General features: G+C 64.0%; 51 protein-coding genes, 1 tRNA gene and 2 riboswitches (1 of these 54 only partly in view). Of the genes, 27 read left to right on the forward strand and 25 right to left on the reverse strand.

The window, feature by feature from the left end; genetic code table 11:
• The first annotated feature begins 81 nt into the window (after positions 1–81).
• The 7 genes from C8J36_RS12545 (at position 82) to C8J36_RS12575 (ending at position 7428) form a co-directional block, all read left to right on the forward strand.
• Positions 82–468 (forward strand): DUF4345 domain-containing protein, encoded by a 387-nt coding sequence (locus C8J36_RS12545; RefSeq protein ID WP_132535321.1) that lies wholly within the window; start codon positions 82–84, stop codon positions 466–468.
• A 255-nt stretch (positions 469–723) separates the two neighbouring features.
• On the forward strand, positions 724–1284 hold the full coding sequence (locus C8J36_RS12550) for a F0F1 ATP synthase subunit delta (RefSeq protein WP_062596407.1): 561 nt from the start codon (positions 724–726) through the stop codon (positions 1282–1284).
• A complete protein-coding gene (gene atpA / locus C8J36_RS12555; RefSeq protein WP_062596309.1) occupies positions 1284–2813 on the forward strand; it encodes a F0F1 ATP synthase subunit alpha in 1530 nt (509 codons plus the stop codon). The genes C8J36_RS12550 and atpA overlap by 1 nt, the downstream gene beginning before the upstream one ends.
• A 49-nt stretch (positions 2814–2862) precedes the next feature.
• On the forward strand, positions 2863–3744 hold the full coding sequence (locus C8J36_RS12560; protein ID WP_132535323.1) for a F0F1 ATP synthase subunit gamma: 882 nt from the start codon (positions 2863–2865) through the stop codon (positions 3742–3744).
• Between the two features lie 23 nt (positions 3745–3767).
• Positions 3768–5228, forward strand: a complete 1461-nt coding sequence (atpD, locus tag C8J36_RS12565) for a F0F1 ATP synthase subunit beta (protein WP_062596307.1) — start codon at positions 3768–3770, stop codon at positions 5226–5228.
• Positions 5229–5343: 115 nt separating this feature from the next.
• A complete protein-coding gene (locus C8J36_RS12570; protein WP_062596306.1) occupies positions 5344–5748 on the forward strand; it encodes a F0F1 ATP synthase subunit epsilon in 405 nt (134 codons plus the stop codon).
• A 252-nt stretch (positions 5749–6000) separates the two neighbouring features.
• Positions 6001–7428, forward strand: coding sequence for a mannose-1-phosphate guanylyltransferase/mannose-6-phosphate isomerase (locus C8J36_RS12575; protein WP_132535324.1), 1428 nt, complete (start codon positions 6001–6003; stop codon positions 7426–7428).
• A 15-nt stretch (positions 7429–7443) separates the two neighbouring features.
• On the opposite strand, the gene C8J36_RS12580 is transcribed toward C8J36_RS12575, so the two are convergent.
• Positions 7444–8547 (reverse strand): saccharopine dehydrogenase family protein, encoded by a 1104-nt coding sequence (locus C8J36_RS12580; protein WP_132535326.1) that lies wholly within the window; start codon positions 8545–8547, stop codon positions 7444–7446.
• A gap of 115 nt (positions 8548–8662) precedes the next feature.
• Here C8J36_RS12580 and C8J36_RS12585 point away from each other — a divergent pair, with 115 nt between their 5' ends.
• On the forward strand, positions 8663–9094 hold the full coding sequence (locus C8J36_RS12585; protein ID WP_062596406.1) for an Lrp/AsnC family transcriptional regulator: 432 nt from the start codon (positions 8663–8665) through the stop codon (positions 9092–9094).
• Between the two features lie 99 nt (positions 9095–9193).
• Here the strand turns inward: C8J36_RS12585 and ppa are convergent, their stop codons facing one another.
• Both ppa and C8J36_RS12595 read right to left on the reverse strand, forming a co-directional pair.
• Positions 9194–9727, reverse strand: a complete 534-nt coding sequence (ppa, locus tag C8J36_RS12590) for an inorganic diphosphatase (protein ID WP_062596303.1) — start codon at positions 9725–9727, stop codon at positions 9194–9196.
• A gap of 153 nt (positions 9728–9880) precedes the next feature.
• Positions 9881–10387: a GNAT family N-acetyltransferase gene (locus C8J36_RS12595; RefSeq protein WP_132535328.1), complete on the reverse strand. Its 507-nt coding sequence runs from the start codon at positions 10385–10387 to the stop codon at positions 9881–9883.
• A 453-nt stretch (positions 10388–10840) separates the two neighbouring features.
• Between C8J36_RS12595 and C8J36_RS12600 the strand changes: the two genes are divergently transcribed.
• Entirely contained in the window at positions 10841–11707 is an 867-nt protein-coding gene (locus tag C8J36_RS12600; RefSeq protein WP_062477793.1) for an RNA polymerase factor sigma-32, read from the forward strand.
• 89 nt (positions 11708–11796) lie between these two features.
• On the opposite strand, the gene C8J36_RS12605 is transcribed toward C8J36_RS12600, so the two are convergent.
• The 4 genes from C8J36_RS12605 to thiB all read right to left on the reverse strand — a co-directional run bounded on the left by C8J36_RS12605 (position 11797) and on the right by thiB (position 17010).
• Positions 11797–13317 carry a M48 family metalloprotease gene (locus C8J36_RS12605; RefSeq protein ID WP_132535330.1) on the reverse strand — a complete coding sequence of 507 codons (1521 nt, stop codon included), beginning with the start codon at positions 13315–13317 and terminating at the stop codon, positions 11797–11799.
• 279 nt (positions 13318–13596) lie between these two features.
• Positions 13597–14301 (reverse strand): ATP-binding cassette domain-containing protein, encoded by a 705-nt coding sequence (locus tag C8J36_RS12610; RefSeq protein ID WP_132535464.1) that lies wholly within the window; start codon positions 14299–14301, stop codon positions 13597–13599.
• Between the two features lie 56 nt (positions 14302–14357).
• On the reverse strand, positions 14358–16022 hold the full coding sequence (thiP, locus tag C8J36_RS12615) for a thiamine/thiamine pyrophosphate ABC transporter permease ThiP (RefSeq protein WP_132535466.1): 1665 nt from the start codon (positions 16020–16022) through the stop codon (positions 14358–14360).
• 22 nt (positions 16023–16044) lie between these two features.
• Positions 16045–17010, reverse strand: coding sequence for a thiamine ABC transporter substrate binding subunit (gene thiB / locus C8J36_RS12620; protein ID WP_132535468.1), 966 nt, complete (start codon positions 17008–17010; stop codon positions 16045–16047).
• 122 nt (positions 17011–17132) lie between these two features.
• A riboswitch (TPP riboswitch) is annotated at positions 17133–17262 on the reverse strand.
• Positions 17263–17406: 144 nt separating this feature from the next.
• Between thiB and C8J36_RS12625 the strand changes: the two genes are divergently transcribed.
• The 4 genes from C8J36_RS12625 (at position 17407) to C8J36_RS12640 (ending at position 22180) form a co-directional block, all read left to right on the forward strand.
• On the forward strand, positions 17407–18057 hold the full coding sequence (locus C8J36_RS12625; protein WP_132535332.1) for a thiamine diphosphokinase: 651 nt from the start codon (positions 17407–17409) through the stop codon (positions 18055–18057).
• Between the two features lie 2 nt (positions 18058–18059).
• A complete protein-coding gene (locus tag C8J36_RS12630) occupies positions 18060–19907 on the forward strand; it encodes an ABC-F family ATP-binding cassette domain-containing protein (RefSeq protein WP_132535334.1) in 1848 nt (615 codons plus the stop codon).
• Positions 19908–19991: 84 nt separating this feature from the next.
• A riboswitch (SAM riboswitch) is annotated at positions 19992–20069 on the forward strand.
• A 49-nt stretch (positions 20070–20118) separates the two neighbouring features.
• On the forward strand, positions 20119–21042 hold the full coding sequence (gene metA, locus C8J36_RS12635) for a homoserine O-succinyltransferase (RefSeq protein ID WP_062596300.1): 924 nt from the start codon (positions 20119–20121) through the stop codon (positions 21040–21042).
• Between the two features lie 133 nt (positions 21043–21175).
• The gene (locus C8J36_RS12640) at positions 21176–22180 is read left to right on the forward strand and encodes an aldose epimerase family protein (protein WP_132535470.1); all 1005 of its coding nucleotides are present in this window, start codon (positions 21176–21178) and stop codon (positions 22178–22180) included.
• 277 nt (positions 22181–22457) lie between these two features.
• On the opposite strand, the gene C8J36_RS12645 is transcribed toward C8J36_RS12640, so the two are convergent.
• Positions 22458–22532, reverse strand: a tRNA-Gly gene (locus C8J36_RS12645).
• A 318-nt stretch (positions 22533–22850) separates the two neighbouring features.
• On the opposite strand from C8J36_RS12645, the gene C8J36_RS12650 reads away from it, so the two are divergent.
• The 4 genes from C8J36_RS12650 to C8J36_RS12665 all read left to right on the forward strand — a co-directional run bounded on the left by C8J36_RS12650 (position 22851) and on the right by C8J36_RS12665 (position 25539).
• Positions 22851–23360 (forward strand): prolyl-tRNA synthetase associated domain-containing protein, encoded by a 510-nt coding sequence (locus C8J36_RS12650; protein ID WP_132535336.1) that lies wholly within the window; start codon positions 22851–22853, stop codon positions 23358–23360.
• Between the two features lie 85 nt (positions 23361–23445).
• A complete protein-coding gene (gene trxA / locus C8J36_RS12655) occupies positions 23446–24474 on the forward strand; it encodes a thioredoxin (protein ID WP_132535338.1) in 1029 nt (342 codons plus the stop codon).
• A 160-nt stretch (positions 24475–24634) separates the two neighbouring features.
• Positions 24635–25300 (forward strand): LON peptidase substrate-binding domain-containing protein, encoded by a 666-nt coding sequence (locus C8J36_RS12660; RefSeq protein WP_132535340.1) that lies wholly within the window; start codon positions 24635–24637, stop codon positions 25298–25300.
• Between the two features lie 8 nt (positions 25301–25308).
• Positions 25309–25539, forward strand: coding sequence for a Trm112 family protein (locus C8J36_RS12665; RefSeq protein WP_062596296.1), 231 nt, complete (start codon positions 25309–25311; stop codon positions 25537–25539).
• Between the two features lie 95 nt (positions 25540–25634).
• On the opposite strand, the gene C8J36_RS12670 is transcribed toward C8J36_RS12665, so the two are convergent.
• Complete coding sequence (locus C8J36_RS12670) at positions 25635–26936, reverse strand: ubiquinone biosynthesis hydroxylase (protein WP_281029235.1); 1302 nt, start codon at positions 26934–26936, stop codon at positions 25635–25637.
• On the opposite strand from C8J36_RS12670, the gene tesB reads away from it, so the two are divergent.
• The 7 genes from tesB (at position 26925) to C8J36_RS12705 (ending at position 34944) form a co-directional block, all read left to right on the forward strand.
• On the forward strand, positions 26925–27824 hold the full coding sequence (tesB, locus tag C8J36_RS12675; RefSeq protein ID WP_132535344.1) for an acyl-CoA thioesterase II: 900 nt from the start codon (positions 26925–26927) through the stop codon (positions 27822–27824). The genes C8J36_RS12670 and tesB overlap by 12 nt on opposite strands.
• 225 nt (positions 27825–28049) lie before the next feature.
• On the forward strand, positions 28050–28400 hold the full coding sequence (locus C8J36_RS12680; RefSeq protein WP_018328583.1) for a P-II family nitrogen regulator: 351 nt from the start codon (positions 28050–28052) through the stop codon (positions 28398–28400).
• Positions 28401–28430: 30 nt separating this feature from the next.
• Entirely contained in the window at positions 28431–29867 is a 1437-nt protein-coding gene (locus C8J36_RS12685; protein ID WP_062596293.1) for an ammonium transporter, read from the forward strand.
• 230 nt (positions 29868–30097) lie between these two features.
• Positions 30098–30430 (forward strand): hypothetical protein, encoded by a 333-nt coding sequence (locus tag C8J36_RS12690; protein ID WP_132535346.1) that lies wholly within the window; start codon positions 30098–30100, stop codon positions 30428–30430.
• 158 nt (positions 30431–30588) lie between these two features.
• Positions 30589–33231 (forward strand): DNA translocase FtsK, encoded by a 2643-nt coding sequence (locus C8J36_RS12695; RefSeq protein WP_132535348.1) that lies wholly within the window; start codon positions 30589–30591, stop codon positions 33229–33231.
• Between the two features lie 147 nt (positions 33232–33378).
• On the forward strand, positions 33379–34041 hold the full coding sequence (locus C8J36_RS12700; RefSeq protein ID WP_132535350.1) for an outer membrane lipoprotein carrier protein LolA: 663 nt from the start codon (positions 33379–33381) through the stop codon (positions 34039–34041).
• 96 nt (positions 34042–34137) lie between these two features.
• The gene (locus tag C8J36_RS12705) at positions 34138–34944 is read left to right on the forward strand and encodes an exodeoxyribonuclease III (RefSeq protein WP_132535352.1); all 807 of its coding nucleotides are present in this window, start codon (positions 34138–34140) and stop codon (positions 34942–34944) included.
• Positions 34945–34951: 7 nt separating this feature from the next.
• On the opposite strand, the gene C8J36_RS12710 is transcribed toward C8J36_RS12705, so the two are convergent.
• Complete coding sequence (locus C8J36_RS12710) at positions 34952–35407, reverse strand: cyclic nucleotide-binding domain-containing protein (RefSeq protein WP_062596289.1); 456 nt, start codon at positions 35405–35407, stop codon at positions 34952–34954.
• Between the two features lie 54 nt (positions 35408–35461).
• Positions 35462–36145, reverse strand: a complete 684-nt coding sequence (locus C8J36_RS12715; protein ID WP_062596288.1) for a response regulator transcription factor — start codon at positions 36143–36145, stop codon at positions 35462–35464.
• A gap of 285 nt (positions 36146–36430) precedes the next feature.
• Between C8J36_RS12715 and C8J36_RS12720 the strand changes: the two genes are divergently transcribed.
• The gene (locus C8J36_RS12720) at positions 36431–36982 is read left to right on the forward strand and encodes a L,D-transpeptidase family protein (RefSeq protein ID WP_132535354.1); all 552 of its coding nucleotides are present in this window, start codon (positions 36431–36433) and stop codon (positions 36980–36982) included.
• On the opposite strand, the gene C8J36_RS12725 is transcribed toward C8J36_RS12720, so the two are convergent.
• On the reverse strand, positions 36983–37810 hold the full coding sequence (locus tag C8J36_RS12725; RefSeq protein WP_132535356.1) for a MerR family transcriptional regulator: 828 nt from the start codon (positions 37808–37810) through the stop codon (positions 36983–36985).
• Positions 37811–37950: 140 nt separating this feature from the next.
• Here C8J36_RS12725 and C8J36_RS12730 point away from each other — a divergent pair, with 140 nt between their 5' ends.
• Both C8J36_RS12730 and C8J36_RS12735 read left to right on the forward strand, forming a co-directional pair.
• Positions 37951–39231: a 4-aminobutyrate--2-oxoglutarate transaminase gene (locus tag C8J36_RS12730; RefSeq protein WP_062596285.1), complete on the forward strand. Its 1281-nt coding sequence runs from the start codon at positions 37951–37953 to the stop codon at positions 39229–39231.
• A gap of 1 nt (position 39232) precedes the next feature.
• Complete coding sequence (locus tag C8J36_RS12735) at positions 39233–40714, forward strand: NAD-dependent succinate-semialdehyde dehydrogenase (RefSeq protein ID WP_132535358.1); 1482 nt, start codon at positions 39233–39235, stop codon at positions 40712–40714.
• A gap of 96 nt (positions 40715–40810) precedes the next feature.
• On the opposite strand, the gene lpdA is transcribed toward C8J36_RS12735, so the two are convergent.
• The 13 genes from lpdA to sdhA all read right to left on the reverse strand — a co-directional run.
• Complete coding sequence (gene lpdA, locus C8J36_RS12740; protein ID WP_132535360.1) at positions 40811–42214, reverse strand: dihydrolipoyl dehydrogenase; 1404 nt, start codon at positions 42212–42214, stop codon at positions 40811–40813.
• Positions 42215–42331: 117 nt separating this feature from the next.
• Complete coding sequence (locus C8J36_RS12745; RefSeq protein WP_132535472.1) at positions 42332–42976, reverse strand: LysE family translocator; 645 nt, start codon at positions 42974–42976, stop codon at positions 42332–42334.
• Positions 42977–43074: 98 nt separating this feature from the next.
• Positions 43075–43488 (reverse strand): MAPEG family protein, encoded by a 414-nt coding sequence (locus C8J36_RS12750; RefSeq protein WP_132535362.1) that lies wholly within the window; start codon positions 43486–43488, stop codon positions 43075–43077.
• 61 nt (positions 43489–43549) lie between these two features.
• The gene (gene odhB, locus C8J36_RS12755; RefSeq protein WP_062596281.1) at positions 43550–44791 is read right to left on the reverse strand and encodes a 2-oxoglutarate dehydrogenase complex dihydrolipoyllysine-residue succinyltransferase; all 1242 of its coding nucleotides are present in this window, start codon (positions 44789–44791) and stop codon (positions 43550–43552) included.
• Positions 44792–45030: 239 nt separating this feature from the next.
• Positions 45031–48027, reverse strand: coding sequence for a 2-oxoglutarate dehydrogenase E1 component (locus C8J36_RS12760; protein ID WP_132535364.1), 2997 nt, complete (start codon positions 48025–48027; stop codon positions 45031–45033).
• 221 nt (positions 48028–48248) lie between these two features.
• On the reverse strand, positions 48249–49151 hold the full coding sequence (sucD, locus tag C8J36_RS12765) for a succinate--CoA ligase subunit alpha (RefSeq protein WP_062596279.1): 903 nt from the start codon (positions 49149–49151) through the stop codon (positions 48249–48251).
• A 3-nt stretch (positions 49152–49154) separates the two neighbouring features.
• Positions 49155–49532: a hypothetical protein gene (locus tag C8J36_RS12770; RefSeq protein WP_062596278.1), complete on the reverse strand. Its 378-nt coding sequence runs from the start codon at positions 49530–49532 to the stop codon at positions 49155–49157.
• Between the two features lie 4 nt (positions 49533–49536).
• Positions 49537–50733, reverse strand: coding sequence for an ADP-forming succinate--CoA ligase subunit beta (gene sucC, locus C8J36_RS12775; RefSeq protein WP_132535366.1), 1197 nt, complete (start codon positions 50731–50733; stop codon positions 49537–49539).
• Positions 50734–50763: 30 nt separating this feature from the next.
• Positions 50764–51726: a malate dehydrogenase gene (gene mdh / locus C8J36_RS12780; protein WP_062596276.1), complete on the reverse strand. Its 963-nt coding sequence runs from the start codon at positions 51724–51726 to the stop codon at positions 50764–50766.
• Positions 51727–51915: 189 nt separating this feature from the next.
• Positions 51916–53070 carry a cell division protein ZapE gene (zapE, locus tag C8J36_RS12785; protein WP_132535368.1) on the reverse strand — a complete coding sequence of 385 codons (1155 nt, stop codon included), beginning with the start codon at positions 53068–53070 and terminating at the stop codon, positions 51916–51918.
• Positions 53071–53189: 119 nt separating this feature from the next.
• Positions 53190–53735: a protease inhibitor Inh/omp19 family protein gene (locus tag C8J36_RS12790; RefSeq protein WP_132535370.1), complete on the reverse strand. Its 546-nt coding sequence runs from the start codon at positions 53733–53735 to the stop codon at positions 53190–53192.
• A gap of 160 nt (positions 53736–53895) precedes the next feature.
• Entirely contained in the window at positions 53896–54675 is a 780-nt protein-coding gene (locus C8J36_RS12795; RefSeq protein WP_062477884.1) for a succinate dehydrogenase iron-sulfur subunit, read from the reverse strand.
• A 126-nt stretch (positions 54676–54801) separates the two neighbouring features.
• Positions 54802–56525 carry the 3' portion of a succinate dehydrogenase flavoprotein subunit gene (gene sdhA / locus C8J36_RS12800; RefSeq protein WP_132535372.1) on the reverse strand. It continues 139 nt past the right edge of the window, so the window shows 1724 of its 1863 coding nt (coding positions 140–1863); its start codon lies beyond the right edge, outside the window; it ends in the stop codon at positions 54802–54804.

A 56525-nucleotide genomic window follows, 5' to 3' on the forward strand; every position in this document is an offset into this window, starting at 1 on the left:
ATTCCCTTTCGCGCGCACATGCACTAGATCATGTCAGGCCGGCCTCCTGCCGGATGACGACAGGCGCATGGGATCGCGGCGATGGATCTGTATATACCGACGGAGACCGGCGAGTTCCTCGCCTTCCTCAGTGCCGTGGCGACCTGTGTCATGGGTCTGTTTTTCCTGTTCGCGCCGGGCCTCTCGTTCCGGGCGATGGGGCTCGCTCTGAAAGACGGCCGGCGCGGCGGCTATGCGGAGGCGCGCTCGACGCTCGGCGGCTTTCCGCTCGGTCTCGGCCTTGCCGCGATCGTGCTGGCCCAGCCGATGGTGTACCTCGCGCTCGGTTCGGCCTTTGCTCTGGCTGCTTTCGGACGCATTCTGTCCATGCTGTCGGACCAAGGTAACACGGTCGTGAACTGGCTCCTGGTTCTCGTGCAGATGGTGCTGGCAATCCTGCCGCTGGCCTATGTTTTCGGCTTCTTATAGAGCGCGGCCTGCCAATTACACCTCGCCGAGGTCATCACACTCCTGCTTTTGGGCAGAATTTGGCCCGAGGATCACGCAATCGCTCTCCTCGCGTGTTGCGAGTCCACTTTTCCTATGCTAGACGAACCCCGACTTCGTGGGGGAGCCGGGCCTGTCAGGCCAGGATGTCCTTGAGGATATAGCAACAAATTCAAAGTGTTCGGTTTTCGGGTTCTCCGAAGATCGCTCTTGGATCGCAGCAAGAGAAGCGCGCCCGTGGCAAATACGTCCGACCTGATTTCCGGTGTTGCAGAAAGATACGCGTCGTCGCTTTTCGATCTCGCGCAGGAAGCCGGCTCGGTGGATGCCGTGCAGGGCGATCTCGATCGCTTCCAGGCGATGATCGACGAGAGCGCCGATCTCAAGCGCCTCATTCTCAGCCCCGTCTTTTCGGCTGACGACCAGTTCAAGGCGATCTCCGCGATCGTCGCCAAGGCCGGCCTCACCGGTCTCGTCGGCAACTTCCTCAAGGTCGTCGCCCGCAACCGCCGTCTCTTCGCCGTCCCGGGCATCGTCCGGTCGTACCGCGAGACGGCCGCCCGCCATCGTGGCGAAGTTTCCGCCGAGGTCACCTCGGCCCATGCGCTGAGCGATCAGCAGCAGACTGAATTGAAGGCGGCGCTCAAGGGCGTCACCGGCAAAGAGGTGGCGATCAACGTCACCGTCGATCCGTCTATTCTCGGTGGTTTGATCGTCAAGGTCGGGTCCCGCCAAATTGACACTTCCCTTCGCACAAAGCTCTCGAGCCTTAAGCTTGCACTGAAAGAGGTCGGCTGATGGATATCCGCGCCGCGGAAATTTCCGCAATTCTCAAAGATCAGATCAAAAACTTCGGCCAGGAGGCTGAGGTCTCCGAAGTCGGCCAGGTTCTGTCCGTCGGTGACGGCATCGCCCGCGTCTACGGTCTCGACAACGTCCAGGCGGGCGAAATGGTCGAGTTCCCCGGCGGCGTGCGCGGCATGGCGCTCAACCTTGAAGCCGACAATGTCGGCGTCGTCATCTTCGGCTCGGACCGGGCCATCAAGGAAGGCGACACCGTCAAGCGCACCGGCGCCATCGTGGACGTTCCGGTCGGCCCCGAACTCCTCGGCCGCGTGGTCGATGCTCTCGGCAATCCGATCGACGGCAAGGGCCCGATCAACGCGTCGCGCCGCTCGCGCGTCGACGTCAAGGCGCCCGGCATCATTCCGCGCAAGTCGGTGCATGAGCCGATGTCGACCGGCCTCAAGGCCATCGACGCCCTCATCCCCGTCGGCCGCGGCCAGCGCGAGCTCGTCATCGGCGACCGCCAGACCGGCAAGACCGCGATCATTCTCGATGCGATCCTGAACCAGAAGGCCATTCACGACAACGGCCCGGAAAGCGAAAAGCTTTTCTGCGTCTACGTCGCCATCGGCCAGAAGCGTTCGACCGTTGCCCAGTTCGTCAAGGTGCTCGAAGAGCGCGGCGCGCTGCAGTATTCGATCATCGTTGCCGCAACGGCTTCCGATCCGGCTCCGATGCAGTATCTCGCACCGTTCGCCGGCTGCGCGATGGGCGAATATTTCCGCGACAACGGCATGCACGCGCTGATCGGCTATGACGATCTGTCCAAGCAGGCCGTATCCTACCGCCAGATGTCGCTGCTTCTGCGCCGTCCGCCGGGCCGCGAAGCCTATCCGGGCGACGTCTTCTACCTGCATTCGCGCCTTCTCGAGCGCGCTGCCAAGCTGTCCGACGAAAAGGGCGCCGGTTCGCTGACCGCTCTGCCCGTCATCGAGACGCAGGGCAACGACGTTTCGGCGTTCATTCCGACCAACGTGATCTCGATCACCGACGGCCAGATCTTCCTCGAAACCGACCTGTTCTACCAGGGCATCCGCCCCGCCGTGAACGTCGGTCTCTCGGTCTCGCGCGTCGGCTCCGCCGCGCAGGTCAAGGCGATGAAGCAGGTTGCCGGCTCGATCAAGGGCGAGCTTGCGCAGTACCGCGAAATGGCGGCCTTCGCACAGTTCGGCTCGGATCTCGATGCCTCGACCCAGCGCCTTCTCAACCGCGGCGCACGCCTGACCGAACTTCTGAAGCAGCCGCAGTTCTCGCCGCTGAAGACGGAAGAACAGGTTGCGGTGATCTTTGCCGGCGTCAACGGCTACCTCGACAAGATCCCCGTCAACAAGGTCGGTCCGTTCGAACAGGGTCTGCTGTCCTACATGCGCTCCGAAGGGAAGGGCGTGCTCGACACGATCCGCACCGAAAAGGCCATTTCGGACGACACCAAGGCCAAGCTCAAGGCGTCCATCGACGCTTTCGCAAAGACCTTCTCCTGATCGCCTGCTGAAAGACGCACCCGCAGACGCTACCTAGGACGGATACTGGATGCCTTCTCTTAAGGATCTGAAGAACCGGATCGCCTCCGTCAAGGCGACGCAGAAGATCACCAAGGCGATGAAGATGGTCGCCGCGGCGAAGCTTCGGCGTGCGCAGGAGGCGGCCGAGGCCGCCCGGCCGTACTCGCAGCGGATGAGCATCGTCCTGTCGAACATCGCCCAGGCGGTCGGCACCGACGATTCGGCGCCGCTGCTGATGACGGGTACCGGGCGCGACAAGACGCATCTGCTCGTCGTCTGCACGGCGGAACGCGGTCTCTGCGGCGGCTTCAACAGCCAGATCGCGCGTTTTGCGCGCGATCACATCCGCAAGCTGCTGGCCGAAGGCAAGACGGTCAAGATCATCTGCGTCGGCAAGAAGGGTTACGACATCCTTCGTCGCGAGTTCGCCTCGCTGATCATCGACCGGGTCGATCTGCGCGAAGTCAAGAAGATCGGCTTCGAAAATGCCGACCAGATCGGCAAGAAGGTCATCGGCCTGTTCGACAAGGGCGAGTTCGACGTCTGCACCCTGTTCTACTCCGAATTCAAATCGGTGATCAGCCAGGTTCCAACGGCGCTGCAGCTCATCCCGGCCGCGGTTCCTGCAGCGGCATCGACCGACACCGGTTCTGCCGCCATCTATGAATACGAGCCGGACGCAGGCGAGATCCTGAGCGACCTCATTCCGCGCAATATTTCGGTCCAGGTGTTCCGGGCGCTGCTCGAGAACGTCGCGGGCGAGATGGGCGCGAAGATGAGCGCGATGGACAATGCCACGCGCAATGCCGGCGAGATGATCAACAAGCTGACGCTGAGCTACAACCGCCAGCGCCAGGCCCAGATCACCAAGGAACTCATCGAGATCATTTCGGGCGCGGAAGCGCTCTAAGGTTAGGACAAGAGGGTAAGAACATGGCTGATACAGCGACCCCGAACTACATCGCAGCGACGACCGCTGCCGTCGGCCGCGTCACGCAGGTTATCGGCGCCGTCGTCGACGTTGCTTTCGAAGAAGGCCAGCTGCCTTCGATCCTGAACGCGCTCGAAACCGACAATAACGGTTCGCGCCTGGTTCTCGAAGTGGCCCAGCACCTCGGCGAGAACGCCGTTCGCACCATCGCCATGGACTCGACCGAAGGTCTCGTCCGCGGCCAGAAGGTGACCGACACCGGCGCGCCGATCACGGTCCCCGTCGGCCTGGAAACGCTCGGCCGCATCATGAACGTCATCGGCGAGCCGGTCGACGAAGCCGGTCCGCTGGTCACGTCCGGCAAGCGCTCCATCCACCAGGAAGCGCCGTCCTACGTCGAACAGTCGACGGAAGCGCAGATCCTCGTCACCGGCATCAAGGTCGTCGACCTGCTCGCACCCTACGCACGCGGCGGTAAGATCGGCCTGTTCGGCGGCGCTGGCGTCGGCAAGACGGTTCTGATCATGGAACTGATCAACAACGTCGCCAAGGCGCATGGCGGTTACTCGGTGTTTGCCGGCGTCGGCGAGCGCACCCGCGAAGGCAACGACCTCTATCACGAAATGATCGAGTCGGGCGTGAACAAGCATGGCGGCGGCGAAGGCTCCAAGGCCGCGCTCGTCTATGGCCAGATGAACGAACCGCCGGGCGCCCGCGCTCGCGTCGCTCTGACGGGTCTGACGATCGCCGAACAGTTCCGCGACGAAGGCCAGGACGTTCTGTTCTTCGTGGACAACATCTTCCGCTTCACGCAGGCCGGCTCCGAAGTGTCCGCTCTGCTCGGCCGTATCCCGTCGGCCGTCGGTTATCAGCCGACGCTTGCGACCGACATGGGCCAGATGCAGGAACGCATCACGACAACGACCAAGGGCTCGATCACCTCGGTTCAGGCCATCTACGTCCCCGCCGACGACTTGACCGACCCGGCACCGGCTACCTCGTTCGCTCACCTCGATGCAACGACGGTTCTGTCGCGTTCGATCGCCGAAAAGGGCATCTACCCGGCCGTGGATCCGCTCGACTCGACCTCGCGCATGCTCGATCCGATGGTTGTCGGCGAAGAGCACTACGAAGTCGCCCGTAAGGTCCAGACGACCCTGCAGCGCTACAAGTCGCTTCAGGACATCATCGCCATCCTGGGCATGGACGAACTGTCGGAAGACGACAAGCTGTCGGTCGCCCGCGCCCGCAAGATCGAGCGCTTCCTGTCGCAGCCCTTCTTCGTGGCCGAAGTCTTCACCGGTTCGCCGGGCAAGCTGGTGGCTCTCGAAGACACGATCAAGGGCTTCAAGGGCCTCGTCAACGGCGAATACGATCATCTCCCAGAAGCGGCCTTCTACATGGTCGGCTCCATGGAAGAAGCTGTCGAGAAGGCCAAGCGCCTGGCTGCCGAAGCCGCTTAAATAGCAAAGGCGGCGCGTCCTGGACGCGCCGTCGCTCTGCCTGTATGAGGTGGAGCGAGAGGTCAGGGACCCGCAGGGCCGTTTACCGGCGTCCGCGTCACAAGAAGCGAAAATCATGGCTGATTTCAAACTCGAGCTCGTTTCCCCGGAGCGTCTGCTGCTGTCCGAGCAGGTGAGCGAAGTGGTCATTCCGGCAACGGAAGGCGAGATGACCGTCATGGCCAATCACGCACCGACCATGACGACGATCAAGCCGGGCATCATCACCGTGAAGACGGTTGGGGGCCAGACGAACCGTTACGTCGTCTTCGGCGGCTTTGCCGACATCCTTCCCACCGGCTGCACGGTTCTCGCCGAATCTGCAGTGCCGGTCAGCGAGTTCGACGCCACACTGGTCGAGCGCCGGATCGAGGCGGCCCGCGCCGAACTCGAACAGCCGCACCATGGCGACGAGCATCGCACGAAAATCGAGAATTTCCTCTCCGAGCTGACGCAGCTCAACGAAACGGTCTCGGGCTGATCGAGACGCGCAAAAACCGGCTTCGGCCGGTTTTTTTGTGTCCTGTTCCAGGCTGCCTGCTCAAGGCTGAGGCGCGCTTATGCTTGAGTTGAGAGGTCGCGGGCCGTTGGTGCGTTAACAGCATCTTACCTCTCCTAAAGTATGTCGATGCAACGGCGCTTGCAGCGTGCACAATAGGCAACGGGCGTCGGCTGCGACGGCGCCGTTGCAGTCCGAAGGCTTGCGAGCCTTAAGCGAAGGGAAGGAACAGGCATGTCGGCAAAGATCGTCCCCGTCATCATGGCGGGGGGCAAGGGAACCCGGCTCTGGCCTCTCTCCCGGTCGACGGCGCCGAAGCAGTTCCTGCAGTTTCTCAGCGATCGGTCGCTGTTTCAGAAGACGCTTGAGCGGGTCTCCGATCCGGAGCTCTACGCGCCCGCCGTCATCGTCACCAATGCCGAGTTCCGCTTCATGGTTGCCGAGCAGGCTCACGCCGTCGGCGCGCGTCTGGCGTCCATCCTGCTGGAGCCGGTGGCGCGTAATACGGCGCCGGCGCTGGCGGCTGCGGCCTTCGTCGTCGCGCGGGAGCATGGCGACGAGGCGATCATTCAGGTTCTCGCGTCCGATCACGAGATCGAGGCAAACGAGACCTATCGCGATTGCATTCGCCTTGCCCGGGATACGGCGGCGTCCGGCATGCTGGTGACCTTCGGGATCACGCCGACGGAACCCGCGACCGGCTATGGTTATATCGAGACCGGTGACGCGCTTGCGGGCGGGGCCCGGACAGTTGCGCGCTTCGTCGAGAAGCCGAACCGGGAGACGGCGGAGGCGCTTCTGGAAACGGGGCGTTATCTCTGGAATTCGGGCATGTTCATGCTGCCGATCCGGCTGTTCCTGGCCGATCTCGCCCGGTTCGAGCCGGAGGTGCATGCCTGCGCTTTGGCCGCCGTCGAGGCGGCGCGGCGCGATCTCGATTTCGAGCGTCTGGATAAGACGGCGTTTTCGAAGGCGCCCGATATCTCGGTGGACTATGCCGTGTTCGAGCGCACGGCGCACGCGGCCGTCGTTCCCTCCTCCTTCCCATGGTCGGATCTCGGAAGCTGGGACTCGGTCTGGGCCGTCGGCCAGAAGGATGCGGCGGGAAACGTCGTCGGCCAGAAGGCGAGCGTGTCGGACACGCGCAATTCGCTCGTCCTGTCGCGAGACATTCATCTGTCCGTGCACGGACTTGACGATATCGCCGTCATCGCGAGCGAGGATGCGGTCTATGTCGGCCGTCTCGCCGACAGCCAGAATGTCGGGCAGATCGTCAAGGCGCTGGCGCGTTCGGAGGCAACGCGGAAGCTGACGGAGGTTCATCCCACGTCCTATAAACCGTGGGGCTCCGTCGCCTCGGTTCTCAGCGGCGATCGTTTCGAGGTCAAGCGTCTCTCGATCGCGCCGGGCCGCAAGATCTCGCTGCAGAAACATTTCCACCGCGCGGAGCACTGGGTGGTCGTGAAGGGGACGGCGGAGGTCACGCTGGGCGATGAGACGCGGTTGCTGAACGAAAATGAGTCCATCTACGTGCCGCAGGGCATCACACATCGTCTGGCCAATCCGGGCAAGATCCCGCTGGAGCTGATCGAGGTCCAGACGGGATCGTATCTGTCGGACGACGACACCGTGCGTCTCGACGACGAGTTCGGCCGGCTCTAAGGCCGGCCGCAGGGGTCAGCCGGCCAGCTTCTCGGTGAAGCGGCTGTCGGCGTAATGACGGCCGAAGCGGTTTGCAAGGAAAGCGTCAAGGCGGATATCTTCCTGGCGAACGAAGCCATGGTCCGGCAGATGTCCGGCCGCGAGCATGTCGAGGACGGCGCAGATGCTGGCGGCGGTCGTGATCTGGATGGCGCTCATCATTCGGCCGGCAACGACGCCGCTATAGATCTTGTTCGCATAGGTTTCCTGCACCAGACGCCCGTCGCGCTGGCCGGAGACGGTGACGAACACGATGACCACATCCTGCGTCGTGGCGGGCAGGGCATTTTCCAGAATATCCTTCAGCACCTCGCGGCGGTGGCGCAGGCCGAGATCGTTCAGCAGCGCCTTCATGATCGCGGCATGGCCGGGATAGCGGATCGTCCGGTAGTTCAGGGTGCGGACGCGACCGGCAAGGCTCTCGCACAGCGTGCCGAGGCCGCCGGAGGTGTTGAAGGCCTCATAGGTCACGCCGTCGAGCGAGAATTCCTCACGCTCTTCCAGCGCCGGAACCGCGGTCAGCCGACCCTCGACGATGGCTTCGCAGGGCTCGATGTATTCGTTGATGACGCCATCCGTGCTCCAGGTCAGATTGTAGTTGAGTGCGTTGGACGGATATTGCGGCAGGGCTCCGACGCGCATGCGCACGCTGTCGAGGCTATCGAAGCGGGCTGCGAGATCCTGCGCGACGATGGAGATGAAGCCCGGGGCAAGGCCGCATTGCGGAATGAAGGCGCTGCTTGCCGTTTCTGCCAGCGCCTTCACCTGGCGCGTCGATTCGACATCCTCGGTCAAGTCCAGGTAGTGCACGCCGCAGCGTGCGGCGGAGGCGGCGATCTCGACCGTGAGGTGGAAGGGCGCGGCGCTGAGCACGGCGAAGGCGCCGGTCAGCAGGGCATCCATCGCGGTGGCATCGGCGATATCGACGGTTTTCACGGACAGGGCGGCATGGGTGCCGAGGCGCGCCAATTGCTCGTCGCTGCGGTCCGCGACGATAACGGCATAATCGCCCGAGGTTGCGAGCAGGTGTGCGATGGTGGCGCCGATCTTGCCGGCGCCGATGACGACGATGGTCTTCATGCTGTTCCCCTTCTTGATTGGTGGAAAGCATGCACCGGAACAGGGTTGTCCAGAAGCGCCGATCCGTGCAAAAAGAAGGGCAGAATTCGGCACTTCGCCGATGAGGCTGAGCGAAATGACGATATCCGATGGCGACCGCGCGCTTCTGGCCTTGCTGGGCGAAAACGCGCGCATGCCGACGGCGATGCTGGCGCGCAAGCTCGGCCTGTCGCGCACGACCGTTCAGGCGCGGCTGGAACGGCTGGAGCGGGACGGGGTGATCGCGGGGTATGGCGTGCGCCTCTCCAGCGACTACGAGCGTGGGCTCGTTCGGGCGCATATCCTCATCACGCTCGCGGCCCGGGCGCTGCCGCGCGTCACGCGCGATCTCGAGGCGATGCAGGCCGTTCGCATCGTGCATTCCGTCAGCGGCAGCTTCGACCTGATCGCCATCGTCGAGGCGGCGTCGATCAGCGCGCTCGATCTGGTCATCGACCGGATCGGGACGATCGAAGGCGTGGAAAAGACATTGTCGTCGATCGTGCTGTCGACGCGGATCAGCCGCTGACTATAGTCGCGCTGTCGCGCATAGACATATGAACAGACACGCATGAAAAAGCCGCGCCCCTTGCGGGACGCGGCTTCAGGCATGTCGATACGGCAGACCTTATTTGGCGGTCTTGGCGCGCTCGATCGATTCGACGATCAGCTGGCGGGCGATGGTGGCGTCCTTCCAACCGAAGATCTTGACCCACTTGCCGGGCTCCAGATCCTTGTAGTGCTCGAAGAAGTGTTCGATCTGCTGCAGGGTGATTTCCGGCAGGTCGGTATATTCCTTGACCTTGTCGTAACGCTTGGTCAGGTGGGCGCTCGGCACGGCGATGATCTTTTCGTCCTTGCCGGAATTGTCTTCCATCATCATCACGCCGATCGGGCGGACGTTGATGACACAGCCGGGAACGAGCGGGCGCGTGCTGGCGATCAGGACGTCGATCGGATCGCCGTCATCCGACAGCGTGTGCGGCACGAAGCCGTAATTGCCCGGATAGGTCATGGGTGTGTAGAGGAAGCGGTCGACGACGAGCGTGCCGGCTTCCTTGTCCATCTCGTACTTGATCGGATGGCCACCAACGGGAACCTCCACGATGACGTTGATGTCTTCCGGCGGGTTCTTTCCGATCGAGATAGCGTCAATACGCATGAAGCCTCCATGCTCCTGAAGTGGGACTGACGTCCGATAAAGCCAAACCTGCCGTTGTGCAATATCAGCGGCGACTTGAAGCGGTCATTTGTCAGCAAAGAGGTTAAAGAGCGTCCGTTTATCGTGCTGGAGCGGCGCCGGGAAGGCTCCGCCTCAGTTCCAGACGTGGCCGATCTTCTTCAGGCTCTTGCCGCCGAAATCCTCCATGCCCTCGCAGATGTCGTTGCCCCCGGCATTTCGGAAAAAGCGGTCGGCCTGGGTGCAGTCCTCCAGGCACCAGACGACGAGGCCGCGGCAGCCGAGCGATTTCAGCAGGCTGCTCGCCTCGCCGAAGAGGATGCGGCCAAGGCCGATGCCCTGATATTCCGGCCGGAAGTAGATCTCGTAGATCTCGCCTTCCTGTGGCAGCGCGCGGGCGCGGGAGAGACCGAGCGTGGCATAGCCGGCGATGACGCCGGCCACCTCGATGACGAGAAGCGTGGAGGGCCCGCCGGTCGCCTTGCGCCACCAGCTCGCATTGCGTCGGTCGATCATCTCGTTCAACGGGCGATGCGGAATGAGACCGGAATAGGTGTGAAGCCAGGAAAGACGATGGACCTCCGAGATCTCGGCTGCCTCACGCGCCATGCCGGGACGCACTTCAATGGACAATGTCTTCATGGTGCGCGCGTTGACCCTGGCCGCTTCGTCTGATGTGCCGCGGCATCATGCCCGACAGCTGCAAAATTAACGGTATTTTAACCAGGTCGGCAAGCGCGAATTTACGCCGCCCACGGGAACCCGCGTCACGTTTCCAGTCGCAATGGGGTTCGAGACGGCTGATAGCCGCACCATTGGATGCGTCGAGATCCCAAAAGATCACAAAATGGCCGCCACGATTCACATCGTCGCCTGGCTGCGGAACTTTTGCGAAAGACAGGCGTTATGAAACGTCCGATCGAATGGCCGCGCGCCGGATCGGGCCCAGATCAAACCGGTGTCCATCTATTTGGCGTCGTCTCATACAACGGAATTAGGGCGTCTCGATTGCAGGTCAAGTGTTTCGCCTCTGCAATGCCGTCTCCTAACAGCCCAGCCCGGAGGCACGGTCACGTGCCCGTCATGGAGTAGCCGATGAAAAATCTTTCTGCAGACAGGCGCATGATCAAGATTGCCATGGCGGCTCCCTATCTGGAGCGGGGCGAGGAGCAGCTACTGGCGCAGGCCTGGAAGGATAACCAGGATCAGGACGCCCGCAACAAGATCGCCATGGCGCATATGCGTCTCGTGATTTCCATGGCTGCAAAATTCCGGCATTTCGGTCTGCCGATGGGCGATCTGGTTCAGGAAGGTCATATCGGTCTTCTTGAGGCCGCCGCCCGTTTCGAACCCAGCCGCGACGTCCGCTTCTCGACCTACGCCACCTGGTGGATCCGCGCGTCCATGCAGGATTACGTGCTGCGCAACTGGTCGATCGTGCGCGGTGGTACGTCCTCGGCGCAGAAGGCGCTGTTCTTCAATCTGCGGCGTCTGCGCGCCAAGCTCGCTCAGGGCAACAGCCAGCTGACGGCACGCGCCGTGCATGAGGAAATCGCTTCGGCCCTCGGCGTCAGCCTTGCCGATGTCCAGACCATGGATGCCCGCCTTTCCGGTAGCGATTCCTCGCTTCAGGCACCGATCTCCTCCGGCGATTCGGACAGTGGCGAGCGTCTCGACCTTCTCGCCTGTGCCGCTCCCCTGCCGGACGAGCAGGTCACCGACATGATCGATCAGGAACGCCGCAAGAACTGGCTCGGCCATGCGCTGGAGCAGTTGAACGATCGCGAAATGAAGATCATCCGCGCGCGTCGGCTTTCCGAAGACAGCGCGACGCTCGAGGAACTCGGTGCGGATCTCGGCATCTCCAAGGAGCGCGTCCGCCAGATCGAGACACGGGCGCTCGAAAAGCTGAAGGTTGCCCTCGTCGCCCAGGCGCCGGAACTGGCGCTGACGGCCCACTGAGAAACCCCGTTCCAGTACACACGAAGAGGCCCGCCGCATTGGCGGGTTTTTCGTATGGGACGGCTCTCGTCTGATGCGAGCCGCGTGGCCTATTCCGAAATGATCTTGATGCGGTCGCCCGGCTTGACGGTCGAGGTGATCTGCAAAGCGTTGATCAGACGGAAGAGGTCGAGCTTGCGGTCGGTGCCCATCATCCGGGCCGACAGGGTCGTAAGCGTATCGCCCGGGGCCACCGTGATGACGCGGATGCGCAGCGGCTTGAGGGCTGCGGCCTCCTGCGGGCTCATGCGACGGAAGGAATTGCGCAGCACGTCGGCCGTCGGCTCCAGCGACGGCATGCCCTTGGGCACGGCGGTCAGGAAGCGATAGATCTGGGTGTCGATGCGCAGCACCGTCACGTCGAAATCCCAGCGATCGGCGGAGGCGCGAGCGGTCGCGGCCTCCAGGCCATTGATCGTGATGGCGTGGATCGTGTCGGGCTGCAGGCCGGTGACCCAGCCGCTCGCAATATAGTCCGTCAGGCTGCGGCGCTGGGTATCGGCCACGCCGTCGAAGCGAATGGCAATTTCGCCGGGGCCCGTCGCCAGAACGGCCTCGGCCTTGTTGTCGATCTGGAAGCCTGCGGGAACGTCGAAGCGGATGCCGAGCTTGCCGTGCAGGAATGTCTGGCCGCGGACATAGCCCTCCTGCGGGCTGTCGCCATAGAGCAGGCCGTCGATGCCATCGAGGAAATAGTCGCGGCCGCGGTCGCCGGTCGTCCCGTCGGGGCCGAAGGCGCGGGCGTGGCGCCGGGCGAGTTCCACGCGCTGCGGCGCGTTCGGATGGCTCGACAGGAAGTCCATGCTCTGGTCGTTTTCCGGATCGACGGAGGAGAACCGGCTATAGGCGGCCATCGCATCGAGGAAGCGGGCCGCAGCATAAGGATCGTAGCCGGCTTCGCCGAGCATGCGCACGCCGATCACGTCGGCCTGAAGTTCCTGGTTCCGCGAGAAGGCCGCGAGGCGCAGCTTGCCGCGCGCCAGCGCCTGCTTGCCGGCGAGATCGCTCGAGAGAACCTCCGAGACCACGCGGCTGGCGATGACTTCGGCTTCCTCGCGCTGCTGGCGCTGGATGCCATGATTGGCGGTGACGTGCGCCATCTCGTGGGAGAGGACGGCTGCGACCTCCGAGGCGTCGTCGGCGAGCGCCAGAAGGCCGCGCGTGACGTAGAGATAGCCGCCGGGCAAGGCGAAGGCGTTGATGGCGGGCGAGTTCAGCAGCGTGATGCGATAGGACTGGTTGGGGTTTTCCGAGACCGCGGTCAAGGCGCCGGTGATCCGGGCGACCAGCCGTTCGGTCTTCTCGTCCTTGTACTCGCCGCCATAGCTGGCGACGATGCGGGGATGTTCGCGGGCGCCCATCGCGGCGCGGGGATCGTTCTTCTGGACTTCATCGACGATCTGGGGCGTGGCGGACGGGGAAACGCTCGGCTCATAGCTCTGCTCGATCGCGCTCTGGCAACCGGCAAGCGTCAGCAGAGCGAGACCGGCCACGGACGCGCGCAGGGTGCCTGCAATGCCACGGGTCGACAGGTGTCCGCCGTTCCGCTCGTTCCGCTCTTTCACCGTCATGCCTCAGCCCATGTTCGCGTCCGGCGGCGTGCCGCACGCTGCTCTTGACGGCAGTTCCGGCAGAGCCGCCCTACATCCTTGGATACGTGCAATCGCTCCGTTTCCCAGAGCCCGATCTAGCCTATTCGGGGGCCTCGTGCCTACTGCATAATTCCGCAAAGCGGATCGGTTTTGCGGAAAAGAGGCGCCAGGCCGGTCCTGTCCCTCATCGGTGCCGGGGTCCGTCTGTCCCGTCCGTGCGGGTGCCACAGGCGGACGGTCAAATTGTGGCAGGTGTCCTCAGGAGGCTTGGGAACGGGCGCCGAGGAAGCGGACGACGGCCTCCGGTCCGGTCCGCTTCAGGAACGTTTCGGCCGCCTCGTTGAGGGCGACCTTGCCATCGTCGAGAAACAGAACGCGATCGGCGAGGCGGCGGACATCGTCCGCGTGGTGGGTGACGAGGAGGATTGTGCTCGCCTCCTTCTTCTGCAAGGCCGCAAGCAGATCGCCCATTTCGTGCCGCAGCGCGGGGTCGAGCGCCGCAAAGGGCTCGTCCAGCAGAAGAAGGGGGCGCCGGCGCACCAGCGCGCGGGCAAGGGCCACACGCTGGCGCTCGCCGCCCGACAGCGTCGGCGGAAGGCGTCGTTCAAATCCGGTCAGGCCGACATCGTCAAGGGCGCGTTCGATCCGTGCGCGATCGTCCGGGGTCAGCTTCAGCGAGGGGCTGATGCCGAGGCCGACATTGGTCGCGATATCGAGATGGGCGAAGAGATTGTGCTCCTGGAAGATGAAGGAGGCCGGGCGAAGCGCGGGAGGCACATCGGTCGCAGGCCTGCCGAAAATGCTGATCCGGCCCGCATCCGGCGTCTCGAAACCGGCGATCAGATTGAGCAGCGTCGATTTCCCGGAGCCGGAGGCGCCGGCGATCGCGGTGATCTTTCCGCTTTCGATCGCGGCATCGAAGAGGAGCGTTCGCGGGGCGGGATGCGCGGGGAAGCGGACCATGACCTGTTCGAGACGGACGGCGATCGGGGTCGGCTCGGCTGGTGGCGTTTGCGACGTCATGCGGCGCGCTCCCGGCTTTCGCCTGCGGTTCCAAGGATGGTGAGGACGACGCAGACGAGGCCGAGGAGAAGTGCGAGGCCGGCCGCATCCGTCGTGCGGTAGCTTCCCATGCGGCTGTAGAGCAGGAAGGGCAGCGTCACCATATCCTGCGATCCGAACAGGGCGACGGCGCCGAGGTCGCCGAGCGAGAGGGCGGCGGCAAACGACAGCGCCATCAAGAGGGGGCGGCGCAGGCCGGGTCCGTCGACGCGCCGGATGCGCGCCCAGCCGCGGATGCCGAGGCTCGTCGTCAGGCGCTCGGTGCGGGCGGCGTGCGTGGCCATCGCCGGGGCGAGCACGCGGGTCACGAAAGGCAGCGCCATCAGCGTGTTGATCAGGGTGATGACGGCAGGCGCGAAGTGGGCGACATCGCCGAACGGGCGCAGCAGCAGAAACCATCCCGCCCCGATGACGACGGGCGGCACGAGAAGGATCAGCGACGTGCCGGCGGCCACGCCGCCGGAAAAGACGTGCGCGAAGCGACCCGGCCGGCGCGGCGACAGCAGGATCTGGCGGGTGGTGAGCATGGCGGCGGCGAGCGTGACGGCAAGGCCCGCGGAGACGGCGGCGATGCCGAGGCTGGTGAGCACGGCCCGATGGACCTGCGGATCGGCTGCAAGCTTTGGCAGGTCGGAGGCAAGACCGGCGACGAGAACGGAGGCGAGCGGTGCGGCGACGAAGAGGGCAGCAAGCGCGACGATGACGGCATCGGTCAGGACCGACAGGGGCGACCCGCCATCGAAGCGGCGCACCGGCCGGCCGGTCGTCAGGGCCTCGGTGACCGGCGGGGTCAGCCAGCGCAGGACGAGAAGGAGAAGGGCGGTGACGGCGATCTGCAGGGCCGAAAGCGCGATGGCGCGCGGCGGATCGAAGTCGAACCGCAGGGCCTGATAGATCGCGACCTCCAGCGTGCTCGCGGCGGGCCCGCCGCCGAGCGTCAGCACCAGGGTAAAGCTTGTGGCGCACAGCATGAAGACGAGGCCGGCGATGCCCGGGAGGAGGCCGCGGATGACCGGCCACTCGATGAAGCGGAAGAGCTGGAGGCGGGACATTCCGAGATTGGCGGAGACCAGCCAGTATTCCCCGGGGATGCGCTCCAGCCCCGACAACAGCAGCCTGACCGCGAGCGGCATGTTGAAGAAGACATGCGCGACGAGGATGCCGGCAAGACCGTAGATCGCGACCGGACGGTCGAGATCGGCCAGGGCGAACAGGTCGTTGACGACGCCCTGTCGTCCCCAGATGCCGACGATGCCGAGGGCTGCGACCAGCGCCGGCAGGCCGAGCGGCAGCGCCATCAGCCGGACGATCCAGATACGGCCGGCAAAGGTCCGCCGCCGCGCCAGCGCCAGGGCGACGGGAACGGCAAAGGCCACCGACAGAAGCGTGGAGAGACCGGCCTGGACGAGCGTGAAGCGGGTGACGCGCCAGACATAGCGATCGAACAGGGCCGCATCGGCCATGCCGCTCGTCGCACCGGCGCCGGCGGGCGCGCCGTTGCCGGAGGCCGCGAGCGACAGAGCGAGGATGGCGGCACCGACGAACAGGGCGATGCCGGCAAGGCCCGCAACGCCCAGTCCGCGCGTCAGACGACGTTCGCGACCGATTCGATCGGCGCCCATAAAACCGGCGCGCATCAAAAGGTCAGTTCCGGCTCATGGCGGAGAGCCATTCGTCGATCCAGGCCTTGCGGTTTGCGGCGACCTCCTCCGAACTCATCAGGAAGGTCGTCTTCGGCTGGACCAGTTTGCCGAAGGCGTCCGGCAGGGGTTCGCCAGGCTTTGCCACGGGCATCATCCAGTTGGTGGTGGGCAGGATCGCCTGGGCCTGCGGACCGCTCAGAAATGCGAGAAAGGCCTTGGCGAGGTCGGGATCGCGCGCGGCTTTCGTCACGCCGGCCACCTCGATCTGGATGTAATGACCCTCGGCGAAATCGGCCGCCTGATAACGGTCGGTGTTTTCGGAAACCATGTGATAGGCCGGCGAGGTCGTGTAGGACAGCACCATCGGCGCTTCCCCCTTGGTGAACAGGCCGTAGGCTTCCGACCAGCCGGGCGTGACGGTGAGGATGCGGTCCTTGAGCGTCTTCCACGCCTCGGCGGACTGGTCGCCATAGACGGCTTTCACCCAGAGCAGCAGGCCGAGGCCCGGTGTGGAGGTGCGCGGATCCTCGATGATGATCTTGTCCTTGCCGCCGCCCTCGACCAGTTCCTTCATGCTTTTCGGCGGGGTCTTCAGCGTCTGCGTGTCGTAGACGAAGGCGAAGTGGCCGTAATCATAGGGCACGAAGCTGTCGTCCGAAAAACCGCCGGGCACGGTCAGCGCCGAGGTGTCGAGGCCATGCGGCGCGAAGAAGCCGGTAGCCTTGGCCTCGGTGACGAGATTGGTGTCGAGGCCGACGACGACATCCGCCTTGGAGGCGGGCCCTTCGAGCTTCAGCCGTGTCAGCAGTTCCACGCCATCGGCGACGCTGACATAAGCGAGCTTGCAGTCGCAGGTCTTCTCGAAGGCTTCCGCGATCTTCGGGCCGGGACCCCATTCGCTGGTAAAGCTCTCATAGGTATAGACGGTCAGCGTCTTCGGCTCGGCGGCTGCCGCGCCGGTGGACATCGTGCCGGCCGTGAAAAGCCCCGCCGTCAAAAACAAAGCCGTGGTGAAAAGCAGGGTTGTGGGCAAAAGTCTGGTGCTGCGCATGCGCGCCTCCTTCAAATACGGGTTTCAAGGGGAATAGCGCTTGCGAGCCGTCTAATCCCTCCGCCGGTGCAAACCGGATCAGGTTCCGCGGGTTGGCTTGTCAGCCTCTCAGCCCGTCTTCCCGAGACGAAGGATCGTCACGTTGGAAAGGCACCCCGTTAGAGCATCGAGAAATCTAGCGGCGGTCCTGCAGGTTGGCAAGATCGAAGCGTGCGGACTAGGGCATAGAAACGCCGGGCCGCCCGCATGTCTTTGGGCTTTTTGCGCCCTTTGACCTTTGCCTCGGCGGCGGCTTCGCGCTATGGCAGCGCCATGACCGCAACCGCATTCACCATCCTGCTCGGCGGGCCGCTGACGATGACCGACCGGCTGGCCGCACAGCTTGCCGGCACGCGCGTGATCGCCGCCGATGGCGGCATGCGGCATGCGGCGGACATCGGCCTGACGCCGGAGCTCTGGGTCGGCGATTTCGATTCGACGCCGGATGCCCTGATCGCGGCCTGGCAGCACGTTCCGCGCGAGCCCTATCCGCCCGCCAAGAACGAGACCGATGGCGAGATCGCCGTCGCGGCGGCGCGGATGCGCGGCGCGCGGCGGCTGCTTCTTGCCGGTGCGCTCGGCGGCGAGCGGAGCGACCATGCTTTCCAGCACCTGCTGCACGCTCTGCAGCTTGCCGAGACCGGGCTCGACGTGGTCCTGACCTCGGGCGAGGAGGAGGCGGTGCCGCTTCTTCCCGGCGAGACCGAAATCGACCTGCCGAAAGGCTGTCTGTTTTCCGTTCTGGGTCTCGATGCGCTGACCGATCTCTCCATTGCGGGCGCGCGTTATCCGCTGACCCGTTTCGCGGTGCCCTTCGGGTCGTCGCGCACCATTTCCAACGTGGCGGAAGGACCCGTGACGCTGACGCTCGGCACCGGTCGCGCGATGCTGCTCGCCCGCCCCCTCGACATGACAGGAGCCTGACCATGGCGCCGCCCATTCTGAAACTCGACGATATCGTTCTCACCTTCGGCGGCACGCCGCTGCTCAACGGGGCAGCGCTGCAGGTGGAACCGGGCGACCGGATCTGCCTCGTCGGCCGCAACGGCTCCGGCAAGTCGACGCTGCTGAAGATCGCGGCCGGCCTGATCGAGCCGCAATCGGGCGAGGTGTTCCGGCACCCGTCATCGACTGTGCGCTATCTGGAGCAGGCACCGGATTTCGGCGCCTATACGACGGTGCAGGCCTATGCCGAGGCCGGCCTCGGGCCGGGCGACGATCCCTACCGGGTGACCTATCTGCTCTCGCATCTGGGCTTGAGCGGCGAGGAGAACCCGAACGATCTCTCCGGCGGCGAGGCGCGGCGCGCGGCGCTCGCGCGGGTGCTGGCGCCCGAACCCGATATCCTGATGCTCGACGAGCCGACCAACCATCTCGACCTGCCGACCATCGAATGGCTGGAAGGCGAGCTGCAGAAGACCCGCAGCGCGCTCATCCTCATCTCGCACGACCGGCGCTTCCTCGAAAAGGTCTCGACCGCGACCGTCTGGCTCGATCGCGGCACGTCGCGGCGGCTCGACCGGGGGTTCGGCCATTTCGAGGCCTGGCGGGACCAGGTGCTGGAGCAGGAGGAGCTGGAACAGCACAAGCTCGGTAAGCAGATCGAGCGGGAAGAGCATTGGCTGCGCTATGGCGTGACCGCCCGGCGCAAGCGCAACATGCGCCGCCTCGGCGCGCTGCAGGATCTGCGCTCCAACTATCGCGGCCACAAGGGACCGCAGGGGGCGGTGCAGGCAAGCGTGTCCGACGCGCAGGAATCCGGCAAGCTGGTGATCGAGGCGGAGAAGATCACCAAGGCCTATGGCCCGCGCACCATCGTCGCGCCCTTCTCCATCCGGGTGCATCGCGGCGATTGCATCGGTCTCGTCGGCCCGAACGGCGCCGGCAAGACGACGCTCCTGAAGATGCTCACCGGCCAACTGAAGCCGGACGAGGGCAAGGTGAAGCTCGGCACCAATCTCGAGATCGCCACGCTCGACCAGAAGCGCGAGGACCTGAACCTCGAGGATACGCTCGCCAACTACCTGACCGATGGGCGCGGCGAGACGCTGCTGGTCAATGGCGAGCAGCGGCATGTGACCGGCTACATGAAGGAGTTTCTGTTCCAGCCCGAACAGGCGCGCACGCCGATCAAGAATCTCTCCGGCGGCGAGCGGGCGCGGCTGATGCTGGCGCGCATTCTCTCGCGCCCGACCAACCTTCTGATTCTCGACGAGCCGACGAACGACCTCGACATCGAGACGCTGGACCTGTTGCAGGAGATCGTCGCCAGCTTTGCCGGCACGGTGATCCTCGTCAGCCACGATCGCGACTTTCTCGACCGCACGGTCACCTCCACCATCGCGCCGGCCGACCCGGAAGCGCCGGACGGGCGCTGGATCGAATATGCCGGCGGCTATTCGGACATGATGGTGCAGCGCAAGGGCGTGGCCGACGAGCGCAAACGCGCCGAGAAAGCGGAGAAGGCCCGCCAGACCGGTGCCGCTTCGACCTCCGGTGCCGGAACCGGTGCTGGTGGCGCTGCGAAAACCGCCAAGGGCAAGCTGTCCTTCAAGCAGAAGTTCGCGCTCGAAAACCTGCCGAAGGAGATGGACAAGGCGCAGGGCGAGATCGCCAAGCGCGAGGCCGAGATGGCCGACCCGAAGCTCTTTGCCAAGAACCCGGCGCGCTTTGCCGCGCTCGCCGCGGAGCTCGAAAAGCTGCGCGCCTCGATCGAGACGATGGAAGGCGAGTGGCTGGAGCTGGAAATGCTGCGTGAGGAACTGGAAGGGTAGGGGGAGGCGCTGGTAGTTCCCTCATGGTCGTCCCCTTGGCCATGCTCCTCGGCCGTCCTTGATTCGCACCCGCATCGGGTCTATGACTTGCGCCGTGGTGATTTGGCCGGCCGGCTTGCAGCCACGTTAAACAAGTCGCTAAAGGGCCGTGGGACGATGTTTCGCCCGCTACCCTCCATTTCGGCCGGTGTCGTTACTCCGAGTGAAGCCGATGCCCATCAAGATACCCGATACGCTGCCCGCTTTCGAAACCCTCGTTTCCGAGGGCGTGCGGGTGATGACCGAAACGGCCGCCATCCGTCAGGATATCCGGCCGCTGCAGATCGGGCTTCTCAACCTCATGCCGAACAAGATCAAAACCGAAGTGCAGATGGCGCGCCTCGTCGGCGCCTCGCCGCTGCAGGTCGAGTTCACGCTGATCCGGCTCGGCAGCCACAAGGCGAAGAATACGTCGGAAGATCACCTGCTCGCCTTCTACGAGACGTTCGAGGATGTTCGCGAGCGGCATTTCGACGGGTTGATCATCACCGGCGCGCCGGTCGAGCTGTTGCCCTTCGAGGAGGTCACCTACTGGGAGGAGATGCAGCAGGTCTTCGACTGGACGCACACCCACATCCACTCGACGCTCAACATCTGTTGGGGCGCGATGGCGGCGATCTACCATTTCCATGGCGTGCCCAAGCATCCGCTGCGGGAAAAGGCTTTCGGCGTCTATCGTCACCACAATCTCAACCCGTCTTCCGTCTATCTCAGCGGCTTCTCCGACGATTTCCAGATCCCCGTGTCCCGCTGGACCGAGGTCCGGCGCGCGGATATCGAGACGGTGCCGGGGCTGGAGATCCTGATGGAATCCGACGAGATGGGCGTCTGCTTCGTCCATGAGAAGGCGGGCAACCGTCTCTATGTGTTCAACCATGTGGAATATGATTCGACGTCTCTCGCCGACGAGTATTTCCGCGACGTGAATGCCGGCGTGCCGATCAAGATGCCACACGACTATTTTCCCCACAACGATCCGGAACTGCCGCCGCAGAACCGCTGGCGCAGCCACGCCCATCTTTTGTTCGGCAACTGGATCAACGATATCTACCAGACGACGCCCTATGAGCTGAAAGAGATCGGCAAGGGCCGCTGAGGCTGTAGCAAGCGCGCCAGACAGGGCGCGTCCGTGACGATCCGCGCAGGACGCGGGGAGACAATGCGGTCGGCGGCGCCCCCTGGTGCTGCGACCGGACAAAAGCGAGGAACGCGATTTGACCAGCACTGCAATGGAGATCTTCGGCCATCTGAAGACGGGTGAGCCCGTGCACCGCGTGACGATCCGCGGCGGCGGTCTGACGGCCCATGTCCTCTCCTGGGGCGCCGTCATCCAGGACCTGCGGCTGGAGGGGCATGCGCCGCCGCTGGTGCTGGGCTTCGAAGCGTTCGAGGATTATCCGGCCCACTCCTCCTATTTCGGGGCGACGCCCGGCCGCTCCTCCAACCGCATCGATGACGGCCGCTTTTCGATCGACGGCGAGGATTTCCAGCTCGAACTCAACGAGAAGGGCGTGACTCATCTTCATGGCGGCAGCGACGGCATCGCCAAGCGCCTCTGGACAATCTTCGACGTGACCGAGGATTCCGTTTCGCTGAAGATCACCGATCCCGCCGGCCGCGCCGGCTATCCGGGAACCTGCGAGATCGCCGCGACCTACCGGCTCTCCGGCCAGGGTTGCCTCAGCGTCACCTACACGGCGACGACCGACGCGCCGACGATCGCCAATCTCTGCCAGCATACCTATTTCAACCTCGATGGGCGCCCCGATACGCTCGGCCACGACATCATGATCGCCGCCGATCACTATCTGCCGACCGACGAGAAGCAGATCCCGACGGGCGAGATCGCGTCTGTCGAGGGTACGGCATTCGATCTGCGCGAGATGACCTCCATGCGCCGGCAGACGGAGGGCGAGAAGGTGCTCTACGACCATAATTTCTGCCTGTCGGGCGACCGGGGTCCGAAGCGCTCTGCCGTGCTGGCGCGCAGCATCGATTCGGGCGTTTCGCTGGAAGTCCGCACGACGGAGCCCGGCGTGCAGTTCTATTCCGGCTTCAAGCTGCACACGCCCGTGCCCGGCCTCGAAGGCCGGACCTACGGCCCGTTTGCAGGCTTTTGTCTGGAAACCCAGATCTGGCCCGACGCCGTCAACCATGACGGCTTTCCGAACGCCATCCTGCGCCCCGGCGAAACGCTGCGCCAGGAAACGGATTACATCTTCTCGAAGAGCTGATGATCTGTCGGCAGGCGCTCAGTTCGAGCGCCTGCCGACAGCGGCATGATGCCGATCGTCCCAGGAACTGAGCCGGCTTTTGGGGCGATCGTGCTTTAGGGAGATCGTGCGGGGGTTATCGTGCGGGGGGTGATCGCTCGGAATGGGGACATGCCGGGCTGCGGCTCGAGCGCATCGGCACAGGCTCGGATTCACAGGCCGGCATCGACGGCACGAAACCGTTAATAAAAAGTTGACAGCCGTCAACTTTGTAGAGTGTGTTTACCTGTGAAGAAAATGGAGCGGGTGAAGCGATTCGAACGCTCGACCCCAACCTTGGCAAGGTTGTGCTCTACCCCTGAGCTACACCCGCTCATCAACCAAGGTCCGGGGGTAGTCGGTGGACCGTGGCGTCGCCGTTTTCGTTGGCGACGGGCGCTATATCGCTCAGCCGATTTGGAAATGCAACAGGGAAATGACGATGGGGGAAGAAAATTTCCGGAATTTCTCTCAAGCGATTGATGATGCTCGGTTTTTCGCGGGGGCGTTTCGCCGGACGCATGCCCCGGGTGCTCTGGCGACCCCGGCGCATGGCACGCGTCGCGCTTTGGGAATGGTATCCGTCGCCTCTGCGATTGCGCTGCGGTCTGCCGCTTCGTAAGCACGTGAGGCGCAGGCACAGGAGCTGGACATGACCGACACGCAGCCGAAGACGGCAGAAGACCTTTTCCGCTTTCTCGACGATCTCGGGATCGCTCACCAGACGAAGCGGCATGCGCCGGTGTTCACCGTCGCCGAATCGGTGTCGCTGCGGGACGAAATCCCCGGCGGGCACACGAAGAACCTGTTCGTGAAAGACAAGAAGGACAATTACTTCCTTCTGACCGTCGAGGAGCATGCGACCGTCGACCTGAAGACCGTGCACACGCTGATCGGCGCGGCGAGCAAGGTCTCCTTCGGCAAGCCGGAAAAGCTGATGGAGTATCTCGGCGTCATCCCCGGTGCCGTGACGGCGCTCGGCGTCATCAATGACCATCGCCACGCCGTGACGCTGGTGCTGGATGCCGACCTGATGCGCGAGGAGATCGTCAACTGTCATCCCCTGACCAACGACGCGACGACATCGCTGTCATCGAAGGATCTGATCCGCTTCGCCGAGGCGACGGGGCACGTGCCGCTTGTCTTGAAAGTCACGGCCTGACATACGATCTTTGAGGGCGATTGCCGGACGACACCCGGCGAAGACGAGGATCGGGGCTGCGCATGGTCCCCACAAGGAGCATTCGATGAGCGGCAACAATCCCTATTCCGGTTCCTATGGCAGCCAGATGAGCGCAACGGCCACCTATGGCGGCGCGCCGGCAGGCGCCTCTCCGGCGCCGATGTCGTCGCCCCTGCCGTCGTCGGCCTCTGCGAGCGCACCTGCTGGCGGTGGCGGTGCCCTGATCTCCGACACGACGACGGCCACCTTTGCCCGCGACGTGCTGGAGGCCTCGCGCGGTCTCCCGGTCCTGGTCGATTTCTGGGCGCCGTGGTGCGGCCCGTGCAAACAGCTGACGCCGATCATCGAGAAGGTGGTGACGGAGGCCGGCGGGCGGGTGAAGCTCGTCAAGATGAACATCGACGATCACCCCTCGATCGCGGGGCAGCTCGGCATCCAGTCCATTCCGGCCGTGGTCGCCTTCATCGATGGACGTCCGGCCGACGGCTTCATGGGGGCGGTTCCCGAAAGCCAGATCCGGGCCTTCATCGAGAAGATCGCGGGTCCCATGGTCGACGACCAGGCGGCCGAAATCGAGGGCGCACTTGCCGAGGCACGGCAGCTCCTGGAGGCGGGCGGCCTGCAGAATGCCGGCGGCATCTTCGCCTCGGTGCTTCAGGTGGAGCCGGACAATCTGCCCGCCCGCGCCGGGCTTGCCGAGGTGATGATCGCCTCGGATGCGCTCGATCAGGCGCGCGAGTTCCTGTCCGAGCTTTCCGACGAGCAGAAGGCGGACCCGAAGGTCTCGGCCCTGCTCAAGCGGCTCGACCAGATCGACGAAGCGCGCAAGCTCGGCGATCCCAAAGCACTGGAAGCCGCGCTTCTCGCCGATCCCGACGATCACGCCGCCCGGCTGAATCTTGCCAAGATCCGCAATGTGGAGGGCGACCGCCAGGCTGCGGCCGATCACCTGCTGACGATCATGCGGCGCGACCGCAGCTTCGACGACGACGGGGCCCGCCGGGCGCTGGTCGCCTTCTTCGAGGTGTGGGGCCCGGCCGATCCGGCGACGCTGTCGGCGCGCCGCAAGATGTCGGCCATCCTGTTCTCGTGAACTTTTGCGGGCCGGAGCCGTTTCCCCCGGTTCGACAGTCGACATCCCGGCAGGCGTTTCCCGCTTGAGATTTCCAGCAAGCGCACCATGTGACCCTTAATGCGAGGCGGACGGGCCGATGATCGACCCGTTGCCCCAGATATGGCGGAGTTTGCCTGAGATGCAGGTCGGAAATGCACGTTATCTGAAGCCGAAGGATATTCCGGACGTCATTCCGGTGTTTCCGCTGACCGGCGTTCTGTTGCTGCCGGGCTCGCAGTTGCCGCTGAATATTTTCGAGCCGCGCTATCTCGCCATGTTCGACGACGCGCTCTGCGGCAATCGCCTGATCGGCATGGTGCAGCCGTCGCTCACCGATCATAGCGAGGACAGCCAGGCACTCTGCCAGGTCGGCTGCGTCGGCCGGATCACCTCGTTCGCCGAGATGGAGGATGGACGCTACATCACCTCGCTGACCGGCATCTGCCGTTTTCGCCTGTTCGACGAGGTGCATGCGGTCAAGGGTTACCGCAATTTCAAGATCACGCCGTTTGCAGGCGACCTCTCGGAATCCGAGGACGAGGGGCAGGTGGATCGCGAGGCGCTGCTTGCCGCCTTCAAGGCCTATCTCGATACCAACAAGCTCGAAGCCGACTGGGAGAGCGTCGAGCGCGCCGGTAACACGACCCTGGTCAATTCCATGGCGATGATGCTGCCCTACGGGCCGGCCGAGAAGCAGGCGCTGCTGGAGGCGCCGGACCTCAAGACCCGCGCCGATACGCTGATCGCAATCACCGAGATCGTTCTCGCCAAGACGTTCGGCGACATCGAAACCATGCTGCAATAGGCATTGCGATGGACGAGAGAACCCGCCGCGTCGATCCGAAGCTGCTCGAGCTTCTCGTCTGTCCCCTGACCAAGGGGCGGCTCAGCTATCACGCGGCGGAAAACGAGCTCGTGTCGGAAAAGGCAAGGCTCGCCTATCCGATCCGCGACGGCATTCCCATCATGCTGATTTCCGAAGCGCGCAAGATCGAGACGGACGGTGCCGGCCGGGTGCTGCCGCGCGCGACCGAGCAGCCCTAATGTTCATCGTCATCCCTGAAGCGCGTCGGCCTGAAGCGCGTCGGATTGTCTCCGATTCGTAGTCCGCGCTTCGGGCGTGCGTGCGGACATAGTCTTCAGATCGGCTGGCCGGACAGGAGTTTCGGATCGCTGCCGGCGGCCGCACCTGCCTGCCGGATGAAGAAGGACTTGAGCGGGGTCAACCGATCGACCAGGCCGAGGCCGACATCGCGCAGCAGGCGCACCGGCGGGATATCGTTGGAAAACAGCCGGTTCAGCACATCCGTCGTCACGCCCATGCGAACCGTGTCGAAGCGGCGCCAGGTCTGGTACCGCTCCAGCACCGCGAGCGAACCGATGTCGAGGCCGAGGCGGTCGGCATCGACGATGGTTTCCGCCAGAGCGGCCACATCCTTGAAGCCGAGATTGAGGCCCTGCCCGGAGATGGGGTGGATGCCGTGGGCGGAATCGCCGGCCAGCGCGAAGCGGTTGGCGACGAATTCGCGGGCGATCGTCAGGCCGAGCGGGAAAGCGCGGCGGCCGCCGACCACCTTCAGGGCGCCGAGCTTGTAACCGAAGCGGCGTTCGAGTTCGGCCTCGAAGACGAGATCGTCGCTCTCGATCAGGCGGTTGGCATCGTCCGTCCGCTCGGTCCAGACCAGCGACGAGCGGTTGCCTTTGAGCGGCAGCGTGGCAAACGGACCTGCCGGCAAGAAGTGCTCTTCGGCTGTCCCCTCATGGGAACGCTCGTGCTCCACCGTGGTGACGATGCCGGACTGGCCGTAGTCGAAGTTCACCGTCTTGATGCCCGCGGCATCGCGAAGCTTCGAGCGCACACCGTCGCAGGCGACGAGCAGGCGGGCCTCGATCTCGCCGCCATCGGCCAGTTTCAACCGGACGGCGTGATCGTCCGCCGTAAAGCCGCTGGCGGTCGTCGATGGCCGGATCTCGATGCCGAGGCTCGCTGCCGTGTCCCGTAGGGCGCCGACGAGCGCGACGTTCGGAACCATGTGCGCGAAAGGACGCTCCGCATCCCCATTGCCCTCGAACGTGAGGAAGACGGGGCGGACGGGATCGGATGTCTTGGAATCCGTGATGACCATGCGGCGGATCGGCTCGGCCTCCGGAGCGATCGTCTGCCAGACGCCCATGACGTCGAGCATGGAGGATGCGGCCGCGGCGATGGCCGAGGCGCGCTCGTCGCCGCGCCAGGCGCCGTCCGGCGCGCCGTCGATCAGCGTCACCTGGAGATGCGGCGCCGCCGTCTTGACCGCGACCGCCAGCGAGAGCCCGACATAACCGCCGCCTGCCACCAATAGATCGATCATCCGTCCCGTCCTTCGCTCTTGTCCTTTTGCGCTATATAGATCATCGACGTCTTGCTTCCTACCGCCGGAGACCGCGCAATGTCCAAAGATGCCCTCCTCGACGCCGCCGGGTCCGCCAGCGCGATGGACGTTCTCCTGCAGACGCTGGACCTGGAAACGCTGGAGGAAAATCTCTTCCGCGGGATTTCGCCGCAGGTCGGCTGGCAGCGCGTGTTCGGCGGGCAGGTGATCGGGCAAGCACTGGTCGCCGCGCAGCGCACGGTGAAGGCGGATCGCTTCGTGCATTCGCTCCACGCCTATTTCATGCGGCCGGGCGACCCGGCCGTGCCCATCATCTACGAGGTCGATCGCATCCGCGACGGGGGCAGTTTCACCACGCGCCGCGTGGTGGCGATCCAGCATGGTGCGGCCATCTTCGCTTTGTCGGCTTCCTTCCAGGTTGAGGAGGAGGGGCTGGAGCATCAGGTGGCGCCGCCCAAGGTGCCGCAGCCCGAAGAGCTGATGGGGGAGGCCGAGATGAAAGCGATGTTCCTGGCGAACGCGCCCGAGGCGATCCGCCGTTACTGGGAACGGCCGCGGCCGATCGAAATCCGGCCCGTCTCCTTGAAGCACTACGTTTCGCGCGAACCGCAGGAGCCGGTGCAGCATGTCTGGGTCAAGGCGACGGGCCCGGTGCCGGACGACCGGCCGCTGCAGGCCGCGGTTCTCGCCTATCTCTCCGACATGACGCTGCTCGACACATCGCTGCGCGCGCACGGAACCTCGATCTTCGATCGCGATCTGCAGGTGGCGAGCCTCGATCATGCCATGTGGTTTCACCGCCCGTGCGCGCTCGACGACTGGCTGCTCTATACGCAGGACAGCCCGAGCACGGGCGGCGCCCGCGGCATGAACCGCGGCAGCCTCTACGATCGTTCCGGAAACCTGATCGCCTCGGTCGCTCAGGAAGGACTGATTCGGAAAAAGGCAAATGACTAAATTGTCAGCAAACTTTTAAATTTGCATATTTTTTAGCCTGAAAATCTGGCGAATATTTAGCGTTTCCCTGGCGGCCCACCGGGGAATGCGGTGATTTCGTGTCTTTTCCATTATTTTCCGGCCACGTCCCGAACTGGCACGCGCCTTGAATAGAACTTGGCGGTCGTTGGGGAAACAAGGCTCATCGGCATGCACAGACGGCACGTGAGCCGCAGATGAACAAGGATGGGAAACCAGATGAAAATTGTGATGGCCATTATCAAGCCGTTCAAGCTCGATGAGGTTCGTGAAGCGCTCACCGCCGTCGGAATCCAGGGCCTGACCGTGACCGAAGTGAAGGGCTACGGCCGCCAGAAGGGGCATACCGAAATCTACCGCGGCACCGAATACGCCGTCAGCTTCCTGCCGAAGCTGAAGATCGAAATCGCCGTCGCCTCCGAGATCGTCGACAAGGCGGTCGAGGCGATCGCATCGTCCGCCAAGACCGGCCAGATCGGCGACGGCAAGATCTTCGTCTACTCCATTGACCATGCGGTGCGCATTCGTACCGGCGAAACCGATTCAGAAGCGCTGTAAGCAACGGCTGTTAGAGGGAGCTTTCTTCACATGACATCTCACACATTCTCGACAACCCTCGGGCGCCTCGGCGCCGCAACGGCCGCCTTCCTGGCGCCGGTTGTCGCCTACGCCCAGGATACCGCAGCTCCGGCCGTTGCCGAAGCGGCTGCCGCTGCCGCACCGGTCATGACCGTCGACAAGGGCGACACGACCTGGATGCTTGTGTCCACCATCCTCGTGCTTCTGATGACGGTGCCGGGTCTCGCATTGTTCTACGGCGGCCTGATGCGCACCAAGAACATGCTGTCGGTCCTGATGCAGGTGCTGATGGTTGCCGCCGTCGCCATGATCGTTTGGGTCACCTATGGCTACTCGCTCGCCTTCACCGATGGCGGTTCGCTGAACAGCTTCATCGGCGGCTTCTCCAAGATGTTCCTGTCGGGCGTCGACGTGACGACGCTGTCGGAAAGCTTCTCCAAGGGCGTCGCCATTCCGGAACTCGTCTTCGTCTGCTTTCAGATGACGTTCGCGGCCATCACGCCCGCCCTGATCGTCGGCGCTTTTGCAGAACGCATCAAGTTCTCGGCCGTCATCCTCTTCACTATCCTGTGGCTCACCTTCGTCTACTTCCCGATGGCCCACATGGTCTGGTTCTGGGGCGGCCCGAGCGCCTATGACGGCCCGACCGGCCTCATCTTCGGCTTCGGCGCGATCGATTTCGCCGGCGGCACCGTGGTTCACATCAATGCCGGCATCGCGGGCCTCGTCGGCGCGCTCATGGTCGGCAAGCGCACCGGCTTCGGCAAGGACATGATGGCGCCGCACTCGATGACCATGACCATGATCGGCGCCTCGCTGCTCTGGGTCGGCTGGTTCGGCTTCAATGCCGGCTCCAACCTCGAAGCCAATGCCTATGCCGTCCTCGCCATGATCAACACCTTCGTTGCCACGGCGGCCGCGATCATCTCCTGGTCGATCCTGGAAACCTTCACCCGCGGCAAGGCCTCCATGCTCGGTGCCGCCTCGGGCGCCGTTGCCGGCCTCGTGGTCATCACGCCTGCCGCCGGCTTCGTCGGCCCGATGGGCGCGATCGTCATGGGTCTCATCGTCTCGCCGCTCTGCTACTTCTTCGTCTCCACGGTGAAGAACAAGTTCGGCTATGACGACACGGCAGACGTGTTCGGCGTCCATTGCGTCGGCGGTATCGTCGGCGCGCTGCTCACCGGCGTGTTCGTCAGCCCGGCCCTCGGCGGCGCCGGCATCGTCGATTACTCGACGGCCGACTTCGCAGCCTCCTATGCCGGCACGGCAACGCAGGTCCTGGCACAGCTGAAGGGCGTCCTCGTGACGATCCTGTGGTCGGGCATCGGCTCGGCGATCATCTTCAAGATCGTCGACGTCGTCGTCGGCCTGCGCGTGCCGGTGGAAGCCGAACGCGAAGGTCTCGACCTCGCAAGCCATGGCGAAGCGGCTTACCACTCGTAAGTGTCTTCGGGAGACCGACCGAAATCCGGTCTCCCGCCCATCCTCATCGATGTGTCTTCGAACCCGGCAGTCCTCTGCCGGGTTTTTCGTTTGCCGGCAGCCTCCCGGCCGCCTCACCGTTTCAGCCGTGCGCCTCTGCCAGGTTGCTGATTCCCATAGGGAACGTCGACGTGCCGATTGACTTGGTGCCGAAATCTTCTCAAGTTTCGGCTTTGCTGAATGAGGACATCATGGCTACTGCGATCCGCCTGCAAAACCCCGAGACCGGCATCACGAAGATCGGCTATTACGGTTTCAGCTGGACCAGCCTGTTCTTCGGCGGCATTCCGGCTCTGCTGCGGGGTGATGTCGGCATCGGTCTCGGGATGATTGCCGTCGGCATGATCGCCGCCTTTATCGGCGTCGGCCTCGGCTGGTTCATCGTCGGCATCATCTGGGCGTTCATCTACAACAAGATCCATACGACGCGGCTCGTGGAGGCCGGCTACAAGCTGGCGGACACGCCCGAGCGGGTGCGCGAAGCGCAGGCGGCGCTCGGCATCGGCGATCAGGCCGTTCTGTAGCGCGAGGCCCCCGGGATCCCCATCGATTTCTCTCGGTTTATGCCCTCTGAACGGGCATGGTTAATGGAGCTTTAACCTCCTCTGCCTACCCTGTGGGCTGGGGCGCAGTGCGCTTCGGACGATCAGGGCGCCTCGGCGTACAGGACAGGCAGATTTCCATGGCTAGAAGCAATCAGGCGGCATTCGAAACCCGTTCCGACAGGTTCGTGCTGTCGGCCTTCGTGTGGCGCCAGTCGGTGGCGCTTGCCGGTTATGCGCTCTTCGGGCTGCTGATGGCAGCCGTTGCGGCGCTCTCGACCTGGAATGTCGCCGATCCCAGCTTTTCCTATGCCACGTCCAATCCGCCGACCAACATTCTGGGCACCGGCGGCGCAGCCTTTGCCGACGCGATGATGCAGTTCTTCGGGATCGGCAGCGTCGTGGCGCTGCTGCCCGTTCTGGCCTGGGCACTGGTTCTCATCGGCAACAAGCCGTTCGACAAGGTGATCAAGCGTGCCGCATGCTGGTTCATCGGCTCGGTTTTGGCTGCAGCGGCGCTCTCCTGCGTGCCCGCGCCGGTGACCTGGCCCCTGCCGAACGGACTTGGCGGCGTGTTCGGAGACATGATCCTGCGCCTGCCCGCCCTGATCACCGGGGAATATCCGACAGGTACCTTCGCCACGGTGCTCGGTTCGATCATCGCCATCCCCGCGACCGTCTTTCTCGTCTACGCCGCCGGTCTTTTCGGCGTGGCCGATCCGGACGAGGAGGAGGCGCCCGTGGTGACGCCAAGCAAGGCGAAGACCGTTCGCGAGGAAATCGAAGACGACGAGGCGGAGGGCGGCTTCGTCCTGTTCCTGGCCGGTGCCTTCACGCATATGCGCTACACGACGCAAGCCCGCTTCCGCCGCCTCTTCGGTCTTGCCCGCCGCAAGCCCGCGCCGGAGCGCGATTTCGACGAGCCCTATGATTTCAACGATGACGAATTCGGGACGCTGAACGAGCCGGTGCGGCGCAAGTCCGCCGTCCGGGTCGAGCCGTCGCTCGATGGTCCCGCGGCCCCGCGCCGCGCCGCGGCTGCGGTCGATCCCGGCTTCGACACGGATTTTGCCGACGAGGACGGTGCCGACGGTGCCGACGATGTACTGCCGTCCGGGCTGCTGTCCGGCGACGACGACGTCTCCTCCGCTCCGGCAGCCCGTCGCGCGCCGGTCTCCGGACGGGTGGTTGCGGCGCAGCCGCGGCCGCGTGCACCCGAGCCCGCCTATGAGCGGCACGGCAATGGCCATGGTGGCAATGGCACCTTCACGCTGCCGCCGCTCGAATTCCTGACCGAACCGAAGAACGTGGTGCGCGATGCGACGCTTTCGGCCGACGCGCTGGAGCAGAATGCGCGCATGCTCGAAGGCGTGCTCGAGGACTTCGGCGTCAAGGGCGAGATCATCCATGTCCGTCCCGGTCCCGTCGTCACGCTCTACGAACTGGAGCCGGCCCCCGGCATCAAGTCCTCGCGCGTCATCGGGCTTGCCGACGATATCGCCCGCTCGATGAGCGCGATCGCCGCCCGTGTCGCGGTCGTGCCCGGCCGCAATGCCATCGGCATCGAGCTGCCGAACCAGCGCCGCGAGACGGTCTACCTGCGCGAACTCATCGGCTCCAGAGACTTCGAAGGCAGCAAGGCGAAGCTCGCCATGGCGCTGGGCAAGACGATCGGCGGCGAACCCGTCATCACGGATATCGCCAAGATGCCGCATCTGCTGGTGGCCGGCACCACCGGTTCGGGCAAGTCGGTCGCGATCAACACGATGATCCTGTCGATCCTCTACCGCATGACGCCGGAACAGTGCCGGCTGATCATGATCGACCCGAAGATGCTCGAACTCTCCGTCTATGACGGCATCCCGCACCTGCTCTCGCCGGTCGTCACCGATCCGAAGAAGGCTGTCGTGGCGCTGAAATGGACCGTGCGGGAGATGGAAGAGCGCTACAAGAAAATGTCGAAGATCGGCGTGCGCAACATCGACGGCTTCAATTCGCGCGTCGAGCAGGCGCTGGAAAAGGGCGAGGCGATCAGCCGCACGGTGCAGACAGGCTTCGACCGCCAGACCGGCGAGGCGACCTACGAGACCGAAGAGTTCGATCTGCAGCCGATGCCCTACATCGTCGTGATCATCGACGAAATGGCCGACCTGATGATGGTCGCCGGCAAGGACATCGAAGGCGCCGTGCAGCGGCTTGCGCAGATGGCCCGTGCCGCCGGCATCCATGTTATCATGGCGACGCAGCGTCCATCGGTCGACGTCATCACCGGCACGATCAAGGCGAACTTCCCGACCCGCATTTCCTTCCAGGTCACGTCGAAGATCGACAGCCGCACCATTCTGGGCGAGCAGGGGGCCGAACAGCTCCTCGGCCAGGGTGACATGCTCTATATGGCCGGCGGCGGACGCATCCAGCGCGTCCACGGGCCGTTCGTCTCGGACAACGAGGTCGAGCAGATCGTCTCCTATCTGAAGACGCAAGGCGCACCGGACTATCTCGACGCGATCACCGAAGACGACGGCGAGGACGACGAGGGCGGCAATGGCGGCGGTCCGGCCGGCACCGGCAACCTGTCGGAGTCCGACGATCCCTACGACCAGGCCGTGGCTGTCGTCCTCCGGGACGGCAAGGCCTCGACTTCCTATGTCCAGCGCCGGCTCGGCATCGGGTACAACCGGGCGGCCTCGCTGATCGAGCGTATGGAAAAGGAAGGCATCATCGGCGCTGCCAATCACGCGGGAAAGCGCGAGATTCTGGTGCCGACGGAAGACGAGATCTGACGACGCCGATCGTCTTGCGCTCGGGGCGTTCTCTCTCGCGCTAACTCTCGGTCCATCAAGTCCTCGCCGGTCATGTCTTCGCCGGCCAGGTCTTGAAGGTGCCGCACTTGCGCGCCACATCTCGGCTATATCGAACAGGAGTTTTCCATGACAGAGACACGAACGACCGACAGGACGGGACAGGCGGATCGGTCGCTCCTGTCGCGGCGCAGCTTCGTGGCAGGCGTGGCGGTCTTCGGCGCGCTGGCGACACTAGGCATTCCGCTCGATCCCGCCGCCGCCCAATCTACGGGCGTCGCACAGAAGATCGCTGATCACTTCGCATCGGTGAAGACGATGACCGGCGAGTTCGTCCAGTTCGGCCCGCGCGGCGAGCAGACGGGCGGAAAGTTTTTCATCAGCCGTCCGGGGCGCATCCGCTTCAACTACGAGGCGCCATCGCCGATGCGCGTGATTGCCGATGGTAAATCGGTGGTGATCGGCAACCAGAAGCTCAAGACCTGGGATCTCTACCCCCTGTCGAAGACGCCGCTGAACCTGCTTCTGTCCAATTCCATCGATCTCTCCGGCAAGACCGTGCGCGACGTGAAGGAAGAGACGGACCTGATCACCATCGTGCTCGGCGACCGATCGATCTTCGGCGACAGCACCATCACCATGATGTTCGATCCGAAAACCTACGACCTTCGCCAGTGGACGATCACCGATCCGCAGAAGAAGGACACGTCCGTGATGATCTTCAACGTGAAGACCGGCATGCCGATGGACGACGCCGTTTTCCGGATCCCTTACGACGAGATCCGCAAGTAGGCCTCATGCGCAAGAGGCTCGCCCGCGCTTGTCCTGCGTCCGTAAACTTGCTTAAAGGTCCCCAGCGGGACCTTTTTGCATTCCGGAAGGCACATCATGACATTGTCGATCGCAACCTGGAACATCAACTCCGTGCGCCTGCGCATGCCGCTGGTGTCGGATTTCCTCGTGCGGTTTCAGCCTGACATCCTCTGCCTGCAGGAGACCAAGTGCCCGAACGAGCTGTTCCCGGTAAAGGCCTTCGAGGCGCTTGGCTACGGGCACATGGCGATGCACGGGCAGAAGGGCTATCACGGCGTCGCCACGCTTTCGCGCCTGCCGCTGACGGAGCTCGTGGACCGGCGGGACTATTGCGGCGTCGGCGATGCCCGGCATCTCTCGGTGGTCTTTTCGCACGGGTCCAAGCGCATCCGGCTGCACAATTTCTATGTGCCGGCGGGGGGCGACGAGCCGGACCGGACGATCAACAAGAAGTTCGGCCACAAGCTCGATTTCCTCGAGGAGATGAAGCTGCTGCATGCGGAGGCGGATGCCGGCGTGTCCTCCATCCTCGTCGGCGACCTCAACGTCGCGCCGCTCGAACACGACGTCTGGTCGCACAAGCAGCTTTTGAAGATCGTCAGCCACACACCGGTGGAAACCGAAGGCCTGACATCGATCATGACAGGCGGCGCCTGGGTCGATCTGATGCGCCAGCACACGCCGTCGCCGGAAAAGCTCTACACCTGGTGGAGCTACCGCGCCAAGGACTGGGAGGCGGCCGACCGCGGACGACGCCTCGACCATATCTGGTCGTCCGCCGATCTCGCCACCCATCTCCGGCAGGTCGAGATCATCAAGGAAGCGCGCGGATGGGAGCGCCCCTCCGACCATGTGCCGGTGATCGCGACCTTCGACCTTTGAAGGCTTTTCAGAGGAAGCGCGGGGCGAGCTTGCCGACGCGGTTGATCATCGCGTTGAGATTGTCGCGGATGCGCTTGTCCACGAGGGCGGCGACGTCGGGATACTCTTCCAGCATGCGGTGGAAGAGGGGGCGGGTGATGCGGATCACCTCGGTCTCGACTTCGGCGGTCGCCGTGAACTTGCGTTCCACGAGCGATATCATGGCGAGTTCGGACAGGAGCGTGCCACGGCCGACCGCGGCCATCGTCTCGGTGCCGCCGCTCGGCGTCGTGCGCGTCAACGCAAGGCGTCCGGCGGCAACCGCATAGGCGCAATCGGCTGGCGCACCCTCGCGAAACAGCTGCTGGCCGCGCACCAGCCGTCGGCGTTCCGCGCCGAAGGCGACGAGACGGAGCTTGTCGTCATCGATGTCCGCAAAGAGCGGCACGATCGAGAGAAGGGCGATATCGTCGTTCAGCGCCAAGGGGCTCTCCGATCCATTGCCGTCCGGACCTGGACAGCCGACCGTCAGCCTCTGTTACGGGACGATCTTGTAGCCGCCATTTTCTGTCACCAAAATCTCGGCATTGGAAGGGTCGCGCTCGATTTTCTGGCGCAGACGATAGACGTGGGTTTCCAGCGTGTGGGTGGTGACGCCGGAATTGTAGCCCCAGACTTCCTCCAGCAGCACGTCGCGGGTCACGACTTTCTGGTCGGCGCGATAGAGGTAGCGGATGATCGCCGCCTCCTTTTCCGTGAGGCGGATCTTCTGCCCGTTTTCGAGCGTCAGCAGCTTCTGGCTGGGCTTGAAGGTATAGGGGCCAACGGTGAAGGTGGCATCCTCGCTCTGCTCGTGCTGGCGCAGCTGGGCGCGAATGCGGGCCAGCAGGACGGCGAAGCGGAAGGGCTTGGTGACATAGTCATTGGCGCCGGCTTCGAGCCCGAGGATCGTGTCGGAATCCGTGTCATGGCCGGTGAGCATGATGATCGGCGCCTTGAAGCCGCCTTTTCGCAGGAGCTTGACCGCCTCGCGGCCGTCCATGTCCGGCAGGCCGACATCCATGATCAGCAGCGACACCGTGCCGGTGCGGGCCGTCTGCACGCCCTTGCTGGCTGTCGCCTCCTGAAGGATCACGAATTCCTCGTAGAGCGAGAGCTGCTCGACCAGCGTCTGGCGCAACACGTCATCATCGTCGACGAGCAAAATGGTACGGGATGACATCGGTGTTCTCTCCTGAGGCGTCTGGCGTAAATTAGCTCTCGCGGCGGACTTGGCAAGCGCTGGACCGGTCGCGGCAGCACAAGAGCCATCGTGCTCGCCGGCCTTGCCGCAATCGGGGACGGCCACCGCCGGAGACGGGCGATCTCGGCGTGTCCTCTCCATGAGAGCTGTTTCGCGAAAACGCATATCCCTCACGGATATTGCGCGCTTTCGCTGACGAAGCCTAGCTAACATGGCATGATGGGGCTGCACCATCACGACCCACGCACTTTCCTGTGAGCCCTCATGCGCAAGATCCCGGCAAAGCCCCGTTCCTCCCCCGGCACGATCATCGTGCGGGCAGCGCCGGGAAGTCGCACCCGGGCGCTGGTGTCCTTTGCCGGGCGAACGGAACGGGCGGCGATCGGGCGCGGGGGCACGACCGCGCGCAAGCGGGAGGGCGATGGCGCGACGCCGATCGCGGAGATGCCGCTGATCGGTGGCTATGTCAGGGCCGACCGGATCGCGCCCCCCGCGACCCGTCTTCCCCTCAAGCGCACGCGGCCGGGTATGCTCTGGTGCGATGCGCCGGGCCATGCGTGCTACAACCGGCCGGTGACCGCTCCTTTCGCGGGACGCCACGAGCGGATGATGCGCGATGATGGGCTTTACGATGTCTGCCTCGTGATGGACTGGAACCTGCGCGTTCGCCGTCGCAACGCGGGCTCGGCGATCTTCTTTCACCTCATGCGTGCCGGCTACCAGCCAACGGAGGGCTGCATTGCGGTCAGCCTGCCGGCGATGCGACGAATCCTTGCCTTTGCGCGCAAGGGCACGCGCGTGACGGTGCTCGGATGATCAGAAGGTCGGCGGCGTGTTGATCCAGATCAGCACGGTCTCGGCATCGTGCAGGTTGCGCCAGGCATGGAAACGGGTGCTCTCGAAATAAAAACTGTCGCCGTCCGTCAGGTCGAAGAACTGGTCGCCGTCGAGCACGATCTGCATCCTGCCGTGCAGGACATGCAGGAACTCCTCGCCATCATGCCGGTAGGCGCCTTCGCTGGAGGCGCCCGGGGCGAGAACGAAACGGTGGCACTCCATCTGGTGGCGCCCCTCGGCCAGGGGCTGGATGGTGACGCCGGAGGCGGTTGCGGGCCAGGCGGACCATTGGCCGGCGCGCATGAGCGATTGGCGATGGTCGCCGCCTTCCTGGCCCGACAGGGCCGAGAGCGTCGTTCCGAAGCAGGCGGCAAGCGTGTGCAGCGCCGGCAGGGACAGGCCTTGCGAAATCCGCTCGAAGGAAGACAGCAGCGACAGGGTGATGCCGGTCTCGTCCGCCACGCTCTGCAGCGTTCGGCCCGTCTGCCGTCGGAGGTGGCGGATCTTCGGACCGATGGCAGAGGTTGTGTCTCCGTCGGTCTTCAGCGCAGCCTGTGGCTCGGCCTGTGACGCGGTCTCGATCTCGTCCTTCAGGACCTCGCGGATGGCGGCGGGATTGAGACCCTTTTCCGTGCGCAGCCAGCCGATCGTCTTCAGCCGGTCCATCATCGCCTGGTCGAAAAGCCGCTGGCCCGTTGCGGATCGCAGGGGCTCGATCAGCCCTTGGCTTTCCCACAGACGCAGCGTCGAGGCGGACACACCGGCCATACGGGCGGCTTCCGTGATCTTGAAGCGAATGTCGTCCATATCGAGTGGCCCTGGAATCTGCAGCGAACCTCTCATAGCCCGACGAATCGGGATTGCAAACTCTACAGAAAAAATATAGGTAATTTATACAGGAGACCAATTCGGGTGCGAGGGCGCTCTGTTTCAGAGGGGATGATGCCATGTTGAACGTCGATGTTGCCGACCGTCGGAGCGCTGCCATATCGCGCGGCGTGGGTGTCACCACGCAGGTCTATGCCGAGCGCGCCGAGAACGCTGAGATCTGGGATATCGAGGGCAAGCGCTACATCGACTTTGCCGCCGGCATCGCCGTCGTCAACACGGGTCACCGGCATCCGCGCGTTATCGCCGCCGTCAAGGACCAGCTCGATCGCTTCACCCACACGTGCCATCAGGTCGTGCCATACGAAAACTATGTGCGGCTGGCCGAACGGCTGAATGCGCTGGTGCCCGGCGATTTCGAGAAGAAGACGGTTTTCGTCACCACGGGTGCCGAAGCGGTGGAGAATGCGGTGAAGATCGCGCGCGCCGCGACGAAGCGGTCCGCCGTCATCGCGTTTTCCGGCGGTTTTCATGGCCGGACCTTCATGGGCATGGCGCTGACCGGAAAGGTGGCGCCCTACAAAGCCGGATTCGGTGCGATGATGCCGGATGTGTTCCATGTTCCCTTTCCGGCCGAACTGCACGGCATGACGGTCGAAGCGTCGCTGGCCGTGCTCGACCGGTTGTTCAAGGCGGATGTCGATCCGGCGCGGGTCGCAGCCTTCATCATCGAGCCGGTGCAGGGAGAGGGCGGCTTCTACGAGGTGCCGAAGGCACTAATGATCGCGCTGCGCGAGATCGCCGACCGGCATGGCATCCTGCTGATCGCCGATGAGGTGCAGACCGGCTTTGCCCGCACCGGCCGGATGTTCGCCATGGAGCATTATCCCGTTGTCGCCGATCTCACGACCATGGCGAAGGGTCTCGGCGGCGGCTTTCCGATCGCGGCGGTCACCGGCCGTGCCGACATCATGGACGCGCCCGGCCCCGGCGGCCTCGGCGGCACCTATGGCGGCAATCCGATCGGCATTGCGGCCGGCCTCGCCGTGCTCGACGTCATCGACGACGAGGGCCTTTGCGAACGTGCCGAACAGCTGGGTGCGCGGCTGAAACAGCGGCTGCAGTCGTTCAAGGATTTCGTTCCCCAGATCGTCGATGTCAGGGGACCGGGCTTCATGAATGCGGTGGAGTTCAACGTGCCGGGAACCCAGACACCGGACGCGGATTTTACGAACCGGGTCCGCGCGCGGGCCCTGGAAAAGGGGCTGATCCTGCTCACCTGCGGCGTTTATGGAAATGTCATTCGTTTCCTCTCGCCGATCACGATCCAGGATCATATCTTCACCGAAGCGCTCGACATTCTCGAGGACACGCTGCGCGATTGCGTCAAGGGAGCCTGACATGAGCCTATCACCCGATCTTCTCGCCAAGCTGAAAGACCCGAGCCTTGCAACCGACAAGGCGCTGATCGGCACTGACTGGGTGTCGGCATCCGCCGACGGCAAGACGTTCGACGTGCTGGATCCGGCGACGGGCGCCCATGTCGCCACGCTTCCCGACATGGGGCGCGGCGAGACGGCGCGGGCGATCGACGTCGCCCACAAAGCGCAGAAGGCCTGGGCGCGCAAGACGGCCAAGGAGCGGGCGCAGATCCTTCGCCGGCTATACGACCTGCTCGTCGCCAATGCCGACGACCTCGCCGTCATTCTGACGACCGAGATGGGCAAGCCGTTGGCCGAGGCAAAGGGCGAGGTGCTCTACGGCGCATCCTATGTCGAGTGGTTCGGCGAGGAGGCCAAGCGTGTTTACGGCGACACGATCCCCGGCCACCAGGCCGACAAGCGGATCATCGTCGTCAAGCAGCCGATCGGCGTGGTCGCTGCCATCACACCATGGAATTTCCCGAACGCGATGCTCGCGCGCAAGGTCGCGCCGGCCCTGGCCGCCGGCTGCGCCATCGTCTCGAAGCCTGCCGCCGAGACGCCGCTGTCCGCGCTGGCACTTGCGATCCTTGCCGAGCGGGCGGGCCTTCCCGCCGGGCTGTTCAGCGTCATCCTGTCGACCGATTCGGCCGCTGTCGGGCTGGAAATGTGCGAGAGCGACAAGGTGCGCAAGCTGACCTTCACCGGCTCCACGAATGTCGGCAAGATCCTCTTCCGGCAGTCGGCCGGGCAGGTGATGAAGCTCGGGCTGGAACTGGGCGGCAACGCGCCCTTCATCGTCTTCGAGGACGCGGACCTTGATGCGGCGGTCGAAGGTGCCATGGTGTCGAAATACCGGAACAACGGTCAGACCTGCGTCTGCGCCAATCGCCTCTATGTGCAGTCGAGCGTCTATGATGCCTTCGCCGAAAAGCTGGCGGCCAAGGTGCGGGCCATCAAGGTCGGCGGCGGGTTCGAGCCGAATGTCAGCGCCGGTCCGCTGATTTCGGACAAGGCGCTGGCGAAGGTCGAGGACCACATCGCCGATGCCGTCTCGAAGGGGGCGTCCATCGCCGTCGGCGGCGCGCGCGACACGGACAAGGGCGGGCTGTTCTTCCAGCCGACCATTCTCACCGATGTCACGCCGGACATGAAGCTCGCGCGCGAGGAAACCTTCGGTCCGGTCGCGCCGCTCTTCCGCTTCGAGACGGAAGATGAGGTGATCGCCATGGCCAACGACACGGAATTCGGGCTTGCCGCCTATTTCTATGCCCGCGATATATCCAAGATCTTCCGCGTCGCCGAAGAGCTCGAATATGGCATGGTCGGCATCAATACCGGCCTGATCTCCACCGAAGTCGCCCCCTTCGGCGGCATCAAGCAGTCCGGACAGGGCCGCGAAGGCTCGAAATACGGGATCGAGGATTACATCGAGGTGAAGTATCTCTGCCTCAGCGTGTGAGGCCGAGATTATCCGGACAAACGAAAAGCGGGCGCCTCACGACGCCCGCTTTTTCTATGTCCAAAAGGTCCTCCGGCCGTGACCGGAAGTCGTTCCTTACATGTGGATCGGCTTGAAGAAGGTCGCGAGGGCGGCTTCCTTGACGGCTTCCGACATGGTGGGGTGGGCGTGGCAGGTGCGGCCGAGGTCTTCCGACGAGCCGCCGAATTCCATGAGCACGGCGATCTCGTGGATCATCTCGCCGGCGCCGAAGCCGATGATATGGCCGCCCAGCACGCGATCGGTCTCCTTGTCGGCTAGGATTTTGACGAAGCCATCGACGGCCTGCATGGCGCGGGCACGGCCATTGGCCGTGAAGGGGAACTTGCCGACCTTGTAGGCGATACCGGCGCTCTTCAGCTCTTCCTCGGTCTTGCCGACGGAGGCCACTTCCGGCTGAGTGTAGACGACGCCGGGGATGACGTCGTAGTTCACATGGCCGGCCTGGCCGGCCAGGATCTCGGCCAGCGCCACGCCTTCGTCTTCCGCCTTGTGGGCCAGCATCGGGCCGCGCACGACATCGCCAATGGCATAGATGCCGTCGACATTCGTCTTGAAGTGGCCGTCGATCTCGACGCGGCCGCGATTGTCGAGCGCGACGCCCGCTTCTTCAAGGCCGAGACCTGACGTGTAGGGCTTGCGGCCGGTGGCGACGAGAACGACGTCGGCCGCAACGGTCTGCGCCTCACCCCCCTTGACGGGCTCGAAGGTCACGGTCGCGCCGTCGCCTTCGCGTGCGACGCCGGTGACCTTGGCGCCGAGATTGAAGGTGATGCCCTGCTTGGCGAGGATGCGCTGGAACTGCTTGGAGACTTCGCCGTCCATGCCGCCGAGGATGGTGTCGAGATATTCGATCACGGTGACCTGCGCACCGAGGCGGGCCCAGACCGAGCCGAGCTCCAGCCCGATGACGCCGCCGCCGACCACGACCATCGTGCCGGGCACCTTTTCGAGCGCGATGCCGCCGGTGGAGGAGACGATGACCGTCTCGTCGATCTCGACGGGAACGCCGGGGATGCCGGCGACGTCGGAGCCGGTGGCAATGACGATGTTCTTGGTCTCGACCGTCTGCTCTTCGCCGGCCTCGTTGGTGACGACGACCTTTCCGGCACCGGCGATGCGGCCCGTGCCCTGGATGGCGTCGATCTTGTTCTTCTTGAACAGGAACGCCACGCCTTCGACGTTCGACTTCACGGTCGCGTCCTTGTGCTCCATCATCTTCGGCAGGTTGAGGCGCGGCGCCTCGACATCGATGCCGAGGCTGTCCATATGGCCGGCGGCGTGGAACATCTCGGAGGCGTGCAGCAGGGCCTTGGAGGGGATGCAGCCGATGTTGAGGCAGGTGCCGCCATAGGTCGCGCGCTTTTCGACGACGGCGACCTTGAGGCCGAGCTGAGCTGCCTTGATGGCGGCGACATAGCCGCCGGGGCCGGTTCCGATGATGACGACGTCATATGCCATGGATGTGTGTCCTTCCGTGCGCAGCCTGTCCCGGCTGCCGATGTTGACTGTGGCGGCCGCTCAGAGCGGCTGCCGGATAAGAATGTCGAGCGGAGCCCGCCTTTGAGACGCCTCGGCTCAGGCGGCCTTCTCGGTTGCAAGCTTGAGGCCGAGCGCAATGAAGACCATGCCGCTGGCACGGTCGATCCAATGGCTGATCCGGGCGAAGCGGGCCCGCATGGCGGGGGTTGTCATGAACAGGCTGACGGCCACGAACCACAGGATGAGGCAGCTCGCCATGACAAGGCCGTAGCCGAATTTGACCGCGACCGGCGTCTGCGCGCTGACCACGGTCGAGAAGATCGACAGGAAGAAGAAGACCGGCTTGGGGTTCAGCGCGTTGGCGGCAAAGCCGAGGCCGAACGCCTTGAACGCGGATTGGGTGCTGCGGGTGGCGGGTTCGGCCGGTACCGAGGCTTCGATGCTCTCGGCCGGCTTTGCCCTGAGCGCCTTCACGCCGATATAGAGCAGGTAGGCGACGCCGCACCATTTGACGATGTTGAACAGGGTGATCGACTGCGAGATGACGAGGCCGAGGCCGAGGATCGTGTAGGTGACGTGAAACATCAGCGACGTTCCCACACCGAGGGAGGTGAAGATCGCGGAGCGGCGCCCATGCAGGATCGACTGCCGCATGACCATGGCGAAATCGGCACCCGGCGAGATGATGCCGAAGAAAAAGATCGCCATCAGAGAGGTGAGTTCGAAGAGGTAGGGATGCACGGACAGTTCCATCATGCGTCTCCGGCAGTGGCGGGCGTCGAGCTCTGTCAGCCGTCGCACGAGAGAAGATCGAGCATCCGGGCGCAACGCCCGGTGCCTCAGAAAATCAAAACAAGGCCCATCACAGCCAGGCCGAGGAGAGCACCGAGCCAGACGAGAGAGCGGATATAGGGGATGCCCGCGAGATAGAGCGGGATATAGACAAGGCGGCAGGCAAACCAGATCCAGGCGCCGATGAGCCCCCAGCCCGAGGGGTCGCCGACGATGGCGAGACCGAGGGCAAGGCCGACAAAAGCCGGATAGGTTTCCTGAAGGTTCTTCGATGCGCGGCCGGCGCGGCCGACAAGCACGCCTTTCGGCTGCGCTTCGCCATCGCGCGGGCCTGCATTCCATGCGGATCCGAGTTCGCGGGTTACCAGCATGCCATGCAGGCAGATCTGGAAGACGAGCAGCACCACGCTCCAGGCAACGAGCGCCGGAAAGGGCGATGCGGCGATGACGGTGGGTTCCATGACGGTCTCTTTCAGTCAGGTGCAAGGCCCGCCCGTTTCGGGCAGGCCTCGTCATCGGGTCTCAGAGGTCGAGAACGAGACGTTCCGGATCTTCGAGGCTTTCCTTGACGCGCACGAGGAAGGTCACGGCTTCCTTGCCGTCGACGATGCGGTGATCGTAGGAGAGCGCGAGATACATCATCGGGCGGATGACGATCTGGCCGCCGACGACAACGGGACGATCCTGGATCTTGTGCATGCCGAGAATGCCGGACTGCGGTGCGTTGAGGATCGGCGAGGACATCAGCGAGCCGTAGACGCCACCATTGGTGATGGTGAAGGTGCCGCCCTGCATGTCGGCCATCGACAGCGAGCCGTCGCGCGCAGCCTTGGCGAGGCGGCCGAGTTCCTTCTCGATCTGGGCGATCGACATCTGGTCCGCATCGCGGATGACCGGAACCACGAGGCCCTTGTCCGTGCCGACGGCCATGCCGACGTGGCAAAAGTTCTTGTAGACCAGATCCGTGCCGTCGATCTCGGCGTTGACGGCCGGCAGTTCCTTCAGCGCATGCGTGACGGCCTTGGTGAAGAAGCCCATGAAGCCGAGCTTCACGCCATGCTTCTTTTCGAAGACGTCCTTGTACCTGGTGCGCAGGTCCATCACCGCCTTCATGTCCACCTCGTTATAGGTGGTGAGCATGGCGGCCGTGTTCTGGGCATCCTTGAGGCGCTTGGCGATGGTCTGGCGCAGGCGCGTCATCTTCACGCGCTCTTCGCGCGGGGCGTCCGCCGCGTTCGAAGGGCCGCGGGCCGGGGCCTTGGCCTGTTCGGCAGGGGCTGCCGGTGCCTGCAGGCCGCGGTTGACGGCGGCGATCACGTCGCCCTTGAGAACCTGGCCACGCTTGCCGGAGCCATCGATGTCGTCTGCCGAGACATTGTTCTCGGCGAGCATCTTGGCGGCCGCCGGGGCTGGCGGCATGGAGGAGGGGGCGGAGGCGGCAGGCGCTTCGGCGGCGGGCTTTTCGGCGGCCGGGGCAGCGGCTTCCGCAGGCTTTGCGGCCGGAGCAGCGCCGGCGCTTGCGCCCGCACCTTCGGCGATCTGGCCGAGAAGCGCGCCGAGACCGACCGTCTCGCCTTCATTGGCAACGATTTCCGACAGCGTGCCGGAGGCCGGGGCGGGAACCTCGATGGTAACCTTGTCGGTTTCGAGCTCGAGCAGCGGCTCGTCGGCGTTCACGGTGTCGCCGACCTTCTTGAACCAGGTGCCGATCGTGGCTTCGCTGACGGATTCACCCAGGGTGGGCACGCGGATTTCGGTTGCCATTGTTAAAACGTCCTGATGTTGCGGGCGTTGCTGCCGGACCGGTCAGTCGCGCCTGAAATGGGAAGATGTGAGGAAGCGGAGCGGGGCGAAACGGCGTTCCGCCCCCGGAACCGGCCCTGCGTAAGGCCGGGAGCGGGCCGACACTCCAGCCATCCCGCGGGACCGGCCGGAGCCGTTGCGCGTGCAACGATCCGTCCGTTCTGGCCCGGGATGGAGAGGAGGATGCCCATGTCGACGCGTCAGCCTCCGAGCGCGTCTTCGAGGAAGGCGGCAAGCTGGGCCAGATGCTTCGACATCAGGCCCGTTGCCGGCGAGGCTGCGGCCGGGCGGCCGGTATAGCGCACCCGCTGGTACTTCGCATCGATATGGGCCAGCACCCATTCGAGATAGGGATCGATGAACGACCAGGACCCCATGTTCTTGGGCTCTTCCTGGCACCAGACCATTTCCGCATTGCGGAACCGGCTGAGCTCGTTGATCAGCGCCTTGGCCGGGAACGGATAGAGCTGTTCCAGGCGCAGGAGGTAGATATCGTCGATGCCGCGCTTTTCGCGCTCTTCGAGCAGGTCGTAATAGACCTTGCCCGAGCAGAGCACGACGCGGCGGATCTTCGCATCCTTCTGGAGCTTGATCGGGCCGTCCTTGATGACCTCCGCATCGTCCCACAGAAGACGGTGGAACGAGGTCTCGCCGGCCATTTCCGACAGGCTGGAGATCGCACGCTTGTGACGCAGCAGCGACTTCGGCGTCATGATGATCAGCGGCTTGCGGAAGTCGCGCTTCATCTGGCGGCGCAGAACGTGGAAGTAGTTTGCCGGCGTCGTGACGTTGACGACCTGCATGTTGTCTTCCGCGCACATCTGCAGCCAGCGCTCGAGGCGGGCGGAGGAGTGTTCCGGACCCTGACCTTCATAGCCGTGCGGCAGCAGGCAGACGAGGCCCGACATGCGCAGCCACTTGCGTTCGCCCGAGGAGATGAACTGGTCGAAGACGACCTGCGCACCATTGGCGAAGTCGCCGAACTGGGCTTCCCAGAGCGTCAGCGCGTTCGGGCGGGCGAGCGAATAGCCGTATTCGAAGCCGAGAACGGCTTCTTCCGAGAGCATCGAGTTGATGACCTCGTAGCGCGCCTGGGTGGGCGAGAGGTTGGCGAGCGGAATGTAGCGCTCTTCCGTCTGCTGATCATAGAGCACGGTGTGGCGCTGCGAGAAGGTGCCGCGCTCGCAATCCTGGCCGGACAGGCGGATCTTCGTGCCTTCGACGGTGAGCGATCCGAAGGCCAGGGCCTCCGCCATCGCCCAGTCGATGCCTTCGCCCGTCTGGATCATGTTGGCGCGGTTGTCCATGAAGCGCTGGATCGTCTTGTGGACGTTGAAGCCTTCGGGAACTTCCGAGAGCTTGCGGCCGATATCCTTCAGCGACTTCATCGGCACCGAGGTCTTGCCGCGGCGCTGTTCGTCCTGGTTGTCGGCGGTGCGCAGACCCGACCAGGCGCCATCCAGCCAGTCGGCCTTGTTGGGCTTGTAGGACTGACCGGCCTCGAACTCCTGTTCGAGACGGGCACGCCAGTCGGCCTTCATCTTTTCCAGCTCGCCTTCGGTGATGAGGCCTTCGGCAATCAGGCGTTCGCCATAGAGCTGCACGACCGTCTTGTGGCCGCGGATGACCTTGTACATCTTCGGCTGCGTGAAGGAGGGCTCGTCGCCTTCGTTATGGCCGAAGCGGCGGTAGCAGAACATGTCGACCACGACCGGCTTGTGGAACTTCATCCGGAATTCGATGGCGATCTTCGCGGCATAGACGACCGCTTCCGGATCGTCGCCGTTGACGTGGAAGATCGGCGCCTCGATCATCTTGGCGACGTCGGAGGGATAAGGCGACGAGCGCGAGAAGGCCGGATTGGTGGTGAAGCCGATCTGGTTGTTGATGATGAAGTGCAGCGTGCCGCCGACGCGGTGGCCGCGCAGGCCCGAAAGGCCGAGAATTTCGGCTGTCACGCCCTGGCCGGCAAAGGCCGCATCGCCATGCAGCAAGAGCGGCAGGACCTTGGAGCGTTCCTTCAGCGGAATGACGTCGCCATCGAAGGTCGTCGCCATTTGGTCCTGCTTGGCGCGGGCCTTGCCCATGACCACGGGATTGACGATTTCGAGGTGCGACGGGTTCGCCGTCAGCGACAGGTGCACCTTGTTGCCGTCGAACTCGCGGTCCGAGGAGGCGCCGAGATGGTACTTCACGTCGCCGGAGCCCTCCACGTCGTCCGGCGCGGCCGAGCCGCCCTTGAACTCGTGGAACACGGCGCGGTGCGGCTTGCCCATGACGTTGGTGAGGACGTTGAGGCGACCACGGTGCGCCATGCCGAGGATGATTTCCTTCATCCCGTCCTGGCCGCCACGCTTGATGATCTGTTCGAGCGCCGGGATGAGCGATTCGCCGCCGTCGAGGCCGAAGCGCTTGGTGCCCTTGTACTTCACGTCGATGAACTGTTCGAAGCCTTCGGCCTCGATCAGCTTGGAAAGGATCGCCTTCTTGCCTTCGGGCGTGAACTCGACGCCCTTGGCGGGGCCTTCGATGCGCTCCTGGATCCAGCCTTTGATCTCCGGATCGGAGATGTGCATGAATTCGACGCCGAGCGTCGAGCAGTAGGTCCGCTCCAGAATATCGACGATCTCGCGCATCGTGGCATATTCGAGCCCGAGCACGTTATCGAGGAAGATCTTGCGGTCCATGTCGCCGGATTCGAAGCCGTAATTGGACGGGGACAGTTCGTGATAATCATCGACCGGGGCAGCGATCTGCAGCGGGTCGAGCTTGGCGTGCAGATGGCCGCGCATGCGATAGGCGCGGATCAGCATGATCGCCTTGATGCTGTCGCGCGTCGCCTGGTGCACGTCGGCGGGCGAGGCGGGAACGCCGGTTGCTTCCGCCTTGGCTTCGGCCTTCGCCTGAACCTTCTTCTCGATGACCTTCTCGACCGTGCCCCAATCGCCGTCGAGCGCCGAGGTGAGGTCGTCGCGCGGCGTCAGGGGCCAGTTCGGCTTCTTCCACGAGGCGCCCCTGGCGGCCTTCACGACGTCTTCCGGATTGTCGGCCAGCGCCTTGAAAAAGGACTGCCATTCGCCCGAGACGGACGAGGGGTCAGCTTCGTAGCGCGCATGGAGCTGTTCGATATAGCTCGCATTGGCGCCGTCCAGGAAGGACGTCAGTTGAAATTGCTCGTTGGCCTCTTGCCTTGCCATGGTTTTATCGCGGACCTGTCCGTCCGCCTCCTGACTTGTTGGATGCGGCCTCAGGGACATGCGACGCGCCCGTCCCGGGCCGACTTTGCGACGGCCATCCAATACGACCGTATGCGTGTCATTTCTTTGGCAGGACCACAGCGCGAGGCTTTGACTGCCTGTTCGTCTTAGATGGTGTAAGGGACGGCCGACGCAATGGCGGGCCGTCCCTCGAAGGTGCATCAGCCCTTGAGGACTTCCACCAGGGTCTTGCCGAGGCGGGCCGGGGAGGGCGAAACGCGGATGCCGGCCTGTTCCATGGCGGCGATCTTGTCTTCCGCTCCACCCTTGCCGCCGGAAATCACGGCGCCTGCATGGCCCATGGTGCGACCGGGAGGCGCCGTGCGGCCGGCGATGAAGCCGACCATCGGCTTCTTGCGGCCACGCTTGGCTTCGTCCATCAGGAACTGCGCGGCTTCCTCTTCGGCCGAGCCGCCGATCTCGCCGATCATGATGATCGACTTGGTCTCGTCGTCGGCCAGGAACATTTCGAGCACGTCGATGAACTCGGTGCCCTTGACCGGGTCGCCGCCGATGCCGACGGCCGTGGTCTGGCCGAGGCCCTCGTTCGTGGTCTGGAACACGGCTTCATAGGTGAGCGTGCCCGAACGCGAGAGGACGCCGACGGAGCCCTTCTTGAAGATGTTGCCCGGCATGATGCCGATCTTGCATTCGTTCGGCGTCATGACGCCGGGGCAGTTCGGGCCGATCAGGCGGGACTTCGACGCGTCGAGGCGCGCCTTGACCTTGACCATGTCGGCGACCGGAATGCCTTCGGTGATGCAGACGATGAGCGGGATTTCCGCCTCGATCGCCTCGATGATGGCGGCAGCGGCGCCGGCCGGGGGAACATAGATGACGGACGCGTCGGCGCCGGTCTGTTCCTTGCCTTCGGCAACCGTTGCGAAGATCGGCAGCTTCTCGCCCTTGGAGCCTTCCCAGGTCTCGCCGCCCTTCTTGGGGTTGATGCCACCGACCATCTGCGTGCCGTGATAGGCGAGCGCCTGTTCGGTGTGGAACGTGCCGGTCTTGCCCGTCAGACCCTGGACGAGGATCTTGGTGTCTTTATTGATGAGAATGGACATGGATCAGTTTTCCTCTTCCTCGAATTCGAGGGAATCAAATTCTTCGAAGGCGCCGTTGGACCAGCGATAACCCTTGCCGGATGTCGACTTTTCGTCGTGATGGCTGTTGAGGTTTTTCGACCAGTGGGTCTGGAACCAGTCGAACTGCTTGTCGGCCTTCGAGATGCCCAGCTCGCCCTTCCAGACGTACAGCGTGTCGTCCTTCGATTTCAGCTTGAAGAACTCGACGGCATCGTCGTCATGCGTGAAATGTGCCCAGCGATCGGCAGCCTCGTCGTCGAGATCCGGCGTGCTGTCCCAGCAGACGAAATAGCACAGGTTGATATCGGTCTCGTTCGGTCCGAAGGACTGGCGATTGACCGTCTTCTTTGCACCGCTCATGGGATCAGGCACCCTTCACGGCAGCGACGATCTTCTGCGCTGCATCATCGAGATCGTCGGCGGAGATGACGTTGAGGCCGCTCTCGTTGATGATCTTCTTGCCGAGCTCGACATTCGTGCCTTCGAGGCGCACGACCAGCGGCACGGTGAGGCCGACATCCTTCACGGCTGCGATCACGCCTTCGGCAATGACGTCGCACTTCATGATGCCGCCGAAGATGTTGACGAGGATGCCCTTCACGGCCGGATCGGCGGTGATGATCTTGAAGGCCGCGGTGACCTTTTCCTTGGTGGCGCCGCCACCGACGTCGAGGAAGTTCGCGGGCTCGGCGCCATAGAGCTTGATGATGTCCATGGTCGCCATGGCGAGACCGGCACCATTGACCATGCAGCCGATGTTGCCGTCGAGGGCGACATAAGCGAGGTCGTACTTGGACGCCTCGATTTCCTTCGCGTCTTCCTCGGTCTTGTCGCGCAGCGCGACCACGTCTTCGTGGCGGAACAGGGCGTTGCCGTCGAAGGACATCTTGGCGTCGAGGACGCGCAGACGGCCATTGGTCATGACGATCAGCGGGTTGACCTCGAGCAGGCTCATGTCCTTCTCGACAAAGGCCTTGTAGAGGATCGGGAACAGACGTTCGCCGTCGGCCTTGGCTTCGCCTTCGAGCTTCAGCGCGGCGGTGAGGGCCGCAAGGTTCTCGGCGGTCACGCCGGCGACCGGGTCGATCGCGACGCTGATGATCTTCTCCGGCGTGTCATGCGCGACGGTCTCGATGTCCATGCCGCCTTCCGTGGAGACCACGAAGGAGACCTGGCCGACGGCGCGGTCGACGAGGATGGAGAGGTAGAGTTCGCGGTCGATATCGGCGCCGTCCTCGATGTAGAGGCGGTTCACCTGCTTGCCGGCATCGCCGGTCTGCTTGGTGACGAGCGTGTTGCCGAGCATTTCCTTCGAGTGGGAAACGGCTTCCGCGATGGTCTTGGCCAGGCGCACGCCGCCCTTGGCTTCGGGGCCGAGTTCCTTGAACTTGCCCTTGCCGCGGCCGCCGGCGTGGATCTGGCTCTTGACGACGTAAAGCGGGCCCGGCAGCGATTTCGCTGCGGCTTCTGCCTCGTCGGCCGAGAAGATCGCGACACCTTCGGCAACCGGTGCGCCAAAGCTCTTCAGGAGAGCCTTGGCCTGGTATTCATGAATGTTCATGGAAAAATTCCTGTCTGATGTCGGAAAAGATTACTTCAGGCTCGGAGCGATGCCGACGCAAGCTTCGCAGAGGCCGGCAACGGCTGCCACGGACTTGTCGAAGGCTTCCTGTTCAGCCTTGGTAAACTCGACTTCGATGATGCGCTCGATGCCGCCGGCACCGATGATGGTGGGAACGCCGACATACATGTCGTTGACGCCATACTGGCCCGACAGATGCGCGGCGCAGGGGAGGACGCGCTTCTTGTCCTTGAGGAAGGATTCCGCCATCTCGATGGCGGAAGCGGCCGGTGCGTAATAGGCGGAACCGGTCTTGAGCAGGCCGACGATTTCGGCGCCGCCGTCACGGGTGCGCTGGATGATCTCTTCGAGACGCTCCTTGGTGACCCAGCCCATCTTGACGAGGTCCGTCAGCGGAATGCCGCCGACCGTGGAGTAGCGGGCGAGTGGGACCATGGTGTCGCCGTGGCCGCCGAGAACGAAGGCGGTGACGTCCTGGACGGAGACGTTGAATTCCTGGGAAAGGAAGAGGCGGAAGCGCGAGCTGTCGAGCACGCCGGCCATGCCGACAACCATGTTCTTCGGCAGGCCGGAGAACTTCTGCAGGGCCCAGACCATCGCATCGAGCGGGTTGGTGATGCAGATGACGAAGGCGTTCGGGGCATATTTCTTGATGCCGGCGCCGACCTGTTCCATGACCTTGAGGTTGATGCCGAGCAGATCGTCGCGGCTCATTCCGGGCTTGCGCGCCACGCCGGCGGTGACGATGCAGACATCGGCGCCTTCGATCGCAGCATAGTCGCTGGCACCGGTCAGGTTGGCGTTGAAGCCTTCCACCGGCGAGGACTGCGCGATGTCGAGGCCCTTGCCCTGGGGCACGCCGTCGGCGATGTCGAAGAGAACGATGTCGCCCAGTTCCTTCAGGCCGGCCAAGTGGGCCAGCGTGCCGCCAATCATTCCGGAACCGATAAGTGCGATCTTGTTGCGCGCCATGAAAGTGCTTCCTTTGAGATCAAATCTGGCAAGGTTTGCAGCGACACATCTCCCGCTTTTCCGGGCGGCACCCAACCTCACGGGCGAAAGCACTAATCGCGTCGCCTGAAAATATCAACCGATACTTTTGGAGCGTGATTTTTCAATCGTTTAGATCAATAAGTTCTTACGTCCACGTAAGAAATATGGTCACGAATTCTTCGCATTCGCAGCATGCGCGCCGGCATATTCGCTACTCTGCAGCTCGATCAGCCGGGACACGGTGCGATCGAACTCGAAGCCTTCCGTGCCGCGTCTAACGGTCAGAAGCTCTTCCGGGCGGGCTGCGGCAGACGCGAACAGGCGCGCGCCCTGGTCGTAGATCGTATCCACCAGCATGATGAAGCGCTTGGTTTCGTTCCGCCGCTCGGGACTGAGCAGCGGGATATCGTCGATGAAGATGACACGGTAATGCGACAGGATGGTGAGATAGTCGGTCGCACCCAGGGGACGCGCGCAGAGATCGGCGAAGGAGAAGCGCGCACAATCCCCGGCGGCTGCGGGAACGTGGATCGTGCGACCCTTGAAGGTGAGATCGGCAGGGACAGGGCGAAGGCCCTGTGTCGCCTTGGCCCACGATGCATCGAGCGCCTTGCGGGCGGCGTCGTTGAGCGGAGAGGACCAGACGGGCAGGCCGCTGGTCTTCTCCAGGCGATAGTCCGTCTGCGTATCCAGCGGCACGACGTCGGCATGGGCGCGCAGGAGATCCACGAAGGGCAGAAAGAGCGAGCGATTGAGGCCGTCGCGATAGAGATCGCCCGGCTCGACGTTCGAGGTGGCCACGAGGACGCAGCCGCGCTTGAACAGTTCGCCGAACAGGCGCGACAGGATCATCGCATCGGCGATGTCCGTGACCGAGAACTCGTCGAAGCAGAGAAGACGGGCCTCGGCATAGATATCGGCCGCGACCGGCGGCATCGGATCCGCATCCTTGGTTTCGCCGTTCTTCAGCTTCTGCCGGTGCTTGAAGATGCGGTCCTGCACCTCGGCCATGAACTCGTGGAAATGCGCGCGGCGCTTGCGCTCGATCGGCACCGTGTCGAAGAAGAGGTCCATCAGCATGGTCTTGCCGCGCCCGACGCCACCATAGAGATAGACGCCCTTGATCGGCGGGCGCTGATCGCGCTTCGATGCGAAGAGCCAGCCGAGCGCGTTCGACTTGCGGTTGGCGCGGCTGGAAGCGAGGTCCGTGGACAGGCGATCGAGGCGGGCGGCGATGGCCAGCTGCGCCGGATCGTGTCGCATATCGCCGTTGGCGATCAACGCCTCGAGACGTCGCGAGATGGTATTTTCGGCGTTTGGCACGCGCAGCCTTCCTGGCCGTCAGAGGAAGCCCGGCGGAGAGCCGGGACGCTGTCTAAGCTGTCGACTGAACGACGCTTACGAAACGATCGGGTCGATTCGACCCGATCGGCAGCCGGAGATCAGCGGCTCAGGCTGACGGGCTGGCCGCCATTGGTCTGGCCGTCGAAGCGGGCATCGGCCGACTTGTAGAGGCGGGCGAGTGCATTGCCGTTGCGATCCTTGAGGACCACCTGCTTGCCGGCCACTTCCCAGGACCCCATCTGCGTCAGCTCGCCGGCGCAGCCACGGGTGCCGCCGCGCGAACCGGAACCGAGATTGGTCAGCGTCAGGAACATGTCGCAGGAGCTGCCGCCATTGGCGACGCGCCAGTTGCCGACCATGGACTCCTTGGTGACGTCGAGAGAGGCGGCCGGTGCGGCCGGTGCGCCGCCGGGGACCTGCGGGCTGCCGAGTGCCGCGGTTTCCGTGACCGGTGCCGCGGGAAACTGGGACGCGTCGCCGCTGGTCGGGGGTGGCAGGGAGCCGCCGGAGACGGAGGGAACAGGCTGCGCCTGCAGGGGAGCAGGCCCCATGTCGCGCTGGTCGAAAGCGCCCACTGACGTGCGCTGGCATCCCGAAAGGGCCAGCACCACCGCCAGACCCGCCGCAACATGATATGCCCGCATTTCCCAACTCCCGGTCGTCTCGTATGTAAAATGAACGTTCGGGACAGATATAGGCCGGATTAAGGTTAATCGACCTTTAAGTCTGTCGAAAAACGTCCTTTCCTATCTCCTGTGGCGGAGAAGAAACGCAAACCCGCGTTTTTCCCCATGAAACCGCAGATCAGACGCGACGCTCGACCATCATTTTCTTGATCTCGCCGATGGCCTTGGCCGGGTTCAGGCCCTTGGGACAGGTCTGCGCGCAGTTCATGATCGTGTGGCAGCGGTAGAGACGGAAGGGGTCTTCCAGATTGTCCAGTCGCTCGCCCTTGGCTTCGTCGCGGCTGTCGATCAGCCAGCGATAGGCCTGGAGAAGCACGGCCGGGCCGAGATAGCGGTCGCCGTTCCACCAGTAGCTCGGGCAGGACGCCGAACAGCAGGCGCAGAGAATGCACTCGTAGAGACCGTCCAGCTTGGCGCGATCGTCATGGCTCTGCTTCCATTCCTTGGCCGGCGCCGGTGAAACCGTCTTCAGCCAGGGTTCGATCGAGCGATGCTGCGCGTAGAAATTGGTCAGGTCCGGCACGAGGTCCTTGACGACGGGCATATGCGGCAGCGGATAGACTTTCACCGCGCCCTTCACGTCGTCCATGCCCTTGGTGCAGGCCAGCGTGTTGGTGCCGTCGATGTTCATGGCGCAGGATCCGCAGATCCCCTCGCGACAGGAGCGGCGCAACGTCAGCGTCGGGTCGATCTTATTCTTGATGTAGAGCAGGGCATCGAGAACCATCGGGCCGCAATCGTCGACATCGATGAAGAAGGTGTCGATCGACGGGTTCTTGCCGTCATCCGGGCTCCAGCGATAGACGCGGAATTCGCGGGTGTTCGTGGCGCCGGCGGGCTTCGGCCACACCTTGCCTTCGGTCATCTGCGAATTCTTGGGAAGTGCAAGTTCAACCATAGTCGTTTTCCTTGACCGGGCTTCCGCTGGAGCGATCCGGAGAACATCCGTTCCCGGAGCGCTTCAGCCTTATCTTTTGACGCATCGTCCAGATGAAGAAGCCGTTCGGCTCCGACAGGAGATGCTTTAGTAAACGCGCGCCTTGGGTTCGATCTTGTAGGGATCGATGCCTTCAGCGAGCAATTCGGTGTGAACCGGGCGGTAGTCGAGCTTGACGTCGCCGGCCTCGTTCACCCAGGCCAGCGTGTGCTTGCGCCAGTTGACGTCGTCGCGACCGGCGAACGGGCCGGACGTGTAGTCCTCGCGTGCGTGGCTGCCGCGGCTCTCTTTGCGGGCTTCCGCGCCGACGACGGTGGTGATGGCGTTGGCCATCAGGTTTTCGAGTTCCAGCGTTTCCACGAGGTCGGAATTCCAGATCATCGACCGGTCGGTGACCTTGATGTCGGACATTTCGGACCAGATGGTGCTCATGCGCTTGCAGCCGCTTTCGAGCGATTCCTGCGTGCGGAACACGGCCGCGTCTTCCTGCATGGTGCGCTGCATCTTCTCGCGCAGAACCGAGGTCGGCGTTCCCCCGCTGGCATAGCGCAGCCTGTCGAGACGGCCGACGATCTTGTCGCAGGCGGCGGTGTTCAGCGCCGGGATCGGGCTTGCACGGTCGATGACCTCGCCGGCGCGGATGGCGGCGGCGCGGCCGAAGACGACCAGGTCGATCAGCGAGTTGGAGCCGAGGCGGTTTGCGCCGTGCACCGAGGCGCAGCCCGCTTCGCCGACGGCCATCAGGCCGGGGATGATGCGTTCCGGATTTTCACCGTCGGCATTCAGCACTTCGCCCCAGTAATTGGTGGGGATGCCGCCCATGTTGTAGTGAACCGTCGGCAGGACCGGGATCGGCTCGCGCGTCACGTCGACACCGGCAAAGATCTTGGCGCTTTCGGAAATGCCCGGCAGGCGTTCGTTGAGAACGGCAGGGTCCAGATGGTCGAGATGCAGGAAGATATGGTCCTTCGCCTTGCCGACGCCGCGGCCTTCGCGAATTTCGAGCGTCATGCAGCGCGAGACGACGTCGCGCGAGGCGAGGTCCTTGGCCGACGGCGCGTAGCGCTCCATGAAGCGCTCGCCTTCGGAATTGACGAGATAGCCGCCTTCGCCGCGCGCGCCTTCGGTGATCAAACAGCCGGCGCCGTAGATGCCGGTCGGGTGGAACTGGACGAATTCCATGTCCTGCAGCGGCAGGCCGGCGCGCGCGATCATGCCGCCGCCATCGCCCGTGCAGGTGTGGGCGGAGGTGGCCGAGAAATAGGCGCGGCCATAGCCGCCGGTCGCCAGCACGACCATCTTGGCGGAGAAGCGATGGATCGTGCCGTCATCCAGGCACCAGGCGACGACGCCCGTGCAGCGGCTGCCGTCGTCCGACATGATCAGGTCGAGCGCGAAATACTCGATGAAGAATTCGGCATTGTGCTTCAGCGACTGGCCGTAGAGCGTGTGGAGGATGGCGTGGCCGGTCCGGTCGGCGGCCGCACAGGTGCGCTGCACCGGCGGGCCTTCGCCGTAATTCTGCATGTGGCCGCCGAAGGGCCGCTGGTAGATCTTGCCTTCCGCATTGCGCGAGAAGGGCACGCCGTAATGCTCCAGCTCATAGACCGCCTTCGGCGCTTCCATGGCGAGATACTGCATGGCGTCGACGTCGCCGAGCCAGTCGGAGCCCTTGACCGTATCGTAGAGGTGCCACTGCCAGCTGTCCGGCGTCATGTTCTGCAGCGAAGCGGCAATGCCGCCCTGGGCTGCGACCGTGTGCGAGCGCGTCGGGAAGACTTTCGTGATGCAGGCCGTCTTGAAACCCTGTT

This window comes from Rhizobium sp. PP-F2F-G48 (assembly GCF_004342335.1).
Classification (GTDB): Bacteria; Pseudomonadota; Alphaproteobacteria; order Rhizobiales; family Rhizobiaceae; genus Ferranicluibacter.

What these genes read in the sequence shown, in the direction of transcription:
- C8J36_RS12545 (WP_132535321.1), top strand. Translation starts at nt 82, where the DNA reads ATGGATCTGTATATACCGACGGAGACCGGCGAGTTCCTCGCCTTCCTC.
- atpA (WP_062596309.1), top strand. Translation starts at nt 1,284, where the DNA reads ATGGATATCCGCGCCGCGGAAATTTCCGCAATTCTCAAAGATCAGATC.
- C8J36_RS12560 (WP_132535323.1), top strand. Translation starts at nt 2,863, where the DNA reads ATGCCTTCTCTTAAGGATCTGAAGAACCGGATCGCCTCCGTCAAGGCG.
- atpD (WP_062596307.1), top strand. Translation starts at nt 3,768, where the DNA reads ATGGCTGATACAGCGACCCCGAACTACATCGCAGCGACGACCGCTGCC.
- C8J36_RS12570 (WP_062596306.1), top strand. Translation starts at nt 5,344, where the DNA reads ATGGCTGATTTCAAACTCGAGCTCGTTTCCCCGGAGCGTCTGCTGCTG.
- C8J36_RS12575 (WP_132535324.1), top strand. Translation starts at nt 6,001, where the DNA reads ATGTCGGCAAAGATCGTCCCCGTCATCATGGCGGGGGGCAAGGGAACC.
- C8J36_RS12580 (WP_132535326.1), bottom strand. Translation starts at nt 8,547, where the DNA reads ATGAAGACCATCGTCGTCATCGGCGCCGGCAAGATCGGCGCCACCATC.
- C8J36_RS12585 (WP_062596406.1), top strand. Translation starts at nt 8,663, where the DNA reads ATGACGATATCCGATGGCGACCGCGCGCTTCTGGCCTTGCTGGGCGAA.
- ppa (WP_062596303.1), bottom strand. Translation starts at nt 9,727, where the DNA reads ATGCGTATTGACGCTATCTCGATCGGAAAGAACCCGCCGGAAGACATC.
- C8J36_RS12595 (WP_132535328.1), bottom strand. Translation starts at nt 10,387, where the DNA reads ATGAAGACATTGTCCATTGAAGTGCGTCCCGGCATGGCGCGTGAGGCA.
- C8J36_RS12600 (WP_062477793.1), top strand. Translation starts at nt 10,841, where the DNA reads ATGAAAAATCTTTCTGCAGACAGGCGCATGATCAAGATTGCCATGGCG.
- C8J36_RS12605 (WP_132535330.1), bottom strand. Translation starts at nt 13,317, where the DNA reads ATGACGGTGAAAGAGCGGAACGAGCGGAACGGCGGACACCTGTCGACC.
- C8J36_RS12610 (WP_132535464.1), bottom strand. Translation starts at nt 14,301, where the DNA reads ATGGTCCGCTTCCCCGCGCATCCCGCCCCGCGAACGCTCCTCTTCGAT.
- thiP (WP_132535466.1), bottom strand. Translation starts at nt 16,022, where the DNA reads ATGGGCGCCGATCGAATCGGTCGCGAACGTCGTCTGACGCGCGGACTG.
- thiB (WP_132535468.1), bottom strand. Translation starts at nt 17,010, where the DNA reads ATGTCCACCGGCGCGGCAGCCGCCGAGCCGAAGACGCTGACCGTCTAT.
- C8J36_RS12625 (WP_132535332.1), top strand. Translation starts at nt 17,407, where the DNA reads ATGACCGCAACCGCATTCACCATCCTGCTCGGCGGGCCGCTGACGATG.
- C8J36_RS12630 (WP_132535334.1), top strand. Translation starts at nt 18,060, where the DNA reads ATGGCGCCGCCCATTCTGAAACTCGACGATATCGTTCTCACCTTCGGC.
- metA (WP_062596300.1), top strand. Translation starts at nt 20,119, where the DNA reads ATGCCCATCAAGATACCCGATACGCTGCCCGCTTTCGAAACCCTCGTT.
- C8J36_RS12640 (WP_132535470.1), top strand. Translation starts at nt 21,176, where the DNA reads ATGGAGATCTTCGGCCATCTGAAGACGGGTGAGCCCGTGCACCGCGTG.
- C8J36_RS12650 (WP_132535336.1), top strand. Translation starts at nt 22,851, where the DNA reads ATGACCGACACGCAGCCGAAGACGGCAGAAGACCTTTTCCGCTTTCTC.
- trxA (WP_132535338.1), top strand. Translation starts at nt 23,446, where the DNA reads ATGAGCGGCAACAATCCCTATTCCGGTTCCTATGGCAGCCAGATGAGC.
- C8J36_RS12660 (WP_132535340.1), top strand. Translation starts at nt 24,635, where the DNA reads ATGCAGGTCGGAAATGCACGTTATCTGAAGCCGAAGGATATTCCGGAC.
- C8J36_RS12665 (WP_062596296.1), top strand. Translation starts at nt 25,309, where the DNA reads ATGGACGAGAGAACCCGCCGCGTCGATCCGAAGCTGCTCGAGCTTCTC.
- tesB (WP_132535344.1), top strand. Translation starts at nt 26,925, where the DNA reads ATGTCCAAAGATGCCCTCCTCGACGCCGCCGGGTCCGCCAGCGCGATG.
- C8J36_RS12680 (WP_018328583.1), top strand. Translation starts at nt 28,050, where the DNA reads ATGGGAAACCAGATGAAAATTGTGATGGCCATTATCAAGCCGTTCAAG.
- C8J36_RS12685 (WP_062596293.1), top strand. Translation starts at nt 28,431, where the DNA reads ATGACATCTCACACATTCTCGACAACCCTCGGGCGCCTCGGCGCCGCA.
- C8J36_RS12690 (WP_132535346.1), top strand. Translation starts at nt 30,098, where the DNA reads ATGGCTACTGCGATCCGCCTGCAAAACCCCGAGACCGGCATCACGAAG.
- C8J36_RS12695 (WP_132535348.1), top strand. Translation starts at nt 30,589, where the DNA reads ATGGCTAGAAGCAATCAGGCGGCATTCGAAACCCGTTCCGACAGGTTC.
- C8J36_RS12700 (WP_132535350.1), top strand. Translation starts at nt 33,379, where the DNA reads ATGACAGAGACACGAACGACCGACAGGACGGGACAGGCGGATCGGTCG.
- C8J36_RS12705 (WP_132535352.1), top strand. Translation starts at nt 34,138, where the DNA reads ATGACATTGTCGATCGCAACCTGGAACATCAACTCCGTGCGCCTGCGC.
- C8J36_RS12715 (WP_062596288.1), bottom strand. Translation starts at nt 36,145, where the DNA reads ATGTCATCCCGTACCATTTTGCTCGTCGACGATGATGACGTGTTGCGC.
- C8J36_RS12720 (WP_132535354.1), top strand. Translation starts at nt 36,431, where the DNA reads ATGCGCAAGATCCCGGCAAAGCCCCGTTCCTCCCCCGGCACGATCATC.
- C8J36_RS12725 (WP_132535356.1), bottom strand. Translation starts at nt 37,810, where the DNA reads ATGGACGACATTCGCTTCAAGATCACGGAAGCCGCCCGTATGGCCGGT.
- C8J36_RS12730 (WP_062596285.1), top strand. Translation starts at nt 37,951, where the DNA reads ATGTTGAACGTCGATGTTGCCGACCGTCGGAGCGCTGCCATATCGCGC.
- C8J36_RS12735 (WP_132535358.1), top strand. Translation starts at nt 39,233, where the DNA reads ATGAGCCTATCACCCGATCTTCTCGCCAAGCTGAAAGACCCGAGCCTT.
- lpdA (WP_132535360.1), bottom strand. Translation starts at nt 42,214, where the DNA reads ATGGCATATGACGTCGTCATCATCGGAACCGGCCCCGGCGGCTATGTC.
- C8J36_RS12750 (WP_132535362.1), bottom strand. Translation starts at nt 43,488, where the DNA reads ATGGAACCCACCGTCATCGCCGCATCGCCCTTTCCGGCGCTCGTTGCC.
- odhB (WP_062596281.1), bottom strand. Translation starts at nt 44,791, where the DNA reads ATGGCAACCGAAATCCGCGTGCCCACCCTGGGTGAATCCGTCAGCGAA.
- C8J36_RS12760 (WP_132535364.1), bottom strand. Translation starts at nt 48,027, where the DNA reads ATGGCAAGGCAAGAGGCCAACGAGCAATTTCAACTGACGTCCTTCCTG.
- sucD (WP_062596279.1), bottom strand. Translation starts at nt 49,151, where the DNA reads ATGTCCATTCTCATCAATAAAGACACCAAGATCCTCGTCCAGGGTCTG.
- C8J36_RS12770 (WP_062596278.1), bottom strand. Translation starts at nt 49,532, where the DNA reads ATGAGCGGTGCAAAGAAGACGGTCAATCGCCAGTCCTTCGGACCGAAC.
- sucC (WP_132535366.1), bottom strand. Translation starts at nt 50,733, where the DNA reads ATGAACATTCATGAATACCAGGCCAAGGCTCTCCTGAAGAGCTTTGGC.
- mdh (WP_062596276.1), bottom strand. Translation starts at nt 51,726, where the DNA reads ATGGCGCGCAACAAGATCGCACTTATCGGTTCCGGAATGATTGGCGGC.
- C8J36_RS12790 (WP_132535370.1), bottom strand. Translation starts at nt 53,735, where the DNA reads ATGCGGGCATATCATGTTGCGGCGGGTCTGGCGGTGGTGCTGGCCCTT.
- C8J36_RS12795 (WP_062477884.1), bottom strand. Translation starts at nt 54,675, where the DNA reads ATGGTTGAACTTGCACTTCCCAAGAATTCGCAGATGACCGAAGGCAAG.